Below are 57,671 nucleotides of genomic sequence, written 5' to 3'. Positions count from 1 at the left end.
TCGTCTTCTTGCTCCTGCTTCTTCTCGGTTTACTCTATCTGTTACGAGAATGGTTTGAAGCACAAAAGAGTCTTAAATCAAAATAAAAAGAAGCAAACACCTACCAATAAGGCGTCTGCTTCTTTTTTTATGAAGTGACAGCTTGATCAATAATCGAAAAGGAGACTCGCTCACAATCAATTTCCGCTTTTGCCCCATAAGGTAAAATAAACTTAGGCTCTGTGTGCCCAAAATTTAAGTTATATAAAATTGGCATATCTAAATCATACTCTCGCATAACTGTTAAAATCGCATCTTTATATTCTTCATAAAAAGCCTCATCTTGTGGTTTCGCAAAAATCATTCCCTTTGCTCGTTCTAAAATGCCTTGTGCCGCATAGTTACGAAGCCAATAAGTAATGTTTTTTGGATTTGGCTTTTCTTCTGATGTTTCAAAAAATAAGATGCTTCCGTCCCACATCTCTTGATTGGGCCAGATAGCTGTTCCTTTGGCAAATTCAAGCACCTCAATACATCCCCCCATTAAATGTCCTTGAACGACACCTTCCCCTTGGAGCAATTCATAATCTCGATTCGGCTGCATCGTCCGACGTGTATCTTTATTCTTAATATCCCACTCTAAATATTCACTCGTCCACTGTTTAGCTGGTACAATTTCACCTACCACATCACTTGAAAACAAGAAGCGCTCAACCATCTCAATCGTATATGGATCCATCTCCACATTTTCTGCAAAATCAGTTAAAACAGCTGGACCATAAAAGGATGATATACCTGCTTTTAGACAAAATAAGTGGGTAATTGTCACATCTGAGTAACCCATAAATATTTTTGGGTTTCTTCGAATGACATCAAAATCAATATACGGTAGTAAACGAATGCTTTCGTTACCGCCAATATTGGCAATAATCGCTTTAATATTATCATCTTTAAAAGCTTGCATTAAATCTTCAGCTCGTGCTTCTGGGTGTTGATAAAGATAGTCTTCCCCTTTTAAACTATTTGGCATTGCCACAACTTTTAATCCAAACACATCTTGCAAACGTTTAACCCCTTGCTCATAACGCCATCTCAGTTCTGGCTCTCCTGCTCCACCCCAAGATGGGCTTACAGTTGCAACAAGATCGCCACGCTCTAGCTTTTTCGGTTTAATGAACATCAACTATCTCTTCCTTTCATCCGATTATTTCATTAAACTATTCATTTGAACTAATTCATTACATTTTCTACTGGAACAGGAATTTGATTTAAAATCTGTCGTACAATATCATCTGCTGTCTTCTTAATCGCTCCTTCCATCGTTAAAATGAGACGATGTGGAAAGACATAAGACGCTAAAGTTTTTATATCTTGTGGGGTAATATACTCACGTTCTTCCACCAATGCTTTCGCTTGTGCCGCCCGCATCAACGCTAAAACCCCACGCGGACTAATTCCAAGTTCAATTTCCGAATGTGTTCGTGTTTCATGGACTATATCTAATAAATAATCTGTCACAATATCCGTCATAACGACTTCTTTTGCTTGGTGTCGTAACTCTAAAATGTCTTCCGGCTCTAAAATAACTTCTAATTCATTATATGGATCTTGGAGACGATAATTTTGTAAAATTTCCTTCTCTTCTTCTCGCGTCGGATAACCGAGATTGATTTTGAACAGAAAACGGTCTAGCTGTGCTTCTGGAAGTGGGAACGTCCCATAATTGCTCTCAACTGGGTTTTGTGTCGCAAGGACGATAAAAGGCTGTGGCACGGTAACCGTTTCTCCATCAATCGTCACCTGATATTCTTCCATCACCTCTAATAAACTCGACTGAGTTTTTGGTGTCGCCCGGTTAATCTCGTCAGCCAGTAATACATTCGTTACAACTGGTCCTTCTCTTAATTCAAACGTCTCATATTTTGGGTTAAAATAACGAATACCCGTGACATCACTTGGTAATACGTCAGGTGTGAATTGAACTCGGTTAAAATCACCATGCATCACCTTAGCAAAACTCTTCGCCAATTTTGTCTTCCCTGTTCCTGGTGCACTTTCAAGTAAAATATGCCCACCAGCAATAATGGCGATAAATAATAAATCAATTTCAGTTTCTTTCCCATAGATGACTTGTTGTAATGCTTGTTTTGCTTTTAATATTTTTTCCATATAATCACCTTCCTGAGTCATTAGCTATTATTTTTCGTTCAGCTTCTTTAAGTTGCTTTAGAAATAGAGCTATTTTCTTTCTATCTACATTGATTTCTCCATAGCGAATCATCTGATAAATGTCACTAGGTAAATCGATTTCTAATCGTCCAAACCACTCATCGACAGTTTCGAACGGCAGGCGACCTTGGCCATGCTTAAGAGCTTTCCGTTCTAAATCATACATAGCTTTTCTAACAGGATGTACAGGTTTTCTTCTCGAAAAGTTAAATAAGCGAGATACATTTTTCTCTTCTTTCTGTTTTAACGGTTTCACTATATGTGGTTGATTAACTTGGCGAATTTTACTTTCTGGACCTCTTCGCTTTTTAAGTACGAGCCATAGCACAAATAAAATCAATAATCCGATAATGATCAGGTTAAGGATTAATCCTGGAGCAAGTGCGTCAAATGTCGAAGGCAGGTCAGTGACATCCTCTTCTGGTTCAAAAGCAACGGGGTCTTCTTTTGATTCAGGCATCTCAACATCTTTGAAAAATGAATCCAAAAACGATAGTTGACCAACGATATGCCCAAGCGCCATCGCTAGGTATGGGAAGACAACATCCCAGATTTTCTTTAACCCGATAAATATAATTAAAATAACGATTGAACCACTTGTTAAAAAAACTATATAAGATAATAAATAGCGAACATAATGCTTCGTTGATTTCATATTTGTCATATAACTCAATGCCGAACCAATTGAAACGACAAAAAACTGAATAAATAAATATATAATAAGTGTTGGATCATGCTTCTGTATCATATTAAAAATCATTAAAATAACGGTTAAACCTAGATAAATGATTTCAGGATATTCGAGCGTTTCACGGCGTATCATTGCAAAGCGCCACGTCAAAATCAGCGCAAGAATAAAAGTGTGTAATAGTGGAAATCCCATAAAATGAAAAATAAGTACTGGAACGAACCCAAGAAAAAAATAAGTATGCGTGTCTCCAACCCAGCGACCGAGAATAATGAAAAATACCCAAATAGCTAAAAAGAGTAAAAAATAGATTCCATGTGACAGAGAATTGGCAATCGGGAGCGTTAATAAAAAGATGACTGTTACTTCACTTAATAGATGCGATCCGTATTTGATAGATTTATTTTGCATGTTCACACCCCCCACCTTTTAGGCATGTTTCACTACTTCACTTGTAACCAATGGTTTTAAGTATGCTCCATCATCCGCTTCATGAATGTGAAACACCCTTATACCTATTCGGCTCAAATCAGTCCGTGTTTCTTCAGAGACGAGTCCAATTATCACAACTGTGTGAAAACTTTGGTTATATCGTAGGACATGCTGCACTATCTGTTCAAATGAGTATGTGACAGGCATTCGTTTCAGTCTAGCTAACATTTCTAATGTATTCCGAAAGTGTACCTTCCCTTCACTCATTGGCAAATGAATAAAAGGTATTTCACCTACCTTAAAAGCATTCAAATAAATCTCATATGGAATGTTTTGTTTGGTCGCATATTCACTTAAATAAGCCGTATAAGATAAAACATGTTCAATATCAACATAATGATTCGGTGGAGACTCGACATTCACTAAAAATAAAAATGAACGATTAATCACTCGCTCATAGACATTTGTTTGTAATGTCAATGACTTTGCCGAGGCTTTCCAGTTTATCCGATGAAATGGATCTCGTTGCTGATAATCTCTGATTGTTACCGGTTCTTGTATATCTTCAAATGGCGATGTCTGATAACGACTCATCCCCGGAGTCATCTGATTTAAAATCTGAATACCACTTACTGGAAGTAGCTCTGGATAGACAATGATTTCCGTTTCATATCTTTTTCCATATCGCAATGTCATTAATCGATAGTTAAATAGATGTGGTAATGAATACTGGATATGATTCACTTTTGCAACACCGCGCTTTTTTGCAAGAAGCGGCAGTTTAATTCTCATTTGACTTCGTGGCGAGATAGAACCATAAATATGAACAGGTTCTTTCCAATACTCTTCCACATCCAAAATATATGTATAGGCTTGAACAGGAGATGCAATTTGCAATGTTAACTTACCATTAAAAATAGGAAAGAATGACTGGTTCTCTATTTCAAAAGAGAGCTTCATTTTTTCTTCTGGAAAAAGGCGAATCGATGTCGGTCGATCTTTCAGCTTTATTTTCCTAGTCAATGTTTTTTCATATAAATAATACAATATTAAATATGTCACCATAAAACCGATTGCTACAAAAAGCATCCTCTGCCTGAAAATAACAGCACTAACTATTAAAACAATTAAGCTCATTAGAAAATAATCAATAAACCGATTATGATCGTATGATTCTTGGTCTTTTTTCCATAACACGCACATTCCCCCTATTCTCAAGATGTAAAATTAACACTTTAATAGATTTTATCATTATTAAGAAATAGTGCAATAAGTTTTAATATAGTTGGGGTGGCCAGCACATCACAATGAAGCGTCAATGTGACCCCTCACTTGTGGAAAAAGCAATGAGACAATGCATTGAAGAGTCAATACGGCCTCTCGTGGTTGAAAATCATAACGAGACACCGCATTGGAGCCTCAATGCTGCCTCTCGCGGTTGAAAATCATAACGAGACAACGCATTGAAGTCTCAATGCAGCCTCTCGCGGTTGAAAATCATAACGAGGCAACGCATTGAAGCTCCAATACAGCCTCTCATCATGAAAAAACAATTCGAGACAACGCATTGAAGCTCAAATCTACCGAACCGATGTATAGTCAAAAGAATACTCACCTTACAAATACGAGCTAACCATGATTCACTGAGCTTCCATCACACACCATTCTCTTCTCACATACTCGAATAGCATATGTCGTCGAATCAATAAGCTCTTGATTATCTTTCCGCATTCTAATTTCCAATGCCTCTTCAAAATATGTTAATGCTGAATGATATTTCCCTTGATCGAAGAAGTTTTTTCCAGCATGCTGATAAACAAAGTCTAAATACGTTGTTTTGTAATTATCATTTTCCAAAGCTTGATTGACTAGTCTGTTAAATATTTTATTGGATACTGTGAAATTTTTCATCCATTGATGTGTATGTGCCAAACGTAATTCATTAACAAATCGAGCTCTATCATTCTGGTGGCTCTCATTTATTTTCACAGCTAAGTCCAAATACCTTTTACTTTCATCTAGTTGCTGGACAATTCTTGAATAGACGCCTATTAGACCGTATAACTTAGCCTTTTCTCCTTCAGTCTGAACATAAGACAATGATTCTTTTATAAAATTGATACCTTTAATCATGTCTCCTTTTGAGATTGGAACTTCTCTTAAATCGTCATCAAAGTGAAATTTCATATTAAATGGTATGTCAGAAAAATTCATTATCAGTCTCCTTTTAAATATAATTGAATATGTGATGTCATCTGTGCTTTATGTTTGAGCATTTTAATCATTGTTTATATCGATTTCTTAAACATAGGGTACAATGAATTCTTATAAATTACAATATTTAAAAATAGAATCACTATCATGTTATCCTTCAATCTGATAAAGACTATAATAAAATGACCGCTAATAGTAGCGGTCATCGATAGGCATACTCCATCAAGAGGGGTGAGCACCTATCCCTCAGTTCCTGTTTAAAGTAGATGGGGGACTGTTTCTTGTTCATTTCTTGGATTCTAATCGAGCAATATCACACCCTAAGCGAACGATAACACATCCTAGTCGAGGATTGTTCCACGTACGCTATTCGAACGATACCTCAATCGACTTGAAATTGCCCCATCATTCCTGCATCTTCATGTTCTAAAATATGGCAATGGTACATGAATGTGCCTTTATGTTTAAACGTGGCTATCAATTTTACATTTTCCCCTGGCATTAATAAGACAGTATCTTTCCAACCACGTTCATTTTCTGGTGGCTCTTCTCCATTCCTTTCAAGTATCTGAAATTGAACACCATGAACATGGAAAGGGTGCTCCATCGCCATTCTTCCGTTCGGATTAGATACTTCCCATATTTCTGTTTCATCTAAGTTCACTTCTTCATCAATCCGATGTATATCCATTTGCTTTCCATTAATGTTAACCATATGCCCCATTCCTTGAAGGACGAATTCACGACTCTTTGTAGCTTCCTCTGGCTTAATCGTTTTAATAGTTGTTAATTGCTCTGGTATCTCTGTTTCTTTATCCAGTTCCTCTCCAACTACAAACGTCATCAACCTGACATTTTGATCAAATAATTCAATGCGTTCTCCTTCTTTATACGAAGAAAAATCAACAATCACTTCTGCTCTTTCCGATGCACCAAGTACCAGTTCTTGTAGTTTCACTGGTTTTTCTAAAAAGCCACCATCCGATCCAATTTGCCAAAATGGTAATTCATCTTTTAAATGAAGTCGATTTGTCCGGGCATTAGAACCATTTAATAAACGTAAACGTACTTTACCTTTTGGTACTTCTAATAACGCATCGTTCGCTCCATTCACAAGAGGGGTATCTCCGTGTTTTCCGTGCATAACATCCATCATATCTAAATCATAGATTAACTTCCCATTTTGATTTAATTGACGGTCTTGAATAACTAACGGAAAATCATTTCTTCCATAATCTTTTGGAATAGGAAGTTTATCTGAGACCTCATCTTCTATAAGGAGTAACCCAGCCAATCCTTTATAAACTTGTTTACCTGTTTTATGAAGTGGATGTGGGTGATACCACAATGTTGCGGCAGGTTGATTAATCGTAAACGTTGTCTGTAACGATTCATTTGGCTGAATAACTTGATGTGGTCCACCGTCTACATCTCCAGGAACTTCTAATCCATGCCAATGTACCGTCGTTTCTTCGTCACCTAAAGCATTTTTTATGTTGACTGTTATTTCTTCACCTTTTTTCGCTTTTATGACTGGTCCTAAGTAATTGCCATTATAGCCATATGTTTCTGTCTCTACGTCATTCACAAAAACACTTGTAGACTTTTGAGCTATTAAATCATATTCCGCAATCTTTTCATCAGGATTTTGGTCTTCTAAAATCTCAGGAATAGGTAAAGTCGTAATGGTTGAGCTATTGTTTTCCTTTGCTAGTCCACGAATGGGAGCATCTTGACTGGTTTTGTTTTTATCATCATTATAAAAGTAGAATGCTCCCACCATCAGTACGAGTACAATTATGATTAGAATGATTAGATTCATTTCTCTCTTCATTTTCTATCCCTCTTTATCTTTAATCATGTCATAATCTAATTTTATAAAAGATTCGTCGAGAAATTGTGCAGAAATCCTGAACAGATGATGAACAAGAAAAAACGAGCGTATCCCTATCATTTGAGATACGCTCGCTCTTAATAAAATTAATCCTCTTTTAACATTCTTTTTTTATGTTTATATTCTTCGTCTGTTATTTCGCCTTTAGCATACCGTTCTTTTAAAATGTTTAAGGCATCATTTGGTACACTTTTTCCATTTTCATGTTTATTATTCTGTATCACTTTGACAATCAAATACACGAGTGCAATGATTAACAAAATAAAAATAATCACCCAAAAAGTTCCGAACCAACCATAACTCATCATCCCTTGTCCGTTATGATGAAACATTTTAACTCCTCCTTTTTTCTTAGATGATTTTTAATCACATTCATTTACAAAGGGTACTTTATGTTGAATCTACCCATTTGTAACCAATACCCCAAACTGTTTTTAAATGATCGTCAATTGGAAACCCTGATTGGCGAATTTTCTCTCGCATATTTCGCACATGTGAGTCTACAGTTCGCCCTTCTGTATCCGAATCGAATCCCCAGATGAACTCAATTAAATGTTCCCGTGTAAATACGCGATTCGGTCGTTTCATAAAATGGCCAATCATTTTAAATTCAATCGGCGTTAATTTAATGAATTGTCCCCGATACAATAACTCGTATGCGTCTTCTCTAAAACGTAGCCCATTTATATCAATTTCTGATGCTGGTTGAACTCGTCTTAATAAAGCATTGATTCGCGCAACTAATTCTTCTTCATGAAAAGGTTTCGTTATATAGTCATCCGCACCTAAGCGCAAACCTTTTACTATATCTTCTTGTTGCTCTCGAGCTGTCACCATAATAATCGGGATGTCTGAAGTAGATCTAATTTCTTGACAAAGCTCCCATCCATTCATATCTGGCATCATAATATCTAGTAAAACAATATCGAAATGCTCATGCTCTAAATAGTTTAAAGCTTCTTGTCCTCCGAGTGCTTTTTTACACGAAAATTGATGTGGCTTCAAATATAAAGTTAATAAATCTAACATGCGCTGTTCATCATCAACGAGTAATACTTTCGCCATGTCACTCACCCTTAGGTAATATAATCGTTACGGTTGTCCCTACTCCTAATTCACTATCAATTGTCATCTTTCCGCCATGTGACATAACAATTTCTTTAGCAATTGGTAAGCCAAGTCCAGAACCACCACTATGTCTAGAGCGAGATTTCTCCACACGATACAAGCGTTCAAATACATAGGGAAGATCATCTTTAGGAATTCCTTCTCCCTCATCTTGGATGGCAATTGTCATATAGTCATCCGTTTCTAATGCATCTATAATAATCTGACTTCCCTTAGAAGAATATTTTCTAGCATTATCTAAAATATTTAGCAAAACTTGTTGCAACCTATTCGGATCAACATAAGCTTCTAAACCGTCTGGACAGTTAACCGTAAGATGGATATTTTTTTCAGATAGAACCGGTCGAATTCGCTTTTCTACAGAATATAACACGTCACAAATCTTGACATTTTCTCGCACAATGACAAAATTATGCTGATCCATCTTAGCTAATTCAAATAAATTTCTAATCAACTCTGCTAACTTTTCAGCCTCTTCCTGAATAATCTTACTGAAAGATACGATATCTTCTCTCGATAATTGGGGGCGATTCATTATTTCCGCATATCCTTTAATATACGTAACAGGTGTTCGTAATTCATGAGAAATACTTCCTAAAAACTCATTACGCTCGGACTTCATTCTCTCTAATTCATTCGATAATTTAGTAATCGAGTTGGCTAAATCACCAAGCTCATCATTTCTGTTCGTGTGAAGAGAGACATGATGACTGCCTTTACTTAGCTGTTCTGTTGCTTCTTTCATTCTGATTAAAGGTTGAGTAATAAACCGTGATAAAATAACAATGGTGATAACTGTTAGTCCTACTGTAATAACACTTATAATTGTAAATTGTTCACTTAATTGATGAATCGTCTTTTTTATAAAATCTGTTGGAGCAAACATATAGACAAATCCTCTATCTTCACCATTAATCATTATTGGGCTACTCGTAGCGATATATTTTTGTTCCATCCAACGCGCTTCAACGATTTTCCCTTCTGGTGGTATGTTCTTCGTTTTTTCTATAAGAGAAAGCATTTCTTCCTCAACAGGATCCGAAGAAATCAATACGTCTTCTTGTTCATTTGTAACTATCACGATAAATTCAGAAGCCGACTCCATAATTCCAACATGCTTTATAGTGGAGTGGTCATAATAATCTTCCAATACATCGCGATGTGTATTACCACGAGCCAATAAACTTTCCATTACCTCTTCCACTCGCTCATTGGCAAGATTAGTATAGAGGGTAAAAAAGATAAACGCTTCTATAATTAATATAAACACAAAAAACAGAAAACCGATTTTAAAGGAGATTTTATTAAACATCTTCATTCCTCTTTAAGTATGACTTCATTTTATCATGTCATTTAATGGTTATTAAATTCTCTCATACGTGATAAAACATACAAATAAGATAAGATACCTCTATTTAATACTTAGTATTTTAAGTTCCTAAGTCAAGTATAAATAAGATTTGTCCAGAATGTGTGCAGAAAGTTTTAGCGAGCAAATATACAAATTTAAATCATTAGACTATAATAACTTCAAGAACCATGATTTGCTTGAAATTTATTTATTTCGTATCACATCGAAAAAATACGTTTAAAATTGAGGTGCAATGACATGAGCAAATTAAATTACAGTAAAATAATTAAGAATTTCCTTTCCTTTGCTAAAGACGAGGAAAGTATACGAGCTGCCATCATTGTCGGATCTCAGGCAAGGCAAGAAAAAACAGCAGATCAATGGTCAGACTTAGATCTCGTTATTTTTTCAACAGATCATACCAGTCTATTAAAGCACTACAAATGGATTTATCACATCAGTAAACCGATGATCACCTTTCTGGAAAAAACAGCTGTTGGTGGTGGCATGGAACGACGCGTTTTATTTGAAGGAGGCTTAGATGTTGATTTTGCCATCTTCCCCACTTCTACTTTAGATGATATGCTCAATCAAAAAGAAGTGTCGGATGTATTTTCTAGAGGCGTGAAGGTTTTAATAGATAAAGATCATCGCCTCAAATCAATCATCCCGCAAAAAAAGAAGACACCAGTTATACCATCAAAAGAAAAAATCTTAAATGATATGCATGATTTTTGGTATCATTCCGTATTAACAGCTAAAAAACTACGGCGAGGTGAAATATTATTAAGTAAGTCAATTTGTGATTCATATATGAAAAATCTCCTTGTCTCTCTCATCAAAACCGAAATAAAACTACGAAAAGGACCCGATTACGATACATGGCATGGCTTTCGTTTTTTCGAACAATGGGCAGACCCCGATATAATAGAATCATTTAAAAAACTATATGCTCCATACGATGAGAAGGAAATTTGGCATGCCTTAATTAAAACAATGAATGTCTATGAAAAGATGGCTAAAAAGGTCTGTCATTCAATGGGGATTGAATATCCACTAGTGGCCAATCGATATGCTGTTCAATTAGTAGAAAAGATGTTAAATGAGATAGATTTGAAGTAGATTCAGAGATAGCCGAACGAAAGGTTGATTACCATGCAGGAAAATAACATACAAATAAAACACAATCCACCATTAAATGTAGAAAGTACGGAAGCGTTTCTCATTTCCATTTTCGGAAACGAGAAGGACACAGTTGATGATTTTATATACAGAATAAAAAACAACATATGTACATTTACAGCATATAACGAAGACAATATGATCGGTCTCTTAACAGCGTGGAAAAATAACTTTCATCCTTATTGTACTTACTTCGCACTTGCTATTAATCCAGTTTATGGGAATGAAATCGCTCATAAATTGCTTCATTGTATTGAAGATAACGTCATTCATCCAATTCAGACAACTGTTTGGGAAACATCGTATTTCCTTAAATCATTTTATGAACAGGCTGGTTTTAAGGAAATTAGAAGAACCTATATGCCGAGGCTAAACGTAGCTCCAATAAACATTCAAACATACAAGAATCAGCTTAAGCCGACCCAGGGCTTCATTTATAGTCTGAAAGATATAGAGGCGAATCATGACTTACGTAGCAAATTAATCCATCTTGTTCGAGATACCTATAAGAAAACACATACAGCTAATCCAGTCGGAACAATTGATGAAAATCAATGGGGTAAACTCATTTTCGAAGACGATACTATTTTAGAAGCAAGTTATGTCATCTTAGCAAATGATGATATTGTTGGATTTGCCTTGCTCCATGCTTCTGATATGCCAAAAACATTAGAGTTTGGCTGGCGGGGAACGAAAAATGTAGTTGATAGAAGCGCTTTATTAACACTCTGTTTAAACCAAATTAAATACGCAAAAGACAATCAGTATGAATTTATCGATGCCGAGATTGATACAACAGATCCGTTTCAACTTGAATTGATGAAACATCTACCATTTGCACCCGCTCCAACATTAATAACATTTCAAAAAAATGGTGTTTAGCGTAGCTTCAACTTTTTTAACGTAAATGTTATGATAACGTAAACAACTTTTTTTATGTACAGGCTCTAATTTTGGATTAATAAAATCAGCTCAGTAATCTAAGAAAGAACGAGTGCTACGGTAAGACTTCAAAATATATGATTAGTCTAGCAGTTATACCATACAAGTGGATTCATGCAGTGAGTTTTAAGTATTTTCTAAACTTTATACTTCCTTGTGTTCACTCCTTTTTCTTTGTATAGAACATTTTATCAAAATAACATTCGTGAAAAATAATACTGGAAATCCTAGGAATAACGAGCATTTATAAATCTTATCGTTATTCCGCTCTTTTCTTGATAGGTTTTTGTTTAGTTTCATTCGAATCTTTTAATATTAATTCTAACAAGCCGACACCAAGAAGAATGATAAATGGGAATAGGATAACCTGCATTCGTAGTGTAAACAAACTGCTTAATATTTCCCAAAATGATAACCGTTGGATAAATACTTGATAAGGATTATTGTTTAAATAAGATATTTGTAACGTATCATTAGACTCATATTTATTATAAGTGCTTCTTGAGACTTCCTTTGTCACTTCTATATCCTCGTTCTTTTCATCTAAGAACTCTAAAGTAAAATAGTACTTCGTTACAGGTAGATGATCATGATCAAGATAAATATCTCATGTTTTAAACGTCACTTCGGCATCTGTCAAAACTTTTCCATATGGCTTTATTTTATGATATAAATTATTTGCAAAACTTGATGCAAGAACAAGATATCCCATCCCTACAATGATAAGAATGAACTTAGTGAAACTAAATTCTGCTTTTTTAAAAGGAGATAATGCAAATAGCTTTTTAAGCATCTTATCAAATTTACCAAGAAGAAACAGAATAAATTTTTGAATCGGTTTAATCTGATAAAGTCCCCATATTATCATACCGACCATGACGAGAATCCCAAGACCAATAAAGAGAAGATAGAAAAAGCCATCATGAAGCATATCAATTAATGTATGAAATTGTCTACCATTAACCGTATAACCCGCAATCTCTTCTCCTAGATCAATCCCCTGAATCTGTTTTTTCGTAACCCGCACTTCGTTTGTAATCGGCTCTGGAACGACTTTCCCTTCATACATCATCACGTCAGCATAATATGTAGGACTAGAATAAAGCCCTTTCTCTGCCCGTTTAGAAACAATAATTCCCTTTGTTTTATTCGCATGTAACACACTATAACTATCCCGATATTCAGTAACTAACTCTGCCGTACATGAGGATAAAACACCAAACGCAATTAAAGCGATTATAAAATAAACAATTTTATCTTTCATCATATCACCATTATATGTTTTAGTAATAACGATATCATCTTAGAAACATCCTACACATCATGCTTTATATGCTATGGTTCCCACCTCAGGTTTCGGGAGTCTGATTTAGGATTGCTAAACTTCTGTATCAGAGCGCTCGGTTTTGACTCACCGGCGCTCGATTCCTGCTTGTCACCGCTCGATTCTGCCTGTCACTGCTCGATTTTATTTGCATGCGTCCTATTCCAAAATCGTCAACTTCAGTCCTGGTAGTTGTTTTACTAAGTTCAAATAAAACTCAGATCGAATAGAAAACATCGCAAACTCCTCATGTGTTGTACATGTAAACCATTCAAAATCATTTTTTATAAATGTAAGATCCTCAGGTAGTTCTGGTGCTTGCCAATCATACAATGACTGGGCTAAATTTTGTAGTAACCTACATGTATCTTCATTTACATCAATAACATAAACCGTTGCTGCTGGACCTAATGTGATTGTATTAGCCCATTCTTTTGTTTTATACTTTTCTATTATAAAGGGGTTGAACTGCTTTAAAATCTTCTTATTATACTTTAATTCTTTCCTTGTTATAAAGTAGAATCGATCGGAATGTTGACAGAGCATCTGTATCAAGTGACGATACGTATCTCCACTTGGATTTTCAACAATTTCATAGTTCACCATTTTGTCACCCACTTTTGTTTTTCTTTTATTATTGCATAAAAGTGAAAAGTAATAAACTGCATTAACATCTTATGTTACAGCGTATTTCTTTTAGCAAAATTCACACTGACATGAGACTCTTATAATAAATAATTTTATTAATAAAGCACAGTAAAGAAGCATTCGGCATTTCTCAGAACTCACGTCTTTATACAACTACATCACTACATCTTTTTTATTGCAACTATTAAACTGTAATACTTTTAATATCACTTAACTTTAATTATAATACGGTTAAATCATATTTTATTAATAATAATGGATATTATTATAAGGGAGGCGGAGAGAGTGTTAAATTATTCATTACCCGAACCATTAAATGAGAGCATCGTTGATGGAATTTTTGAAGGTTATCGAGATTACTTGGATGTCAGGCGTAGAATGTTTCGTGAATTAAAAGTTAGTGGTGCATATGCCTGGGTTAAGGGAAATCATATCGACCATTATGTTGCCTTAGCTTGCGAACAGCACGGCGTGGAAAGTAAATTAGCAAAAGCGGGGCTTACATGGCAATACTTGAAATTCACACATGAAAATGAGAAAATCTTATTCATTGTAAAAAATGCACGATACTTTGATCCAAAACAAGTCGATAAAGGAAAAGATGCTAGGGGACGTACAAGGCAACAGACGAATTCCTACATGTACAACCTCATGCAAATTAATAATCGTATTGACTTTGACAATATTCCAGATAAAAGGTATGAAAAATATTTACAACTTGAATTACTTGAAGATTTTCAAATTAATTTATTCAAAAATGAGGATAATAAAGGAATAAATACACAATTTGATCGGTTCTATATTGTAACATATCAAATTGATCAAAATCATTATATTGAAGAGGTTCGTGTTTGGATGCCAAATCCAATAGATAACAATGCATATTTGATTAGTGATTTGCAAGACTATATTGGTTCTAAACGAATCCATAGAATCGAAATTGAAGATGATTTAAAATCAATTCTTACACAGAGTCATATCCCTGAAGGTACCATTGATCACACTTCGTTTGGGATTGTACTTGATGCTAAGGAAAAGAAAAAGTAATAATTTGGAAAGGGGTCTTCCTTTTGTTTATCGGTAAAAACTTGACCCATATTCGTATGATGAATGGTCTGAGTAGAGCTGACCTTGCTAACAAACTCGGAATAACAGAACAAGCAGTTTGGCAATACGAAAACGGTTATATATCGCCTAAATTAGAAATTATTAATAAATTAAAGTCAATTTTTCATGTTAAATCATTATATTTTTATCGTGATGATTTATTAACGGAAGGAAATCCTGAGAATATTAGAATACAACATATTGCCTATCGGTCTGAAACGATTAACTCAGTAAGTAAGACACAATGTGAACTCATGCATATGAAATTTCTCGATTCATTTATAAAGAAAATAGAAAGCAAGATTAATTACCCAAAGAATCTGTTGTTACAAATGCGAAGTGACATCATTCAATACGTGAATAAACATCAAAACATCGATCGCGAACAGCAAATAAAACATATCGCCCAATTAGCACGTGAAAGAATCGGCTTACAACATGGCTCTAACAAAAATTTATTGTTTTTATTAGAAAAAGCAGGTGCCTTTATTTTAGAAAAGGAAATAGGACAAACGATTGATGCCTACAGTCTATGGACGGATGATAATCGACCATATATTATTTTAGGTACAATAAAGAAATCAGCTGCTCGCAGAAATTTTGATTTAGCACATGAATTAGGGCACTTATTATTACATTACAAAGTTGAATTTAATATGCATGACAGAAAAACATACCGTGCTTATGAAGATGAAGCAAATATTTTCGCTTCTGAATTTCTTCTGCCTGAGGAAGCTTTTAAAGAAGATTGTAGAAATATCACAAAATTATCGAATCCTGATTCTTACATCGATTTAAAACAAAAATGGGAAGTTTCTCTACAAGCAATAGCTATAAGAGCTAAAAATTTAGGCATCATCACATATCAACAATTACGCTATTTCTATATGTCGATTAACCGAAAAGGATATAAAAAAATTGAACCACTCGATGATGAACTCCCTATTTATCGCCCAATGAAAATAAGAAGTATCCTACAACTCCTTTTTGAAGAAGGTATTTATTCAGTATCAGGATTGATGGATATTCTAAAGGTGGACAAACATTTTCTTACAACACTTACAGGCATTGAGCAATCCTTTTTCGATAAATATTTAAAAAACGAGAGAAAAGTGTTTACCGTGAAAGAATTGGAGATTCATAAAAGTTAAGATATTCACAACGATAATCCATTAGAGTATATCTCTTTTCCATTGCAAATATTAGAATAAAAAATGAGCGAGGTGGAAAAACACAACTTTACCACCTCGCAAAAATATACTAAATAAAGCAGCCCATAAATTCTAGCTTAAGCCAACTCGATTCCTAATCCCGACTATCGATGTTTTAAGTGCGTTTGGGTCATGTCTTGTAATATATGCTTTGCGGAAATGATTTAAGTATTCGTTATCATGCCCTTTTGGTGAAATAATAATTAATTTTCGTTCAAGTTCTTCGGCATATAACTCGAACACTTTCGCCTTTCGTCCTTCGTCTAAAGCACTATCGAATTCATCAAGGACTATAAAACTCGGATTCGTGTCTAGTTCTTGCAATAATGCTAAGGCAAATAGTAAAGAACTAAGTGATTCTTCACCACCTGAGACTCCTTTTCCGACACGTCCAGCCCGCGCTTTTAAGCTGACATCTTCCATTTTACCGCGGTGACCTTGTTTACGAACTTTAATAAATAAACGGAAATTGATTCTGCCATTCCTTTCTTCATACTTATCAAAATCAATTTCACATTCGAATTGGAATTCATTCATATAACCTTGGAATAATTGATGGATTTGAATAACTTTCATTCGGATACTCGTCATTAAATTTTCCTCAATTTCTTCAGCACGTGCTTTGTTTTTTTCTAGTAATGCTTTTAATTGATCCAATTCTTTCTTATTTTTTTCATACGTTTCTTTCATCTTAAAATAAATATTTTCTGCTTCAGGGTTGATTCCTTCTTCATTCTGTGCGATTTGTAAACCATTTCGTGCTTTCGTATATATATTTTGTAATTTTATTTCTGACCGCTCAACTCGTCGCTCCTGTTTCGATACTTCTTCGTAGAGCTTTGGATAAAGGTTCTTCATATCGATTAACTCTTCTTCATATTTAATAATATTACCTTGATATATGTCCTTCTCATCATTTTTATCTTCTATCTGCCTCTCAATTGCCTTTTGTTCATTCTTTTTAAAGTCAATATCAGCATGCAAACTTTCTATTTGGCGGCCCATTTTTATTTCTTGTCTCTCGATTTCATTTGATTGATCCTCTAATTTTTCAACTTTACGTTGTAAAAAATGAGTAGTTTGTTCAATTTCTTTTTGCTTTTTTTCCAGATTTGATAACAATTCTATTTTATCTTTTAGTTGTCCAAGTTGTTCATACACATCAAGCTCATTTTGTAGCTGACCTATTTCAAATTCTAAACGTGCAATTTCATTCCAAACTTCTCTTGCCTGTAAATCTAAATGTTTGTTTTCTTTATCGATGGCTTCAAGTCGATCACGAACCACTTTTAACTGTTGAATTTTTTGATTAAATGTAGGGATTTTCAATTGAAACCCTTCAGCTTCAACAACCTGATTAACGATGCTGTGTAAATGTTGTAATTCCTTCCTTGTATGTTTCTGTTTTTCTTCAAGCTGTTGAAGTTCCTTTCTTAAATTCAAAACTTGCGTTCTATAATTTTTCTTTTGAATCTTCAACGCTTTTTTACTTAAAATATATGTTTCTTTTTCTTGAGTTCCACGAACACCCTGCGAGTCAAATAATTGTCCATGATCGATATATGGATATTCTTTAGACATTAATTGCTTAATCCACCAAAGGACTTTTGAAGCAAAAGCTTGTTCATATTTTTCTAGTCCACGCTTCATTTGAAGTTGTAATTCCGGAATACTGTCCAAATAATATTCTGGGACAATCTTTCTTAATGACACATGGTACAAATCATTAACAGCAGGAACGTACTTTCCATCATAAAATATTGTATATTTAATCGCATCTAGCTTTTTTTCTGCCTCAATGGATGCGTCATCATGTAATTCTACAAGGCTTTGCAACGGATACGCCTGTATGCCTAAACGCTTCATCTGTTTTAAAACATCTTCCTGTCTTTTAGAAACAGGTTGATTTGTTTCAAATGCTCTAAGCTGAGCTTCTGATGCTTGCAAATTCTTCTTAATCTCGTCCAATAATTCTCGTTGCTCCGACATCTTCTCTTCTAATAGGTGAATCCGTTCTTTTACATCATGACTACTATTATATTGCTTTAGCAATGCTTGATATTTTTTCTGTTCTTTTTTAAACTGTTTGATTTCATTCTCTAATTGAGCTTCTTCTTTCATAAGTAAGGTCATTTCTTCATGTAATTGCTGTTTCGTATGTTCGATGTTTTCGATGTATTTGTTTTTCTTTGTTAATTCTTTTTCATTTTTTTCAAAGCGTGCTTTCGTTTCTGCTTCTGAAAAGCGTAATTTTTTCTGGCTTTTGCGAACATCCTGAACTTCTTCTTCCAGCTTATCAAGCTTATCTTGTAACAATTGTTCCTGCTCTTTATTAGTTGTTAAATCTTTCTCATTTTTAGCATATTCAATTTGTAATTTTTCTTTTCCAGCTGTTATTATATCCTTCTGATGTTGTAACTGTTCATAATCTATTTGATACTGATGAATGGTCTCCTTTTTTTCCTCTAAGTCAATAGATAAATCCTCGATTGTCCGTTCTGTTAAATCATATTCTTTTCGATTCAAGTCAATAAGTGCATGTAATGATTGAAACAGTTTTGTCCCATTTTTATGAATTGATTCGCGATTTTGTTTTAAGCGCTTATAGTTTTTTAATGCAAGTTGCATCCTTAATTCATCATTATTAACGGATATTTCTGCATCTTGAACTGAAGCTGCATTCTCTTTAACACGTTCTAAACTCTTTTCCCAATTCCGTTGAATATGTGTAATATTGTGCATTTCACTAAACACACGAAAACGTTCTTCTGGTGACATAGTCGCGAACTGATTGACTTCTTGTTGATACCAAATTAAATAATAATGATCAGGATAAATTTTATATTTTTCTAGCAGCTCACGTTTGTAGTCAGTAAAGTTAGGCTGTCCACCAGAACGATAGACTGCTTTTGTTTCTAATTGGTCAATCTCATCGCCTTCTGAAATACGATAAACCTGTTTAATCGGTTGGCCTGGCAATTGTTCTAAGTCAAGCGAAAATTCAATATAAAGTGGAGCATCAATACGTGTTTCGCCTTCATTTTTAAACATAAAATGAATAGCTGCACGCCATGTTTTTCCATCTGATAAATTATTTGAACGTAATCCTTCAATGGCCACCTTACTAGATTTTAAAACAGCTCCCATACAAAACGTAATCGTTGACTTACCTGACCCATTCGGACCGGCAATTAAAATATGTTCATTCATCCCCGATAAATCGAGTGATGTCGGTTCATAATCTCTAACCCCATGGAAGCGTAATTGATGTGGAATCACTCTGAATCATCTCCTGAATATTGCACATTATATCGTTTGAAAAACTTTAAAACTTCATCTTTATTAAACTGTTGTGACTGACTAAATTCTACTGCCCGTCTTAAAAAAGAATCGGAAAACATATTGACACCAATGGCAGTTAATTGATAAGCTTCCTCGTCTGAATCAGAATGATAATCAACAACCGCTCCAATTTTCCGCAATGTATCGATATTGACTTTTAGTTTTTGACTTGCTTTCAACTGTTCGTGACCAAACGCTTCAAACAATTGTGATAGTAATGTAAATTCATGTTGGAGCACTTCTTGTTGATAGAACATCAGTAATAAAATGGCCATCGCTTCTGGTGATAAAGTCGATTTAGCCATACGTGCTGTCGCCCTTAACATGACGATGACTTGGTCACGCTTTTTATCATAAATGACTTTATAGTAACGGCTTAATCCTTGATTCACACGATTTATAAAAGAATAAAAACCGTCATCATCGTCCGGACTCATTTCTAATATTTTTGCTACATCTTTCCGAGATAATCCAAAATTACCCGCCCGAATGGTGGCTGATGATGAATATAAAAGATGCATAAATGCCATTTCTTCTTTTTCAGTTAAATAAGATTGTAAAGCATTCATATTGGCTAGCGGTTGGTGATTACTTTTTTCGTTGGCGGACTTTATGCTTTCGGTCTCCATCTTTTATCCACTCCCACTCTTTTTCATATGTTTTCGTCACATCTGATTGTTTCATTTCCACTTTTTTATTACCTACTAGAGCAGATGTTGCCATTAATGAACGAATCGCATCCCCGAATTGGGGTGATGTTGCTTCAACAATTAACTGTTCTAACTCGGCTTCATCGTGCTTGTCTAAATATCCTTCAATCGCTTCTGTATCGATAACCGCTTTCGTCATCGTCCAGACCGCTTCACTGAATACATCTTCCATATCTGAAGCATCAATCGTATCTGACTGATATGTGATTTCCTCTTCCTCCGAAATGTCTTCATCAACATATGGTTCATAATGTTCTAGGTAATCAATACCGTCCTCAATGGCTTGACCTGATAAAAAAGGTATCATTTTTACAGGGACCCACATCCCATCTATCGCTTCACCAGAATAAACATCTTGTTCCATAAAACTTAAAATTTGATGTGCATTCGGAATGTCCGAATCAATTGGCGGATGAAACATCTTCTCAATAAATTGCCTGACTTTTTCAGGGGCAATCGATGAACCAATATCTGTCGATTGCATACTAATGAATTTCAAATATTTATTAATCATGCCAAGACTTAAGTTCGTTCCTTCTGCCAATGCACCTGTTCCGCTTTGAATAAGATCACGCATCATTAAACCATCTTCTACCGTTGATAAACGATCTAAACGTTCTTTCATTTTAACATCTAATTCATCCATCAACACATGAATCCGTTCTAATTCTGGAAGTGCATCTCGGTCAGCTAATAACTCTAATTCTCGTTCTTTAAGTAGTTCTATCGCATCATTTAAATGCCGAATCATACTTGCAATAGCGTGACCACCAGATATCCCATAATCATCATAAGCTTCACTAATTTCTGCATCACGTTTCGCTTGAAAAAGTGAACGCCCAATATCATCTTGCATATAATAGGCCAGTGAATCATTCGCTACTCGGATTAGTGCATCCATCATCCGTTTCCCTGTATTTCTCATTTTTAATCGCTTTGCCTGTTTTGTAACCCAATTATATTTCACTAAAATATTCACATAGCGTTCAATTCTCTCTTTCGTCGGTGGTTCAATGTCCTGATACGTATTCAAATAACGATAATAAACTGTCTCACTATTAGCAATTGGATCATCTAAACCTAATGACTCCCGATGGAAAAAATGAATCACCCGTAAAAACACTAATATTTCTAAAGGTGCTTCAAATGTTTTGGCATTTCCCAACGCACTAAAAACACCGGCTAATGAGACGATATCACGCATTGTTTGATACATTTCAGCACTTTCCGCCTCTTGATTAAACACAGAAATCAATGGTTGATCCATTTTTTCCATTGTTTTTCATCTCCTAATACTTCTTCTTGCTCACGTTTTGTTATAGACAGTTGATGTTGTAACCAATTCTTATACGCTTCATAATCACGAAATATCGAACCATCCGAAGCAATCCATTTAACCGTGACATCATCTGGAACAATTCGGTAAGCGTCATAAGCAATCGATAAGCCTGACTCATCATAATCAGTCCATATTAAAACTTGCTTAATACTTGGACTATGACTAATTTGTTGTGTGAATGTATGGTGACTTGAACGAATATGGCCATCTAAACAAATAACAATCGAGGCTGTTTCCTTCAAAAATGTTGGTGAAGCTGCCATCCTTGTCAACATCGCTCGATTTTCTACCAGCCATAACACATGATCTACGGTGTGAAACTGTTCATTTAATAAAGCGACGTCTGTTACAGCATGTAATGCGCCCGCTTGAAAGTTTGCGTATATTCCTTTGACATTGCCAGAAAAATAGACGGAATGAACCCTCCCATGACTGATAATTCCAATGACTTCCGGCGTGGCTTGTAACCACGTTTCTAATAGATTCAGAAAGTCGTCCTTATACCGATCAAATACTTTTGAACCACCGATTTTTTTAAAATATGATGCACCAATCTCTTTAAAATCAAACATCGATTTCGTTTCTCTTAATTTAAGCAGGGCGATCAAAAACTTTAAAAAGATGACCCTTTTATGTACTGTCCAATCTTGAAATCGGTCGCTTTTCTCAAATTCTTCGTAATTAAGTGAAAGAATATCATTAATGTGTTGTGAGAATGAAGCTGAAATATGATCTGGTATTACGCAATGACTCAATTGTTCCTGAAGTTGAACAAATGTCGCAATTTCTTGTTTGATTTTCTGCTGTCTTTCCCTTTCTATATAGGCATATAACGTTGGACCCATGTAATAACCTTCAGTAAGAGGTGTGCGTTCATCATCAGATAATGTTACTTTACGAATCATCCAGCCCTCTACTAGCCAATGACGTAACGTGCCATCATCTACCGAAATCGGTTTCGCTTTATGAATCGATAGTTTTAAGTCTAGCAAACTTTTCTCAGGTGAAGACGGCTGCTCTGACCATTTTATACCAATCCATAATTCAGCTAAACGACGATACGTTCTTGGTGTTCTTTTGACAATATAGCCATATAGTAAATCTGAATCATCTGTATCTAACCACTCGATTTGTTCGTTCTTTTTTAATATATAGTCTTGGATAAATTGTTTTGCACCGTACACGTTATTCACCTCGTTGCTTTACTAGAATCATATACCTTTATCATACCATGTTTATCTATGCTTTATGGATATAGCTTTATTAGAAAAAATGGTAAAAAAAAAGAGAGGTATACTCCCTCTTTTTACAATTGCCCCCCTCAATTACTTGTAAGAACTAATTTTCGCCACCAATTTTTCATTTTTAAAATGTAAGTTTTCATTGTCATTTAATTTATAGATAGGGCCTCCCTTTTGACTACTGGCCCAATAGTCAAAAGCAATACGGCGTTCTTCATCATTATAATGTGGACAAAAACTACCTTTTAAAATACCTAACCCTGCAAATTGTTCATATTCATGCTCGTTCTTTTCGCTATAACATGTTCCAAACCAACACATAGCACCAGCACTAATCCCGGCTAAAATAACACCGCGATAATAAGCATCAATGAGGACGTGAGCAAATCCTGTTTCTTTCCATATTTTAAGCATGTATTGTGTATTACCCCCACCGACATAAATAATGTCTAAATCATTGACGATATCTTGGATTTTATCAGATTTAAAATCTTCAATTGTTAAATGACTTGGTCTTTCAGATTGAAATGCGCGATAAAAATTTTCAATATAATTTGGCGCATCGTTACTCGCTGTAGCAACAAAACCAATTTTTATCGGAGTGTTTTTCCTACATATTTTTAATAAATACTCATCAATATAGGCATTTTCTTCTTCTGAAAAGCCCCCACCCGATATAGCTAAGATATGCCTTACCATGATTAATCCTCCCATCCATACACCTGCGTACCTGATTGTCCACTATAATAACGTGCTTAGAGATGTTTTCACCGTTTTGAATCTGCTATTAAATTGCTAAAAAAGGACACACTTATCCCGTTAGCAACTAAAACAGCAAATTTTGCACGGTTAAACATTAAAAACCCAGTCCAAAACGCGTGCACTAAAACGGCTTGCTTTAACATCTCTACCACCTCTATCAAACATTATTCTATATTAAGAATACATGTTTTAGAATGAATTTTCAACGTAATATACAAATTCTGATGTACTAAATGCTTTACTTCAAATAAATCACTGTCCTTTACACATACTAACCATGAAAAACATTCAAAAATGGGGTGAAAACCATGGGAAAAGATGAGCACAAGAAACCCAAAAACAACTTTCTTGCACAAACACCCAAGAGTCAAAAGACAGATGGAATTGATGTAGAGTTTTCTGAGGAATTGGCTGATCATGATGACAAACAGGCTCAAGCAAGAAGTCGTGCAGCTGATTTGCGAAGAAAAAAGAAATAATGTCTGGTAAAAGAGCTGTCTCATCAGTCTTTTCGACTGTTAGACGCTCTTTTTTATTTAAGTCAACTTGTATACACTCCTTGCGAGACCAAGATAATGTAACTTAGAAGAGCTGGATATGTCTAGCATTTAACACTCAATGCAATATTTCAGCATGTATAATCTCAACAGAGTTTAATGCGGCCTCTCGTCACGAAAAAGCACTACGAGACAACGCGTTGAAGCTTTAATACAGCCTCTCATGAAGAAAAAGCACTACGAGACAATGCATTGAAGCTTTAATACGGCCTCTCATGAAGATGAAACGCAACGAGACAACGCGTTGAGACTTCAATACAGCCTCTCATCACAAAAAAACACTACGAGACAACGCGTTGAAGCTTTAATACAGCCTCTCATGAAGAAAAAGCACTACGAGACAATGCATTGAAGCTTTAATACGGCCTCTCATGAAGATGAAACGCAACGAGACAACGCGTTGAGCCTTCAATGCAGCCTCTCATCGCAAAAAAACACTACGAGACAACGCGTTGAGACTTCAATACAGCCTCTCATCACAAAAAAGGCACTACGAGACAACGCATTGAAGCCTCAATACAGCCTCTCGTTACAAAAAAACACTACGAGACGACACGTTGACTTCAGTAATGATGCTATTCGCTCCTTTATATTAAAAAATATTGTGCTAATGTCCCATTGACATTTTAGCTACATATATCATATAATTCATATCAATATAGTATGGATTAAAAAAGGAGTGAATTTATAAGATGTTATTAACAGGTCTTATTTGCGGAGTTTTACTAGGTTTTGTGATGCAAAGGGGCCGCTTTTGTTTAACCGGTGGCTTCCGCGATATGTATATTGCAAAAGATAATCGCATGTTCTATGCGTTATTAATCGCTATTACCGTACAAAGTGTTGGTGTGTTTACCCTCATACATTTTGGTCTTTTCGATTTTTCTGCTGGACAATTCTCATGGCTAGCAACAATCATTGGTTCTTTTATCTTTGGAATAGGAATTGTTTTTGCTGGGGGTTGTGCTACTGGAACGTGGTATCGAGCTGGCGAAGGGTTACTTGGTAGTTGGATTGCACTCTTTGGCTATATGTTTATGAGTGCTGTTATGAAAACAGGTTTTCTTGCACCAGTCGATTCTTCTATGAAAGCAATTGCGCTACCTACAAATTCTATGTCAGAAAGTACAGGAATTCCAACTGTTGTATTTATAGCACTGTTAGTTTTCATCGTTACTACTATCGTTTATAAAGAACTTAAAAAGCCAAAAGTTGTTATTCCATCATTAAAACCAAAGTATACGGGATTAAGACATCTTTTATTTGAAAAAAGATGGCATCCATTTGTTACAGCTGTTTTAGTTGGAATCATTGCAATAATCGCTTGGCCATTAAGTGCCGCTACTGGAAGAGTTTATGGACTCGGGATTACAACACCATCAGCTAATATATTACAATTTGCTGTCACAGGGGATATGGATTTTATTAATTGGGGTGTCTTTTTAGTTCTTGGAATCTTTTTCGGTTCATATATCGCAGCAAAAGGAAGTCGCGAATTCCGCTTTAGAATGCCTGATGCAAAAACAGGAATTACAAGTTTCATAGGCGGTAACTTAATGGGATTTGGAGCAAGTCTCGCTGGCGGATGCTCAATTGGTAATGGTTTAGTAATGACAGCAATGATGACATGGCAAGGCTGGTTTTCATTATTATTCATCATACTTGGAACATGGACTGCTTCATATTTTGTCTTTATTAGGCCACAAGTGAAGAAAAAAGTGAGCGCAACATCTGGCGCTTATTTAGCATAAAAATTATGGAGGTATTATAAATGAAGAAAAAATTAGAAGTGATTGGAGAAATTTGTCCATTCCCACTCATTGAAGCAAAAAGAGAAATGGAACAAATGAATGACGGTGATGAATTAATTATCAACTTCGACTGCACACAAGCGACAGAAAGTATTCCACGATGGGCAGCCGAATCTGGACACAAGATTACGAACTTTGAACAAACAGATGATGCAACATGGACAATTACAATTAAAAAAGGCGCACTTTAATATATATCCAATAATTGACTGTCTATAAGATAAGCGGAGAAAACTTCATTTCTCCGCTTTTAAATGTTATGTTATAACATTCGTTTAAGAGAACATAATGTATAAATCAATTCCTGATTTTTTCACATATTTCTTCTCCATGTCACATCAACCTTTGCCTATCATACAATGTAACGTACTAAAAATGTGGAGGTTTATAAAATGATTGATAATCATATTGAGAAGAAGCCATCTATTGGTGATGCTTTTCCTAAAATAACCGTTGAAACGACCTACGGGAAAAAAACTCTTCCAGACGATTACCGGGGAAAGTGGCTTATTTTATTTAGTCATCCTGGTGATTTTACCCCTGTCTGTACAACAGAGTTTGTCGCATTTGAACAACTATATCCCAAGTTTCGTGAACGTCAAACTGAATTATTAGGATTATCCATTGATCAAGTTCAACCACATATGAAATGGACTGAATGGATTGAACAACATCTCCATATCCCCATTACATTCCCTATTATTGCCGATCCTTTAGGAACTGTTGCTAATAAATTAGGTATGATCCACAGCGCACAACATACAAAAACCGTTCGTGGTGTTTATATTATTGATGATAAAGGAATCATTCGTGCGATTTTTTTCTATCCAGCTGAAGTAGGACGTAACTTACATGAAATTTATCGAACATTATATGCACTTCAAACGGCTGATCAATATCATGTTGCACTACCAGCTGATTGGCCACACAATAGCATTATTGGAAATAAAGGAATGATCCCGCCACCTTCAGATGTTCAAGAGAAAAACAAGCGAATACAACAAGCAGAAGCTGGAGAGATAAACTGCTTCGATTGGTGGTTTTGCTATAAGGATATTGGAAATTAACAAACGATACCCCGAAAGCATAAAGTTGCCCGTATAATAAAGGCAACTTTTTAATTATATATCGACATATAAATTAAATTATAATAAAATTAAGACAATATACAAAGGAGGTCAATCTATGAAGAAAAAATGGTTATCGTTGGCGAGTCTCGGATTTTTAAGTGCTCTTATCATTGTTTTCTTTGTCATCAATAAAAAAGATAAGATAACATTAACAGAAGTCAATATGGTTTCTTCTACCATGGGTGTTTTAGAAAAAGAATTGACCTTTTCTTCTCTCATGGAAGATGCAAATGCAGTTGTCGTCGGAAAAGTTGTTGGAACGACATTACTTAATGGCGAAAAGCCAGCTTTATCGGTCAAGATTCAAGAGCATATTTATGGAGAGACAGATGATGACACCGTTCTTGTCTATCTCGATGAAGAATTAGTTGAGCAAGATGAAACTTATGTTTTCTTTTTAGAACCATTTGATTCCCCGATATATGATGACTTCTTCTATCTTAATCACCCAGAATTTATCATCAAACTTGAGGAAAATAATCAGTTATTACGGCTTAAAGATGCCTTTGAAAAAACATATGAACAGCCATTTGTTGAAACGAAGTACAATACATTAACAGGGCTAAAACAATACATCCACGAAAATATAAAACCAAAACCACCTTATGTTCCGATTCCAAGCGAAATAAATGATTTACAAGAACTCATGGACGAATCAGACATCGTTGCTGAAATCACCATTGATAAGATTGAAAATGAAGGAAGTGTTTCAGTGGTTGATTATACTGTTTTAGAAACATACAAAGGAAAACTTCATGTTGAAGATTTACTCCTTCCTTCACACAAAATTAAACAAAACGGTCAATACATCATTTTTCTCAAAAAAGATGATGGTGAATGGCTATTAACGACGAGGCATAATAGTTTAATTTCTACAAACGATGAGAATTATTATGACTATATCACATTTGTTCAAGGACAAAAATAAATACACATATTTTGAGATAAAGCCCCCATTACTACATGAGGGCTTAAATAAACATGTATGATTATTTAACTGCGTAAAGTGGTTCACTTTGTTGTAAAACCCGATGAATCGCTCGTTCATGAAGCGAGACCGTTTTTTCGATATCTTCTACCGTATGAGCAGTAGATGTTGAATAGCGATTTAATGGTTTTAAATAGATGCCTAACTTCAATAATTCTATGTCAATGGCTTGACGAAAAGATGTATCCGCCTGCCACATATCACGATAATGACGAATCGTTTGATCAGTAAATACAAGATTAAAAATACTTCCCATCCCAATTGTTTGCATTTTAATATGATACGTTTCATATAACTTTTCGAGTTCTTTACGCAACAGCATCGTCTTTTCAAAAGTTGATTTGAGTTCATTCTCGTCCTCTAATAAACGTATAGTTTCCAAACCTGCTGCAAGTACTAATGGATGTCCATTGTACGTGCCACTATGAAAGACGATATTTTTCGTTTTATGGCTGTCACTTCCAACAGAAAACACATCACTCTTAGCCGTTGCCGCACTTTGCATCATTATCTCTTCATGACCACCTACAGCACCAATTGGAAATCCTCCACCAAGGACTTTTCCAAGTGTTGTTATATCAGGATCTACATCATAGACGCTCTGCGCTCCACCTAATGCAACACGAAAGCCCGTTTTCACCTCATCAAAAATTAAGACAATCCCTAATTCATTAGTTAAATCTCTTAGACCGTGAATAAACTGGGGTTCAGCAGGGATAAATCCACCTTGTACGGGTTCTAAAATGACTGCAGCAAGTTCATCTTGATGTTTTCTTAATAATTTTTCTGTCGCTTCAAGGTCATTAAATGGTAAGACAATTGTGTTTTCACGTTCACTTTGAACAATACCATCTGATTCAAACACCGCTTCGGGTTGATCTGGTCTTCCTGCATCACGTTGCGTCGGATTAATACTAACTAATAACTGATTTAATCCACCATGATAATGCCCTTCAAACTTGCCGATTTTCGGTTTATTCGTATAAGCAACCGCTAATCGAATCGCTAACAAAACCGCTTCTGTCCCTGAATTTGTAAAACGAACTTGATCCATACTCGGGTACAATGCTATGAGCTTTTCGGCCATTTTTACTTCTAACTCATGTGGTGTACCGAATATGACCGTTCCCGAATCATCTAACTGCTTCAACGTCGCTTCTTTAATACGCGGATGGCCATGACCGGTCATTAACGCCCCATAACATAGCGAATAATCAATATACTCCACACCATCAACATCAATTAACTTACTTCCATACCCTTTTTTCATAAAAATAGGATAAGGTGCAAAATGTTTAATATTCGCAGTGACGCCACCCGGAATAAACTTTTTCGCATGCTGAAATAAACGCCGTGACGCATCTTTTTCATAACCCCTTTGTTCAATCATTCTATCATCGCCTCTTAAAATGATTTTTGAAAGAAACATATCACGTTTCTTCCTCATCATTAGTATATGCTCTCTGCTCATTTTATGCAATATATATTTCATTTACAATTATTTTTTGTATCTATAATTTCATTATTCGTTTTTTATACATTAAAAAATCCTTTTTTAAATAATAAAAAAGGATTTAAATAGATACTTGTCAATACATGAAATTTATACTTCATCAATAAAACACATCATATCGATCCCATAGCTCTTCAAACGCTTGAAGACGCTTTTCAATGTCGATTTCTGCTTTCGTACCAATATAGGCAATTAACGTATTAATTACACTTAACGGGGCAACGAACGAATCTAAAAAAGATTTCATATTACTTGAGGCAAATAAAGCGATGTCAGCGTACTTGGTAATTGGGGATGAAAAAAAATCAGTCAGAGCAATAATTTTTGCCTTTTTGTTAGCAGCATATGATATGGCATCAAGCGTACTTTTCGTATAGCGGGCATAACTAATCCCGATAACGACATCTTTTTCTTTGACATCGAGAATTTGATCAAAAATAGCTTCTGTCGTAGAGATGAGCTTACTATTTCCAAACATAATATTAAAATAATACTGCAAAAATGTACCTAACGATATGGCACTACGGTTGGCAATAATATAGATACGTTCAGCCTCTAAAATATATTCTGCTGCCTTTTCAATATCACTTATATTTAATTGTTGCATCGTCGATTGGATATTATGAATGTCTTCTGTAAAGTTATCATAAATGGCTTTTTCTGTTTCGTTATACATCGAACGTGTCATCGTTAAACGGTCAACCGTATTTAATCTTTTTTCAAGTGATCGAGCTAAATGTTTTTGCAAATCATTATATCCTGAAAAACCTAAAAATGTAGCAAACCTAACGACAGTTGCTTCACTAACACCGGTTAACTCAGCTAACTTCGCCCCTGTCAGAAATGGTATAGAATGTGGTTCTTCCAAAATATAGTCGGCAATTTTATGCTGTGATTTGCTCATATGTTCACGTGCATGATGGATAATTTTATAAATACTCTGCTCTTCCATATATAATCTCCTTTCGCGTTATTTTTGCTATTTATTTTCGACCAAAGTCTGCCTTTATTTCGCCCCACTGTTTCGTATCCCATTTTAATAATTGATTCGAATATGAATTGTTTTTTAACCACGTTTCCGCACGTGTAATCACTTGCCAAATATGTTCCGTTTGTTTATTTTTTGGAAGTGTCGTATTGGCACGTTTATTTCTGACCCAACTGATCGCTGTTTGCGAATCTGAATAAATCGGTGTCGTCTGATTAGCTTTTTTTAATAAAGCTAATGCATGAACAATTGCTAAAAACTCACCAATATTATTCGTTCCATCATCAACCGGACCATAATGAAAGATTTCCTCACCCGTTTTCGTATCAACCCCTCTGTACTCCATCTTACCTGGATTACCACTACATGCAGCATCAACACTTATGCTTTCTTTTATATATGATGAATCTGTTCTTGGAAGGGACTCTCTTTTTGGAGCACTCCCTTCTGCAAATGCTTCTTCAGCTTCTTTTAACGATTTAAATGATTTATATCGAGCACCTTTTACACCGTGAACTTGCTCTTTACATGCTTCCCATGAATTAAATATGCCTGTTTTCCTTCCAGACCAAACGACATAATACTTTTGAGACGCCATCTACGTTCCTCCATTTTCCATACATATCGTGCTTATTCTGTTAAAATGTATTGATTGTTGTTAAATCTTACCTATTAATATATCTAAGTCAACTGTTATTTCTTGATCTTCTTGTTTAACAAAAGTTTCCCTATCTTCTTCTTGCAAATTCCAAGCGAGTGGTGACATGTGAACTAAATTTTCTAGCTCTAATCTATTCAACACTTTTGTATAACTCAATGTCATCTGTTTTACTAGATCAAACTGGTTATTAAAAAGAGATACAGCATCATCATTTTGATAAGTTTTCTTTTCTGTTTCCTTGAAGCGCACTTCACGCAATTCCTTTAGATAATTTGTCCGCGGAACAACTTTTACAACTAATCCTCCTGTCACTAAAATCCGCTTAAATTCTTCATAATTGGCTGGTGATAAAATATTCAATATCATATCACACGATTTTTCTGCCAATGGGGTAGCAGCCAAATCACCGACGAACCAAATCGATTCCTTATAATTTTTCGCTGCCTGTAAAATCCCTTCTTTAGATAAATCAAGACCAATTCCTGTCATCGTTTTATGATTACATTCATCTAAAATTCGTTGTAAATGTGAGCCCTCACCACAGCCAGCATCGAGAATATACATATGTTTATTTATATCCTTGATATATTCCTCGACAACATTTGCAATTTCTTTATGTACTTGTCTAAACAGATCACTTTCCACAATCGTCTGTTGCCTTGCTTCAAATAACGTTTTATCATATTGACTTTTAACTGTACGTGTCAGCATATTAATATAGCCTTGCCTAGCAAAATCAAAAGTATGCTTGTTCACGCATATAAGACTTTTTAGTTCAACGACTTGCATTGACTCTTTACATAGAGGACATCTAAACATATGGACGTGTTTGTGAACCAACCGCGCACTTTGTTCTTTATTGTTCATCATGACTTTTCCTTTCATACTTCTATGTTTTAGAATAAAGGGAAACAAACTTCTTATCAACTATATCATTTCAAAGCTATATTTCAGACTTTAAAATAACGATTTTCTTATTCAACTTTAATATGGTAAAAGGAAAATATAAAAATGAAAACAGTTTGAAAAACATCCAAGTGACCTCTTCGGCGCTATCTACTGATTACATTTAATTTATAGGGTCTGTAGGTTTAATGTGAGCTAATATAGGAGGCAATGGACGTGGTCAATCGCAATTGACGCTTTTTATACACTAATAAACTTGTAGCTTTCGTTGATATTTCATTGTGAGAGGCTGTATTAATCTGTCAACGCGGTGTCTCATGGATGGCTTCCAGCGCGAGAGGTCGCTTTGAAGACTCAATGTGGGGTCTCGTGCCGATTTTCCAGCGCGAGAGGACGCTTTGAAGACTCAATGTTGACTCTCATGAAGAGATTCCAGCACGAGAGGTCGCTTTGAACGCGCAAAGCGGTGTCTCGTGAATGGTCTCTACCGTAAGAGGCTGTATTGAAAGATTCATCAAAAAATCGCTTGCAAATAAACAAGCTAAGAAAGTCACATGGAGATTTTCCCTGCTTATTCCATTGAGTATCATAAACTATTCATTCTGATTTGCTTCATAATCAACACTATGTTCCTTAGCTAATTCTTCCATTTTTTTATGATATTCATCAACTAAGTCGACATATTCTTGTTCCAATAAAAGTGCTTTCTCTGTTAAACGATCATCATTTTCTTCAATTGCTTTTACTTGTGTTTCGAAAGCATCCAAGTATGATTCTAGTGCGCTAACAAGTATTTCATGCGGCTCATTTAATTCATCAATCGCGGGCTCAATCTTTTTTCCCTTTTCGAGCGCTTCTTTATACAGAGGTATAACATTATTAACATAGACGTCATATAAATCATCATCAGTTGCTGATTGATCACCTAGAACACCTTGTAAGTGCTGCTTAGCTTCCTCTTCAATAGCCGCTATTTGACCGACCTCTTCATTTACAAAATCCACTATTGCTTCTTGTTTCTTAGAACTAACAATCTGAATACAACCCGACAAAAACAATAAAACAGTCATCATTGCTAACGAAACTTTCTTCACTTTTCCCATCCTTTCAGCCACTTGTGTGATAAACTTAAAGATGATATTAAGCACTTACCCATTATATTAAAGGTTGCAAGTCATCACGTTCCCCCTTCATTCAAAACACTTTATCAATAATAGTATAGATTGAATAATATGTAAATGGTTCAAAGGTTGTGATTTTATTTTATCTTTCATGATAATAGTCATATATTTATTGCAAAAGAAAACTTATAACTTTTGAGTTGTTTCACAAAAAATAATGAGAAAGTAAACCATGTTTATTTTATCTTTATTGCCCCTTCCTCTTCGACCTCTAGATAAAAAGTCATCTTGGCAGGTTTCAATACAACGTACGAAAAAACTAAAGATGACAACAGCATGACAAGTGATAAACTGACAATTGTTACACGCAGTGACACATGATCCCCTGCAAACCCAACGGCAAGAATAAAGACAACTTGAATCACACTTTGAATCAGTTGAAAAATGCTTGTCACTCTTCCCATGACTTCAACGGGGACATTATTTTGATAAAAAGTCATCATCCCCGCATTTATAAATACATTAAAAAATCCCAAGATAACAAATCCAGCAACAATCGAAGAAAACGACGAAGAAAATGCATAAATCACATAACCTATCGTCATCATGAATAGACCGACGACAATCATGTATCTGAGTGATAATTTATTTGAAAAAAATGGATAGTAAAACAGCACCGACAACAGACCCAATTCCCGTGATACTAATTAACAAACTATATTCCATTTCGGAAAGACCGATGACTTGTTGTGTGAAGACGACTTCTTGTGCATCCATCGCAAAGGAAAAAATCATAATCATAACAAAGCCAAGATAAACAAAAAAGACATATCGATTTGCCTTCATAAATTCCTGAACGACGGTAAAGTCACGAATCTCTTGTTTAAGTCAGTGACGGAATCGTGTCTTTATCAATCTTTTCTTTTTCCGGTAAAAGCAATAAACAGCCAGCTGATATAACAAAGAATAAGGCATTAATCCATAAAGTCGTTTCTACAGATGTTAATAAGATTAGCGAGCCACCAAAAGCAGGTCCGACAATAAATGCTCCTGAAGTTGCAAACGAACGAATTGAATTAAAGCGTTTCCGTTTTTCTTTAGGAACAATAATCGTTGCATACGTCATTGATGACGGGGTGAAAAATGCATTTGCCACACTTAAGACAACAAGTATCCCATAGATAATTGCCATATTAGGCACCAATGGAATCATACAGATAAACACTGCCCTAATAACATACGTCACCATCATAATTTTTCTCTTGCTACGATAATCTATGAAACTTCCCGTCCAAAATTTCGTTACAATATTCGTTAACGGTCCAATAATCCACAGCCCTGCTACAGCCGCTGCTGACCCTGTCAACTGATAGATGATTATATTAATTGCAACTAAGTAAATGAAGTTACCTATGCTAGATATTCCAATCGACATTAATAAAATAGCTGGGTTCTTCCAACTTTGTATTTGTTTTGCCATATGAATTCTTCTCGGCATGTTACAACTTTTCATATTGTCTTATATTTTCAATACTAACACAATTTGTTACCTAATTTTAACATAATACGTTTATTTAGTTATTTACACAGATATATTCAATTCTCAGCCTTAATTATCATTAGTTAGACATAAGCATTTACTATTTTAGACTTGGATTAAATAGTGTTTAGTTTGTAACCTTTAAAAAGATAAAACATTCCATCCTCACAGAGTTGAACAAGTAACATAGATGCAATAACCAAGATTCAAAGTAGTTCATTTTAATCATTTTTCTGAATCTTATTGACTAGGCTTATTTCGTGTGCTAATTTTGGTTTTAGAAAATCTTGCGAGGTGATATGCATTGGTAAAAAAAGAAGGAAAATCATTTTGGAAAAGTCGAATAGGAGGTCAAGTTAAGAGAGTTACAAGTCTAACAATGGCTGCTACGATTGCTTTGAGCATGTCAACTGTAGCAAATGTAGTTAGCAAAGTAAGTCCTGGGGATAGCCTTGCCGTTCCGGTTGTTCATGCGCAAGGGCAAAACATGATGAATGTTGATGAAATACTAACAAATTTTCATATTAATCATAACGATGAGTACGAACATTGGACCCATAAATTACAGAATGACGGTGATATCTCATTAGATGGGCCTGAGTTTGATTTAACGGATGTCACTTACGTTGTAAAATTCCCTAACGAACTCGCTCATTTATTGGATGATAATTATGTCATCGATTACTTAACAGGAAAAATGACAAATTTCGACTACACAATGAACCCATTTAATATTACAGGAATAGTTATAGATGAAAATGGTGAAGAAATATCAATCCAAAAAGATAGAGATAAACCTTATAATTATATCTCAATTAATAAAGCAACGAATAGTATCGAATTTGATTTTAAGCGTTTTTACGATGAAAATAATTATGAGCCATATATTAGACAGAGTGTTTCAGGGGAATATTTCTTCAATAACCTCGGTTTTGAAACGCCAATTATTGTACCGGACTCTAGAATGTTAAAAAACGGTACATATGAATTTAAGACAGCAATTGTTCGTGGAAAATCAGTCGATTTGGATCAAGTTTCAAACGCTTACAGTATTGATTTAGTCGTTGATTATAGCACTGATCCGGATCCTGAACCAGAACCAGAAGACCCTGTAGTCGACAAAAGCGAGCTGGAAGCGCTTGTTGATGCAGCACAAGGTTTTGACGCTGACGACTATACAGAAGAATCGTTTGCGGCCCTGACTGCTGCTCTTGAAGATGCACAAGCGGTCTTAAACAATGAGGACGCTACTCAAGAAGAAGTTGACGTAGCACTTGCAGCTTTACAAGAAGCGATTGACGGATTAGTCGAAACTGAAGAACCTACTCCTGAACCGGAAGACCCTGTAGTCGACAAAAGTGAACTTGAAGCGCTTGTTGATGAAGCGCAAGGTTTTGACGCTGACGATTATACAGAAGAATCGTTTGCTGCTTTAACTGCTGCTCTTGAAGATGCACAAGCGGTCTTAAACAATGAGGACGCTACTCAAGAAGAGGTCGGTGCAGCACTAGCAGCTTTACAAGAAGCGATTGACGGATTAGTCGAAACTGAAGAACCTACTCCTGAACCGGAAGACCCTGTAGTCGACAAAAGTGAACTTGAAGCGCTTGTTGATGAAGCGCAAGGTTTTGACGCTGACGATTATACAGAAGAATCGTTTGCTGCTTTAACTGCTGCTCTTGAAGATGCACAAGCGGTCTTAAACAATGAGGACGCTACTCAAGAAGAGGTCGGTGCAGCACTCGTAGCTTTACAAGAAGCGATTGACGGATTAGTCGAAACTGAAGAACCTACTCCTAAACCAGACCCAGAAGTTGATAAAAGCGAATTAGAAGCTCTCGTTGAAAAGGCTAAAGCCTATGACGCTGAAAATTATACGGAAGCCTCTTTCGCAAAACTTAAGGATGCCCTTGAAGTAGCAGAAGGTGTGTTAAACTATGATGACGTAACTCAAGAAGAAGTTGATGAGGCATTAGCGGGCTTACAAAAAGCGATTGACGGGTTAGTTAAAGATAAAAAGGAATCATTAGTAGAAAACGAACAGAATGGCGACGGGAATAAACTTCCTAACACAGCAACATCAACATATAATATGCTTTTAGCTGGTTTCGTTGCCTTACTCACAGGAGCAATTGGTCTTACAACTAGATTATTTACACGTAGAAAAAAAGTAAATTAATAGAAAATAGATCGTAAAAGGAAAGGAAACCATCTGTGTTTCTGAATGAGCACAGATGGTTTTCTTATATTTCCAGACTTGGCATATGATTCCACCCTTCTCTCACATGCACTAATTGATTGACAAAAATCATTTATTCACCTTCAAAAAATACAATGTCATGGTATAATTAGTGCAAAATATAAGATAGTTCTTTTTGCCAAAACGACTAAAAATATGGAGATGAATGCAATGGAACAAAATGCGATTATGCAAGCAATTCTTGAGCTTTCAAAGCAGCTTAAGGGGACTGAAGAAAGGTTAACAAAACGCTTGAACTCGTTAGAGAGTAAAATGGACTCTATAGAAAACAGAATGGGATCCCTTGAAAGTAGAATGGACTCCATAGAAAACAGAATGGGATCCCTTGAAAGTAGAATGGACTCCATAGAAAACAGAATGGATTCCTTAGAGAAAAAGGTTGTATCAGTCGAAGAAAATTTAATCAAAAAAATCGATGCAACGGAAAAAAGGCTGGAAGAGAAGATTACTAAAGTAGATACTAAGTTATCTATTTTATCGGACGAATTATTATCGACTAGAGCAGATGTTAAAATGCTTAAAGAAGGAAAACAAAATCGCTTTTATTAAAAAAGTCGCATCAGCCGACTCTTTTCTTTTTTAAAATCACACACTACTAACACAAAAGCGCACTTCCTTTCATATCAAAAATTGTTTCATTAGACTATACTCTTTTCAAGAACGATTTTGTGTAAGCCTTTCTTATCCGAATACGTTTCTATAACATCAAATCCGCTTTTAATACTTAATATCAACATGCCACGCCATCTATTCATTGTTTTTGTTTGTAAAACTTCATAACCATTCTCCTTTAAATATTGATGCTGATCACACATTGTTTTCTATAACTAGAATCTCCCCCACCTAGCCAGCTATAGAACTTATTTTTATCAAGCTCATAGCCAATCTTATATCCAACTAATTTTTCACCGTCTAATGCAAGATTAAATAATAACTTCTGTTTGTCTTTGATTTTATTAACCAAGTTATCGGCTCCGAATACATTTTGATGGAGACTGACGATAACTTCCATTAAATCAGTACGAGGCATTTTATCTAATACAACATACTTTACTCCCAACGTTATCCCTCTCTTTTATACAAAAAGAGCAGACATATCATCTGCCCGCCCTCTTCTATTATAAAGTTATTTCTCATCCTCTTTAATGAGCGTCCGCGAATACAATAAGCCAATAACCCCAACGACGATAAACAATATTGCACGAATAAAAATAGAAATATTCGCTAAATCGATAAAGAATAGCTTAAATAAGCTTAATCCAATGAGAACAGATCCGAAAATGGTGACAGGTTTCCACTTCATTTTTCTGCCAATGGAAATGGATAAAAATGCGAACAAGAACCAAATAAACGTATGGACAAAAAAGACATATTCCCGGTCCCACTGATAAGCATTTGTAATGGCAAAATACCATTTATTTAAAAAGATAAAATGCACAATCTGCATTACAACAGCAAAGGTAGGTATTTTATCCATTAGTCCTTGAAAAGCATTGGTTGACTTTTTTCTTACTAGCATAATAAACGCCAGCGTCAACAATGTGATATAAATGATTTGCACCGCTAGATTAAACTCAAACCATTTCAGATCATACCAATCATAAATTGGCCGTGCGATTAAAGCTAAACCAAGTATTAAATATTCTATCATTGAAGCATATGTGACATACTTTCCATGTCGCCACTTGTGGAGATAATACATGAATGCTAGCACAATGATAAACACAAGTGCATAGAAATGAAACGCCGTAAAGGAGAGCCAATTTTGATTCAATACAAAGAGATGAACTAGTTGAGCAATGTAAATCAAGGAAATAATTTGCCCGCCAATTAAACCAGCATCAATTAATGTTATGTTTCCTTTCTTAAACAATGGAACAAATTGATAAAGCGAATAGTAAATAAAAGCGAGCGTTAATAAGAACATGATCCAAACGAGATGCTCTAATGAAACAAAATAATCGATATTAATTCCATTCAAAACGACTAATCCCGATATCCCGTAAATGATTGAACTCATAACAATTGTACGTATCGTCTGATAACGTAGCCCGACCCATAAACCAACCGATCCGTTAATCAATAATAAGATTAATTTCACTTGTTCATTGTCTAAATCAAATGAGAGAATAAAGACACTGATAACAAATATCGCTACAGCTGAAAAAACCCCTTGAAAATTATTTTGTTTTTTAACAAAGGCATTAGCTGCTAGAACAGTATAAAGAACTGCAATCATCCCGTAAGTCATCGTGTCAAATGGTTGGTCAAGTAACTGTATCCAAAACACAGTAAAGACCGTATTCGTATAAATTAATGTTTCAGTAAAAACTTGTTTGGAAACCCGGCGATCCAAGTAAAAAATTAATAAACAAAGATGCTGAACCAAAACCGAGATGACGAGAATATGTTTGTCATTAAAACTCATCCCAATCACTGAATAGAAAAGTAATGTTAAATGAAACAATAAAAATGTGATATAAAACGATATTTTATGCTTTTGATTAAGTGACATATAGAATAATGAGACAAATAGTAATGTAATATAAGCAAAAAATTGAATTGCGGATGCTTCGTCGCCTTCTAACAAGAACGGCAATAAAAAACCCGCGATTGCTGAGAAGATTGTTAATGTTTCTGAGCGGGTCTTTTTTGATAAATACAACCCAAGTACGATATAAGCGACACCTATTAAAAACGCCAAGGCAAAATTAAAAAATCCGTACAAATGATGGGCTGCAAACGTCGTTAAAATTCCCAATGCGATTAAACCGCCTAAAAGTGTTAAACCTAACATTTTTTTACTTTGTTTCACATACCGCATCCCTAAATAATATAAAATAGCGGTAGCAGCATATCCCATCACAATACGCGCAGCAAGGGAAATCCAACCTTGATCAATTCCTAGTTTCAATCCCCAAAGGACACCCAATATAAGAACAAACATAAAAACACGTGGTAGCCAAATACCTAATAATTTTTCGATATTTACTTCTTTTTTTGGTGTTGGAGCTGGGGTTGGCGTCTGTTCCACCTGTCGTTTTATCGTAATAATATCTGGTGATGGCTGTGGTGTATGTTCCATTTTACCTTTATCCGGTGTAACTGATTCCTTAACAGTTTCTGGCTTCATCCGTGGTGCTTCTTTTGGCTTTATTATTGTAGTTTGGTCTATCCTCGTATGGTGAGCTAATTGATGTTTTAACAAAGTTACTTCTTTTTCTAAATCTGACACTCGCTTTATTAGTGCTTTAATTTCTTCTTGCATCATCTCACCTCACAATATTTTTCATTAAATGGTTAAATAAATATCTTAAGAACTGAAGTAAATCAGTCATACAGAGGATTCTTATGTTATGGACAATCCGTTAGTTAGACTTTTCTGAAATATATTGACCTTTTTATTATAACATAAAAATACTGATGTAAAATATATTTATTAATATTAAAATACTTATTAAAAGGGCCTGCACTTTTCTGTGCAAGCCCAGTGGTGTTAAATTATTATTTTTTATATCCTACTGTTCTATCTTATCAATCAACACGGTTAGAATGGTTATTTCTCCCCCCAAAGCATAGTAGAGGTAATTAAGCCTAAATGTAATCATCCTATAATACACTCGATTTGATAATATCAGATGAATATTCGCCCAACAATATAATGTCATATTTATCATAAACAGAAAATTCTATTTGTATAGAATCATCACCTTCAATAACTTGAACAACTTTACCTGCATTTTTTACTTTTTCACCTGCTCATTGTTCATAAGTAATTCCTTAATTCTTAGTCAAACATAAAAAAAATGAACCGTAGAAAAACGGTTCACCTTTTTATGGTAGATAATTGAAATGAAAGTTTTTTTATGTTAAAGAAAATTTTGGTAGATTATATCTAATAACAGAAAATGTTATTTTTCACGAACAAGGTAATTAAATGCGTTTAAACTTGCGTTTGCACCTGCACCCATGGAAATAATAATCTGTTTATTCGTTACATTTGTACAGTCACCAGCAGCAAAAACACCTGGAATACTTGTTTCACCATGTTCGTTAATAATAATTTCACCAAATTTATTACGTTCTACAGATCCTTCTAACCAATCTGTATTTGGTAAGAGACCGATTTGTACGAAGACACCTTCTAATTCAATGTGATGTTCTTCTTCTGTTTCACGGTCTAGATAAGAAATGCCGTTCACATTGTCTGTACCGGTTATTTCAGTTGTCTGTGCATTTGTAATAACCTTCACATTTGGTAAGCTATTTAGCTTATCTTGTAACACAGAATCCGCCTTTAATTCTGAAGCAAATTCAAGAACTGTTACATGTTCTGTAATTCCTGCAAGATCAATCGCGGCTTCAATACCAGAGTTACCGCCTCCGATAACAGCAACACGTTTACCTTCAAATAATGGTCCATCACAATGTGGACAATATGCAACACCTTTATTCTTAAATTCTTGTTCTCCCGGCACACCAACGTTTCTCCAGCGTGCACCAGTTGCTAAAATAACGGCTTTACTTTTTAGCGTTGCACCATTTTCTAGTTCAACTTCAATAAGGTCATTTTTCTTTAGGCGTGTTGCACGTTGCATATTCATAATATCAATATCATATTCTTTCATATGCTCTTCTAAATTAGCAGCAAATTGTGGACCTTCAATTCGTTTAACGCTAATAAAGTTCTCAATCGCTGCTGTATCGTTTACTTGACCGCCGACACGTTCTGCTAACACACCCGTGCGGAGACCTTTACGTGCAGCATAAATGGCAGCACTTGCTCCTGCTGGTCCACCACCTACAACGAGTATGTCAAATGGATCTTTCGCATCAAACTCAGAAGCGTCTGGACCACCGCCTAATTGAGCGAGAATTTCTTCTAATGTCATACGTCCATTACCAAATGGCTCTCCATTTAAGTAAATCGTAGGCACTGCCATAATGTTTTTACTCTCTGCTTCTTCTTTAAATGCAGCACCATCAATCATCGTATGTGTCACATTAGGGTTCAGTACACTCATGACATTAAGTGCTTGAACAACATCTGGACATTTTGTACAGCTTAAGCTGACATACGTTTCAAAATGGTATTCGCCTTCTAAGTTCGTTACTTGTTCAATTAAATTGTCATCTACTTTTGGTTTTCTTCCACTTACTTGTAAAAGTGCAAGGACGAAAGACGTAAACTCATGACCTAATGGAATCCCAGCAAATGTAATCCCTGTATCTTCACCAGGACGGTTTACACTGAAACTAGGCGTTCTCTTAAGTTCTTTCTTCTCCACTTTAATTTTGGAAGACATGGTGGCAAGTTCATCAAGTAATGCCACCATGTCACGGGAAACTTTATCAGAGCCCGCACTTACTTTAAGTACGACATCTCCTTGCAACAGTTCCAAGTATTGGGATAGTTGTGCTTTTATATCTTTATCAAGCATTAATAAATGTTCCCCCTTAAATTTTACCTACTAAGTCTAGGCTAGGAGCAAGTGTTTCTGATCCTTCTTCCCATTTAGCAGGACATGCTTCACCTGGATTTTCACGAACGTATTGTGCAGCTTTTAATTTTCTAACTAATACACTTGCGTCACGTCCGATACCATCAGCATTGATTTCTGCTGCTTGAACAACACCATCTGGATCAATTAAGAATGTTCCGCGTTGTGCAAGACCTAGTTCTTCATCAAGAACGTCAAAGTTTCTTGAAATAGTTTGTGAAGGGTCACCGATCATAATATATTCAAGTTTGCTAATGGCATCTGAATGGTCATGCCATGCTTTATGAACGAAGTGTGTATCTGTTGAAACAGAGTATACTTCAGCACCAAGCTCTTTAAATGTTTCATAATGGTTTTGAACATCTTCTAGCTCAGTCGGACATACGAATGTAAAATCTGCTGGATAGAAGACAACGATACTCCATTTTCCTTTTAAATCCTCATCTGTAACTGTAATAAATTCATCTTTACCTGCATGATATGCTTCTGCCTTAAATGGCTCAATTTCTTTACCAACTAATGACATAATAAAATTCCTCCTTATGTATTTTAGTAATTTGGTAATTAGATTAATGTAATCAACATTTCTTATTTACATTAATTCTAATTACATATTCATTATTACATGGAATTGACTGTTCGTCAAATAATATGGTTATTTTCTTTTTTATTATACATAGTGATTCTATATGAACATAACATCCTTTAATAAGGTATATTTTATATTCACACATTATATAAAATTTATCCCCCGTATGATTCATCTTTTATTAAATTAAATATATTTTTCTCAATTAGATTGTTTTAAATGTAAAAAACTTAGTTCTAGGGTTTACTTTTAAAATCGAGATATATTTTTTCCTCTAAAGACGTTTAATTATTGCATTGACATATTCTTTTGAGCACTTTATAATTTCCTTATATTCTGACTTTATAGGGATAAGTGTCATATAAAGGCTTATTAATGAAATCAAAAGGGGGGAAGTCATATGAACAAAAATGTTGGTAGCTTCTTGGCTGTCATGTTGTTATTAAGTGTATTTGTAAGTTGCAGTAAACATACGAATTACGCAACAGACGAACCTTTTATTATTTTGAAATCTTCACCCGCTGGACCAGACCATATAAAAAATTTCTATCCACGTTATCTCGGAATTTATGACGATGGCAGACTTGTTTTATATTCGGAAGAAACAGACGATATTAAAATGGGGGTTGATGCACCTACATTTGAAAAGAAAATCACTGATGAGGAAGTTGAAAAAGTAAAAGAAGCGATAGAAAAAAACAAATTCTGGCGACTTAAAGAAAATCTATCCGACGATAACTCTGTAGATGGTGGTTTTTCATACGTGACAGTTAACTTAACAGATAAAACTAAAAGGGTCGGTGGATTAAATCCGCAGAATAAAAGGTTTTCGGAAATCAAAAAATATGTATATAGCTTACTGGACGATGGTGAGTATCGTAGATGGATTGAAGATATTGAAGCGCATATTTTACAGATGAATCCTGAATTTGCGGAATAAGCGTTTAGTTTTATACAATCACAACCTAATATGCCGTAGCGATAATGACAAAATCTAGTTAAGAGATACGTCTAAACTAGCTTTCGGCTTTTTTTTATTCGATATCCATCATTGATGGCGGCAACAACAAAATAATGACTGGAATATAGAGAGCTGGAATAATTAAAGCGAAAGGTGTCGTACCTTTGGCAACAAAGTAAAAGAACATCACACAGTAAAAAGCGTAATAAAGAAGCCATCCCTTATTCTTTTTAATAACAATGAAATAATACGATACCCACTTTAGTACATCGACCGAAATCGTTACGGTCACAAATAATATCAAGTTCATGATGACCTCATCACTCATTGCATCTTCACTACCAATTGGCATTGCAAGCCAATTGATCATATACAGAAAAAGGATGGAAAGTATTGTAGTTAAGATATTTAAAATCGTTAAAGCAATATTTCCCCATTTATTTTGTTTCATTTTAACACCTCTACCCATACAAATGAATTTTGGAAATCTTTATGATACAACAGGAGACTGGTGCAAACGCTAGCAAGCAAGGAGCCATTTTCCTATAACCATTTTTTCATATATTTTCAAAAAATAAAGCGACCTATCACTATAATATTTTGGCATGGACATAATATGTTAAAAATGCGATTAAGTGTATTAATGAATTTTAATGTGGTTAAGCTACTAGCGTATATCTATGCAGTTGAAGGAGATGACTATCAATGTAGAATCTCGTGGTAAATGAATGTGATGTAATCTCGTCTCCGGGCTGTCGTATGAGAATGCGTTGAGGTGTAATCGCGGTAACACTGTGCCTTAAGCATTCAATATGTTCTCTCACGGCTATGAGACTGCCCGTTGAACGCTTACTCTGGTCTCTCGCACGAAAAAGCAACAGTGCCGTAACCAAAAAGTACGATATATTGGTTTTAAAAACTTATCAAGAAGAAGTTGACACATTCCCATGAATCCTTTTATTGAAATAAATATGATTCACATGGTATAATAAAATTATAATAATATGATAATAAAATGACCGCTAGTTATTAGCGGCCATCAATAGACCAACCCCAACAAGAGGGGTGGGCACAGGAAGGAAGTAATCCCTCAAGGCTCCGCTAAAGCACACGAGGGATTACTTTTTATCTTTATCGGACATGATAAAAGCAATTAACATGCCGAATGAAATCATCAGCGTTAATACGCTTTCCATATCCATAGGCACCACCTCCCTCCATAGGATGATCCTAGAAGGTACGTGTGCCCAATCCCTCATGTAAAGCTAGTCTATTGTAAATTGATTATACCATATTAAATCAAATGGTTGACTTTTATCATCATATTATAATGTTCATGCCAATACAGAAAAAATGTCTACAACACAGCGCATCATAACACTCAATAGACATACTTCGATTAAATTAATCAGCTTTTCTTTTGTTTTTATTCCCTTTAAACATATATCTAATTCCTTTTCCCGCCAAAGGTTCACCTTCATATCTTGGCAAAACATGAAAATGTGCATGGAAAATATGTTGACCGCCAACTTCTCCGCAATTCCAACCAATATTATATCCTTGAGGTTGATAATTTTCATCAATATATTTTTTTACTTCATGAAGCAGTGTGTATGTGGCATCCCATTCCTCGCGCGTCATATCAAATGCAGTTTCTCTATGTTTTTTAGGAACAATTAATCCGGCACCAGCTAATTGAATACCTTTTATTCGAAATTGCTTCAACTGTAAAAACATACAATGCTTATTACTGAAAATGATACTTTGATTAGGTTCAAGTTCGGGATGACAGAAAACACAATCTTTTACCATCATAAATTCTCCTTATATTTCATAGTCACGTTATTATTGTCCAACACAACCTCTCATGATGAAAATTTGCAATGAGAGATTGTATTGAACGCCCAATGCAGCCTCTCAGAGCGAAAAATACCAACGAGACAACGCATTGAACAGCCAATGCGGCCTCTCAACTCAAAAAACAGAAACGAGACAACGCGTTGAACAGCCAATGCAGACTCTCAACTCAAAAAATACCAACGAGACAGCGCGTTGAACGCTCAATGCAGACTCTCAGAGCGAAAAATACCAACGAGACAACGCGTTGAACAACCAATGCGGCCTCTCAACTCAAAAAACAGAAACGAGACAACGCGTTGAACAGCCAATGCAGACTCTCAACTCAAAAAATACCAACGAGACAGCGCGTTGAACACCCAATGCAGCCTCTCAGAACAAAAAATACCAACGAGACAACGCGTTGAACGCTCAATGCGGCCTCTCAACTCAAAAAATACCAACGAGACAACGCGTTGAACAGCCAATGCAGACTCTCAACTCAAAAAATACCAACGAGACAACGCGTTGAACACTCAGTGCTCTTCATTTTAAATACTGTAACAGGTCCCCAAGAATAATATCATCTGACATTTTTAATTCTTGACGGACGGTTTCTAAATACGGTTCACACTTAGTATCGTCTGTCATTTTATCTGTTTTTCGGTCATAACAAACATTATCCATATAAGCATAATCTTTAACAATCATCCTTCCATCGCGAAATATGACGGAAGAATTTATCGTCAGGAAGTCTTTTTTAAAAACGAAGTCGACACGAGCTTTTCTTAAACGATCTAATAAAAACTGCATGTTCTCAACTGTTTCCATTTCACAGTTAAAGACATTTTCCTTCTTTCCCTCTAAAAGCCAACCATGTCTTACGAACAATTGATTCCACGTTTTCATATGTCATCATCTCCTTTAATCGATACATAAAGTATAAGACAATGATGATGACATCGATGTCATTACATAAAATCAGTGCGCTGGATAATGATAAACGGATATTTATGATTGTAATAATAAGCCGTTTCTCTATCTGTCCCAAGCCTTTCTCTTGTTAATAAGACATCTTCTGGGATGTGGCATTGTTTCAATTTGTTTCTTAATCTATTTATAGCAACAATATATGTATTTGTTTTAATTTCTCCCTTAACTTTTGAAAAGACATGTGAAAAATCCTCTTTCTTTAATGGGGCTTTTTCATGACTTTCTAACATAAATTGTTTTAACATCTCCGCAGGTCGAGCGACTAAATGAATATGCTGCTCTTTATAATACAAAATCACTTCCCGATCTGAGAAAAATAGTATAATATGATTCGATCGTTTATCTTGAATCAGTTGTTCACACGCTTCAATTGAACCTAAAGACTGATCATCTTTTGAAATCATAGTATATGCGTTATTTTGGAGATATGTTTCGTTCCGAGCAATCACTTTATATATTTATATAAAGGAAATAACTCCAAATTAACGCTATTCTCACGCTCTACCTCACCTTCAATTTCAGCTAAAGATTTCTGAGCAAATTCAGCAACGTATAATGCACTATTACATAAATACAAACTAGCATTATATCGTTGTTGTGAATTTAACGCATGTCGATGCTTCTCATTTAATTCATGCGACTTTAACGCCGACTCAAAAAAATATACACTACGAGAATAATTCCGCTTTTTATAAGCAAGGAAGCCGAGCCGGTACAAAGCAATAGGATTGGTCTTATCAAATTTAAGTGCCTTTATTAAAGTCTTTTCCGCTAATTGATCATCTTTTCGATACTCTGTTTTCAAATACGAACCATATTTGACTAAATGATCAATAAGACTGTCTTTTATCCGCTGTAAACTAAAACGATATTCACTATGTCTATCTCGTGAAATTTTACGAACAAGCCTTTCTTCTATATTAACGATGTCTCTTAACTCATAGTCTTGTTCTTCTAATAGCTTGTCATAAATATCAACAATTTCATCGATTGACAATCGATTCATACGATTGAGTCGCATAGATGTACCTCCTGTGGATAAAGGTGTAATGTTTTTTAAATATGAACCAATATTTCAAGCTGTAACATAACTTTGCCACGAATACTAATTTATAAAAGCATGACTCTTATAACGCTTCATAAAACCGACGAATCTTATTTGCTATCATTTTCCTTCTTTCTTGTAGGAAGCTCAGATAATCCTCGGAATTCATCTGAAAAATAGCATCTGGGACACAGTTCATCTTTAAATTTTCTTTTAGTTCCTCAACAGTTGTCATTTCTCCGATTTCTATCTTTCCTTCACTAAGCTGTGTCTTTACACGCGCCATATATTTATTCGGGGCTTGATCTCTAATTGCTAGATTAATCGCTTGCTCTGTATATACATAATTGGCAATTTGATTATATTGTCCACGACGATTATATCCGTTCTTCTGTAAATATCGCTTAGGAAAGACATGGTGAACATCCCCGCGTTCTTCTATTAATTGTTGTACTCGAATGGATTTGGAAAGGAATGCGTTATCGCCATGATAGATTTGTGCCATGAGAAATAAATTAAAGTACGGACTACTTCTAACAGATGTATCCAAACTATCTATAAGTGTGTTATTCCAATAGGCATCTGAAAGTTCCCCTGCTTCCATATTTTTCACATACTCATTCGGGTCTTCAGCGTTAGCAAATCGTTTAATATCAAATTCAAACATCGATTCAGGCGACCCAGAATATCTACCAGTTAAAATGGAAGCTACTAACCATTTTCTTACGATTTTATTAATCTCTGATTGATTTAATTCTCGTTCTCTTAATAATAAAAACAATGCATATGCAAAGTTTAAAGCGTTTTGTGATCGAACCAATTTCGCATGAATAATACCCGCCGATTTTAAAATCATAATAAATCGTTTAAAATTGGTTTCATCGACAAACTTTAGGACACCATCATTCAAGGAGATAAATGAAGACTCAATGATTTCCTCCTTATATTCCCGAGTATCAAAATCACGGCCAGACAATAAACTGACTAAGTTTGAAATGCGCCCCCGTAAAAACTTAAACGTAAATGCAACACGTAATACATCAGAGTAGCTCGGTTCATAAATATTCGTATTATAATCTTTTACCCACTTTATTTTTTGAAAATGCTGTGATTCTGTAAATTCATCATCATTTTCTTTTATGTTGTCGAACACTGCTGGATTTTTCATCAAGTGTGAAAAGTAATCAATCGTCTTACGTATAATTGGCCCATTATAATGATCATTAACCGATATTTTTGACATAGCAAAATCCGCTTGGCTTAAACTTACTCCTGCTGAATTAATCCGGATAAATATTTCTGTAACTGTCTCAATATCTAATGTGTGATTCAGTTCAATAATCCCTATCGAACTGTGCTTAATTTGTTGTAGTTTTTGTAATGTTGAATGTAACTTTTCCGGATCCATCTCTGGATTCGCTTCGCAATAAGAATTAATAAATTGGAATGTACTAAATTGACCAGAAAACACTGTTGAAATATCAGGAATCCATTTCTTGTTGTTTAAAATAGCGTTATTTTGTACTTCGAAGACTTCATCAATCGGGTTAAAGGAAATAATGATTCTCTTCTTCTGATATTTATTATTAATCACATTCTTACCAGCAATGGCAGCCATAAGTGCTGTAACACGTTGTTGGCCATCAATTAATATTTTCTTCCCATGAGAAATCGTTCCATCTTTTAAGCGTGCATCTGGATTTTGCCACGTAATGATGTATCCAATCGGATAATCTTTATAAAGAGAATCCAATAAATCTCTTACCTTTGACGCCTTCCATACAAATGGACGTTGAATTTCTGGAATAGCGACAATATCCTGTTCAATCCAGCTGAGTAAAGCATTTACCGTACTGTTATTGACGTGATAGTTTTGTGACATACAAACACCTCGTTTATAAAAATTAAATGAAGCTTTAGACGATATAAACTATCCATATTGTACACTACATTCAAACGGATTGTTAGTGATAAAATCTATTAATTCTGACTCATTATTATATAAAAATACAATTAGCTTTTGTATAAGTGAAGCGACATTTTTAATATTCGTGTCATAATAAGAAGATAAATGCGTGGTAAAGATATCATTCACCATATAACAAGTAAACATAACGATTATGATTCACATGTCGTATCGTATAAAATCCAAAGCTTCATTTCATTTGTTTCTTGTAACAGAAGAAAGTAGTACCCGATCATTTATCGAACAAAACGAATCTACTTCAACCACAAAAAAGCAGAGCGTGATCCCTTTTGCTCACGTTCTGCTTCTTATAATCAGCTTATTTATCAAAGTTTTTTAATGCTGTTGGGCTTTTTGTAAAGGCGCTTCCTGCATTTAATGCGCTTGCGACAAATACTGCTTCTCCGACTTCTTCTTTCGTCGCTCCTGATTTTTTAGCGTTTTTCACGTGGCTATCAATGCAGTAAGGGCAACCTGTAATTAATGATACAGCGACTAAGATCAGTTCTTTTTCCTTTACTGATAATTCGCCTTCTGCACCAGCTTTTGTCGTAAAGTTAAAGAATGTTTTAAAATCTTCTGGTGCTAAGTCACATCATAACATTGTTCGTGTGTTAATTTACTTGAAAAGTAACGGATTATCCCCCATATACTCCGCTTTTTTAGATACAATGATCTGACGCTTCCTTTAACTTCTTTTTACGAATCGTATGTTCAATAAATGATCCAGTCCAAAATATCAATCTTAACTGATAATGGGACATCTAAAGAAACTTACTATTCTTATATGGATATGTATTCGATTATATCCGGCGTCTACTGACACCATCAAAACACCAGCGTACCGCAAACAGATGGCTCACAGGAACAGCTAACAAACCATATATAATAACAACACTTACACCAATATTTAAATCAGATATAAGCAATAGGACGACACCCATGAGAATGGCACCTATAAGAATCTCCTTCGCAACGCGACTTTGAACGATACGCATCCATGACCTTCCACATAATCGTAATGGGAAATCACGCTTCGCCTGTAATCGTGCGGTAATTAATGCACGAATTGCAGTCGAGACAGTAAAGGCGACAATTAAAGCAATCAACGCTAGGAATTGCAACCAGGCAATATAACTTGCAAATTGTGCCTGGATGATTCCCTCTTCTGCAATATAAACAATATTTAGTTCGCCTTGAATCCCTTGCTTGCGTAATGAATGTACATCTAGTTGATGCTCTTCTAATAATTTCTGTGTAGAAGATACACCGGTAAAAATAATATTCTTACTAGAACTCATAGATGTCAAAGCAGAATCATTATAGGTTTCATAGATTGTAGGTACAACGACGAGTAGCACATTATCTGAAAAATGTAGTCTCTCTCCACCACCACCTTGTGCGATCGTAATTCGAAATCCTTCAACTGGACGCAGAAACTGAAGCTGTTCCAATAAATCTTCAGAACGTCCATCTCTTGACAAAATTTCTATTTCTTCTTGGATCATTTTCTCCATATCATCTGGCAAATCTTTTTGTGATATCGGTCTCACAACTGATTCATTCTTATTCTTCGTTACTAAATCGAGCCAACGCTCATTAACAAATGAAACAAATGCATACTCTCGGAAATTAGCCATTTCCGGCGTGTAAGTGTAAGAGAGACTAGCAGCATCACGTGCTTCTGCATCCTTCACCAATTCTCTAATCCTTGGCTCCATAATATCCATATCGCCAATGTCTGTAGCGAATTCAATCGTCACTTGATCTGCTAATTGCTTCCACTGTGCCATTTCATCAGCCATGGCCGTTGAATGTTTATATTGAGACCAAGCAGGACCTGCAGCGGATATGACTAAAAGGAATGTTAGTGCTTGAATGACACTTGACAGAGAACAGAGACTCTTTACTGCTGGTTGCCTAGTAGCAAGCATAGTAGCACTTGGCCAGGAAAAGGCGGACATAATTAGCACCGTCATGATGGATACAGCAATCACAAACAGTTGCAAAGTTATTAGAGCCTTTAAGTATGGACCCACATAAACCGAACCATGAAACACAATTACATATCCCGTTGCAATGAATGTTATGATTCCTGCCGAAATGAACAATAACCCTAAAAAACCGCTAAAATCTTGTAGTTGAATTCGTATAGTCGGGACACCACCAAGAACTCGTAAAGCACGATCACGCGCCTTCAATGACAGCCAAAATAGTGCTAAAGTAATAATTAATGTGAACGCAGATAGAACAGCTGCAGCAAATCCTCTTTCCCACACCACAAACTTTAAACTTTCAAAGATAGAAGCATCTTCTAATCCTACCTTGACACCTTTACTCGTTAACGCCTTCTTAAAATCATCTAAATGAGTTTTATCCCCTGTGACAAGATAAAACCCATCTGGGTATGATGTCTCAAGCCGTTCTTTCCCGACTATTTTCCCCACATCATCGCTACCAAACCATGTAAATTGATCAGATAAACCTCCGTCGTTAAGCGCAGCAAAAATCTGTCCATCACCATCACTCGTAAGATCTGGCGCAATCTTGACTAACCCCATGTCCCAGCGCGCATCTAATTTTTGTAGTGTTGCCAACGATTCAGTAATTGACAAGTTTGACTCACTAAATTCTAAAGTTATTCTGTTTTTAACCCCAATGGCTTGTGGAAAATCCCTATCATATAAATCTGTTATAATAAAAGCAAGTAAAGCAAGCAAACTAAACAACACACTAGAAACAACAACGATGATACGCTTATACATAACGGTACCTCCAAAATATCATGTATCACATTTTAAAGAATGAGCATGATAACTTATAAAACGACACAGCTAGGAGAGCGTAAATTGTTAAACTTTATCACCTTTATTCATTCGATTGTTAACAGATTGTAATCCATTTATCCTTCTTTCATTGTTATATAGCTAAAAAGGACTTGAGCGATTATACAAGACAATGAACAATTTCATGACAATCAGTCAATATCTATATAGCAAACAATCATACATTATCGTTTTACTAAATGTATCGGAACACCAAATCCTTCTCGATTACCGAGAAGCGTTGAGATAGCATCACGTTCTGACTTCGAATCATAAATAATCATAACTAAACCGCGATCTTTATCATCTGAACAAGGCGTGCCAACTTCGACTTCAATACCGTCACCAAGTGCTTTAATCTCCTCGACAAGAGTTTGATGACTGTTAAGAGCTTCAATAGCTTTCTCTTTCTTTGGTAGCTGTTCACATGGCGGATGAGCATCTTTTTCACCTGAAAAAAAACCATTTAAAAGGCCAAACCCTCCTAATATGAGTACCAAACCAATAATGACACTGATTGTTATTTTTAAACTGGACTTCATGACAATCCTCCTTCATTCGCATCATCATTACTTGATAGGCGGTGCGTCTGGCCACTAAATCCTACTGCATGCTTAACTTCACAAGCCTGAATCATATCGTTGTCATGTGTTGACACAATAACAGTACGTCCACGTGTTGCTAAATCCTCAAATAGTGCGATAACCTTTTTTCGATTATTTGTGTCAAGTGAAGCAGTCGGTTCATCTACAAACAAGACTTCAGCGTCCTTATATATAGCGCGTGCGAGAGCAAGTCGTTGTTTTTCTCCTCCACTTAAATGACCGGCTTTTTCAGCTTCTCTCCCCTTAAGTCCTGTTTCTTCTAATGCTTGTTCTAAGCGATTTTGATCACCAGTGACACGTCGACCTAACATACTCGACTGCATCGTAACATTAAATGCAACAGATTCATCATCCATAATGCCGTAATCTTGGAGAATAAAGGCTGCATGATCACGCCAAAATCGACGACGTTGTGAGTCGTTATACTTCGTAACATCTTTCCCGTCGATAACGATATGTCCGTGATCCACAGGTAACAAAAGACCAAGACAATGTAAAAGAGTCGTCTTGCCACACCCACTCGGACCTATAAGAGCTGTCATAGTTCCTGGATGACATCGAACGGTCTCATTTTTTAGTACTTCATGATCATCAATGGCCACTGAAATTCTCTTAGCTTCAATCAACACGATATACATCTCCTATCAACTACAATATCTTTCTTATACATTTTCTGAGCATACAAAGCTAAAAACTATAAAAGTCAAAAAAATATAACTATACCATTTTACGATGCTCGTATAAGATTTTACTTCTTACTACTAAATCATAATCCTTTTTAAATTAACATATTCCTTTTAAAAATTATGTCGAATGATGTTGATTTACTAAAAAATAATATATGCCTGTTATTTATTAATGATGGTACTACTAGATATGTTTTGCAGATGCTTTGTAGTGACATGCTCCATCGTAAGAAATAGTACAGCCTTACATAGAAATATGTACTTAATTATGTATTCACGTTCTTTTTCTATAACGCTGTAGTCAGCCATTGTTGCTATCGTTTACATCATGTTGGGAAACAATTCATAAACTACACCTTGAATAAAAAGAGAGGCGTATTCAATTTTCAGCTATTGATTTTTTCCTAGGAGTTTATATTATTACGAGGATGATTATCATAGATGTTACATACGATAAACATATCACATATTTTTTATTTCCTATATTTGTTCTATACATAAAAAAGTAATAAAAGAGGCTGGGACAAAACCTCTGAAAGATAAAAAACGCATGAAATCAAAGTTTTAAGTTTGATTTTATGCGTTTTCTATTTTTGTTTACTTTTTCCTTATGTCCCAACCTCCTTCTCCTAATAATGACTGTATTGAATCATGAGTAGAGTGAGCTGGGCTTTGTTTATATAGTGAAGAGACACTACAAACTATTGTCGGGTATTATTCGCTCACGTTTAAACTTTTGGATAAAATCATGTGAAGTAGAGAGAGCCACTCTCCATGGTTTTAAAGATTTATGCGGAACCATGTGGAGTGGGGCTATCTACTCTGCATGGATTTGAAGAGTTGTGCGTAACCATGTGGGGTAGAGCTTTCTACTCTGCATGGATTTGAAGAGTTGTGCGTAACCATGTGGAGTGGGGCTATCTACTCTGCATGGATTCAAAGATTTGCGCGTAACCATGCGGGGTGGAGCTTTCTACTCTGCATGGTTTTAAAGGTTTATGCGTAACCATGTGGGGTAGAGCTACCTACTCTCCATGGATTTAAAGAGTTGCGCGTAACCATGCGGGGTGGAGCTTTCTACTCTGCATGGTTTTAAAGGTTTATGCGGAACCATGTGGGGTAGAGCTATCTACTCTGCATGGATTAAAAAATTTGCGCGTAACCATGCGGGGTGGAGCTTTCTACTCTGCATGGTTTTAAAGGTTTATGCGGAACCATGTGGAGTGGGGCTATCTACTCTGCATGGATTAAAAAATTTGCGCGTAACCATGCGGGGTGGAGAAATTTACTCGTTTCCAATTTCGATTTTTTGTATTTTATCATCTAATAGATTATAACAACTATAATGAGCTTGATTTTTGATTTCTAAAGGCTAATTTGTCACTCTCTCGATTTTTGCTCAGTGGAAAATCGAGAGAATGGTTAGAATTTGCAAGAATGGAATTACATCGTCTAAATTCAAAATCATTATTATAACAATCCGAAACAAAAAAGAAATTGCGAAAACAACATTTCAATGTTGATTCCGCAATTTTTCTTAATTAAGACTAGTTTTGTCTCAGTCTCTTCTTATAATCAGCTTATTTATCAAAGTTTTTTAATGCTGTTGGGCTTTTTGTAAAGGCGCTTCCTGCATTTAATGCGCTTGCGACAAATACCGCTTCTGCGACTTCTTCTTTCGTCGCTCCTGATTTTTTAGCGTTTTTCACGTGGCTATCAATGCAGTAAGGGCAACCTGTAATTAATGATACAGCGACTAAGATCAGTTCTTTTTCCTTTACTGATAATTCGCCTTCTGCACCAGCTTTTGTCGTAAAGTTAAAGAATGCTTTAAAATCTTCTGGTGCTAAGTCACGTAATTTCATTGTATGTGCTAAATATGATTTCTTAAACAACTCATCATTTTCAGTTTCCTCGAAAGTTTCAAATGCATTAGCTGCATGAGCAAAAGCTGCTCCCGCTTTACCTGCCGTTGCAAGCATAAGTGCCTCTGCAACTTCTGCTTCTGTGGCACCAGCGCGTTTAGCACCTTTGCTATGTAAATCTAAGCAATATTCACAACCAGTTGTTGCCGCACAAGCAACAGCCATTAATTCCTTTAATTTCTGTGATAAAACACCTTCCTTAAGTGACACGCCATTCCAACCGTGGAACGCCTCATTAATTTCCGGTGTTAATGATTTAAATTTCCCTAATTGTTTCAATTTCTCTGCCATGAACAAATTCCTCCTTCATATAATTCATAACATAATTCCAATTATCAATATACCCAACCAGGTATGTAAAGTCCAATATAATGTTTTAAGATGAATTAACCTTTTGTTTTCAAGGAAATCGGATGAGAGATTGGAATATAAAAAAATGTCTAACGGGGGGATGATTGTTAGACATGGCAGAACGATGAGTAGAGATTGATAAGTTCAACGCTTTGATTTTCGCGATGAACTAAATGAGATGCTAAAGGATGGTGGCAATAGAAAATCACTATGAAACACATTTGAATGTATGTTTACCTGATAAGATAAATTCGTTCTATTGCTTTAATTGTTGTTTTTTATCCACACCTGATGCTTCTTCTCATACCCTCCTAAATATTCAAACCCAAGTGTTTTATAGAGCTTTATTTGTAGAAAAGATATAACAGACTTCTTTTCTCGTGAAGCGCTCTCTGAATTAGTTGCTATAACAGCAATATAATCAAGTGATATGTATTCAAAGTACGCCATAAGCTTTTGTAAAATGAGCTTTTCGTTCTCGTAATAATCAAACTTATCTTCAATAAATACATGGCCTATTGGAGCTAGCATTTCATCTGATGTCATTTGGAATTCATGTTCACCATTCATGATGATATCTAACATGAACAATTCATCACCTGATATAGCATCCGCTGTCATACTTAGTGACTGATCATGCAAAAAATGACTCGTGTTATAAATATGGTAAGTATAACTGCCAATCTTCTCTCGTGATCCATCTTCTAGCATATCATCTGATGTATAGGTTTCCACCCTCTCATAGCCCTCTATAATATTTAAATCTTCTTCAAAGTTATGACTGTGAATAATGTTCATATCAAATAATTTCATTGGTTGTTTAGCCTCCTATTTCTTATCAGCGTCAGATTGGAAAAAATAATAAAACCAGACTTATACAACATTTTCGTAATGTAAAAGTCTGGTTGGTTAGTTGGATATGGAATTTTGCTTTTTTCTCATCATACCACTTTAATTACAAGTATAACAGCAAGTGTAGGCATAATTTTGTATATCTTATTTATTTTATCATTGGATTTGACATAAATTGATTTCGATGCAAAATATCATCTAAAATGATTATAATCTTTTAAATAAAACTATTTCTCCCCTTCCTGTAACTGCTAGAATAGAATCAACAGTTTCTGCTTGATAGAATTGAACACTTTTCTATTAAAATAGCCTCCTAATCAGTTAAACTAATAAAATAA

The 57,671-nt window shown here is 35.3% G+C and carries 54 protein-coding genes and 1 pseudogene (1 of these 55 running past the window's edge); 13 read left to right on the top strand and 42 right to left on the bottom strand.

Annotated features, from left to right (window positions below; all coding sequences use genetic code 11):
- Nucleotides 1–86, top strand: the 3' end of a protein-coding gene (locus HNQ35_RS09750) for a hypothetical protein (RefSeq protein WP_146937889.1). It extends 163 nt beyond the left edge of the window; 86 of the gene's 249 nt are visible here — the last part of the coding sequence; its start codon lies beyond the left edge, outside the window; it ends in the stop codon at nt 84–86.
- 41 nt (nt 87–127) lie between these two features.
- On the opposite strand, the gene HNQ35_RS09745 is transcribed toward HNQ35_RS09750, so the two are convergent.
- The 9 genes from HNQ35_RS09745 to HNQ35_RS09705 all read right to left on the bottom strand — a co-directional run bounded on the left by HNQ35_RS09745 (nt 128) and on the right by HNQ35_RS09705 (nt 9,876).
- Complete coding sequence (locus HNQ35_RS09745) at nt 128–1,159, bottom strand: S66 family peptidase (RefSeq protein ID WP_146937887.1); 1,032 nt, start codon at nt 1,157–1,159, stop codon at nt 128–130.
- Between the two features lie 50 nt (nt 1,160–1,209).
- Nucleotides 1,210–2,148, bottom strand: coding sequence for an AAA family ATPase (locus tag HNQ35_RS09740; protein ID WP_146937885.1), 939 nt, complete (start codon nt 2,146–2,148; stop codon nt 1,210–1,212).
- 4 nt (nt 2,149–2,152) lie between these two features.
- Entirely contained in the window at nt 2,153–3,307 is a 1,155-nt protein-coding gene (locus HNQ35_RS09735) for a hypothetical protein (RefSeq protein WP_146937882.1), read from the bottom strand.
- 18 nt (nt 3,308–3,325) lie between these two features.
- Nucleotides 3,326–4,525, bottom strand: a complete 1,200-nt coding sequence (locus HNQ35_RS14450) for a DUF58 domain-containing protein (protein ID WP_170226671.1) — start codon at nt 4,523–4,525, stop codon at nt 3,326–3,328.
- 432 nt (nt 4,526–4,957) lie between these two features.
- Complete coding sequence (locus tag HNQ35_RS09725) at nt 4,958–5,542, bottom strand: tetratricopeptide repeat protein (protein WP_146937877.1); 585 nt, start codon at nt 5,540–5,542, stop codon at nt 4,958–4,960.
- Nucleotides 5,543–5,924: 382 nt separating this feature from the next.
- Nucleotides 5,925–7,376: a multicopper oxidase family protein gene (locus HNQ35_RS09720; RefSeq protein WP_146937875.1), complete on the bottom strand. Its 1,452-nt coding sequence runs from the start codon at nt 7,374–7,376 to the stop codon at nt 5,925–5,927.
- A 146-nt stretch (nt 7,377–7,522) separates the two neighbouring features.
- On the bottom strand, nt 7,523–7,768 hold the full coding sequence (locus HNQ35_RS09715) for an SHOCT domain-containing protein (protein WP_146937873.1): 246 nt from the start codon (nt 7,766–7,768) through the stop codon (nt 7,523–7,525).
- A gap of 58 nt (nt 7,769–7,826) precedes the next feature.
- Nucleotides 7,827–8,501 carry a response regulator transcription factor gene (locus HNQ35_RS09710; protein ID WP_146937871.1) on the bottom strand — a complete coding sequence of 225 codons (675 nt, stop codon included), beginning with the start codon at nt 8,499–8,501 and terminating at the stop codon, nt 7,827–7,829.
- 1 nt (nt 8,502) lies between these two features.
- Nucleotides 8,503–9,876: a sensor histidine kinase gene (locus HNQ35_RS09705; protein WP_146937869.1), complete on the bottom strand. Its 1,374-nt coding sequence runs from the start codon at nt 9,874–9,876 to the stop codon at nt 8,503–8,505.
- A 297-nt stretch (nt 9,877–10,173) separates the two neighbouring features.
- Between HNQ35_RS09705 and HNQ35_RS09700 the strand changes: the two genes are divergently transcribed.
- Nucleotides 10,174–11,037, top strand: coding sequence for an aminoglycoside 6-adenylyltransferase (locus HNQ35_RS09700; protein WP_146937867.1), 864 nt, complete (start codon nt 10,174–10,176; stop codon nt 11,035–11,037).
- A 33-nt stretch (nt 11,038–11,070) separates the two neighbouring features.
- Nucleotides 11,071–11,979, top strand: a complete 909-nt coding sequence (locus HNQ35_RS09695; protein WP_146937865.1) for a GNAT family N-acetyltransferase — start codon at nt 11,071–11,073, stop codon at nt 11,977–11,979.
- Between the two features lie 319 nt (nt 11,980–12,298).
- On the opposite strand, the gene HNQ35_RS09690 is transcribed toward HNQ35_RS09695, so the two are convergent.
- From HNQ35_RS09690 to HNQ35_RS09680, 3 genes are all read right to left on the bottom strand, one after another.
- The gene (locus tag HNQ35_RS09690; protein ID WP_146937863.1) at nt 12,299–12,559 is read right to left on the bottom strand and encodes a hypothetical protein; all 261 of its coding nucleotides are present in this window, start codon (nt 12,557–12,559) and stop codon (nt 12,299–12,301) included.
- Nucleotides 12,560–12,646: 87 nt separating this feature from the next.
- The gene (locus HNQ35_RS09685; RefSeq protein ID WP_146937861.1) at nt 12,647–13,303 is read right to left on the bottom strand and encodes a hypothetical protein; all 657 of its coding nucleotides are present in this window, start codon (nt 13,301–13,303) and stop codon (nt 12,647–12,649) included.
- Nucleotides 13,304–13,522: 219 nt separating this feature from the next.
- Nucleotides 13,523–13,966 carry a hypothetical protein gene (locus HNQ35_RS09680; protein ID WP_146937859.1) on the bottom strand — a complete coding sequence of 148 codons (444 nt, stop codon included), beginning with the start codon at nt 13,964–13,966 and terminating at the stop codon, nt 13,523–13,525.
- A 330-nt stretch (nt 13,967–14,296) separates the two neighbouring features.
- On the opposite strand from HNQ35_RS09680, the gene HNQ35_RS09675 reads away from it, so the two are divergent.
- Both HNQ35_RS09675 and HNQ35_RS09670 read left to right on the top strand, forming a co-directional pair.
- Nucleotides 14,297–15,058 (top strand): spr1630 family ClpXP-sensitive toxin, encoded by a 762-nt coding sequence (locus HNQ35_RS09675; protein ID WP_146937857.1) that lies wholly within the window; start codon nt 14,297–14,299, stop codon nt 15,056–15,058.
- A gap of 23 nt (nt 15,059–15,081) precedes the next feature.
- Nucleotides 15,082–16,269 carry a spr1629 family repressor/antitoxin gene (locus HNQ35_RS09670; RefSeq protein ID WP_146937855.1) on the top strand — a complete coding sequence of 396 codons (1,188 nt, stop codon included), beginning with the start codon at nt 15,082–15,084 and terminating at the stop codon, nt 16,267–16,269.
- 132 nt (nt 16,270–16,401) lie between these two features.
- On the opposite strand, the gene HNQ35_RS09665 is transcribed toward HNQ35_RS09670, so the two are convergent.
- The 6 genes from HNQ35_RS09665 to HNQ35_RS09640 all read right to left on the bottom strand — a co-directional run bounded on the left by HNQ35_RS09665 (nt 16,402) and on the right by HNQ35_RS09640 (nt 23,866).
- Nucleotides 16,402–19,608: an AAA family ATPase gene (locus HNQ35_RS09665; RefSeq protein WP_146937853.1), complete on the bottom strand. Its 3,207-nt coding sequence runs from the start codon at nt 19,606–19,608 to the stop codon at nt 16,402–16,404.
- Nucleotides 19,605–20,300: a hypothetical protein gene (locus tag HNQ35_RS09660; RefSeq protein ID WP_146937851.1), complete on the bottom strand. Its 696-nt coding sequence runs from the start codon at nt 20,298–20,300 to the stop codon at nt 19,605–19,607. The genes HNQ35_RS09665 and HNQ35_RS09660 overlap by 4 nt, the downstream gene beginning before the upstream one ends.
- On the bottom strand, nt 20,260–21,657 hold the full coding sequence (locus HNQ35_RS09655) for a hypothetical protein (RefSeq protein ID WP_146937849.1): 1,398 nt from the start codon (nt 21,655–21,657) through the stop codon (nt 20,260–20,262). Before HNQ35_RS09655 ends, HNQ35_RS09660 begins: the two co-directional genes overlap by 41 nt.
- On the bottom strand, nt 21,633–22,904 hold the full coding sequence (locus tag HNQ35_RS09650; RefSeq protein ID WP_146937847.1) for a toprim domain-containing protein: 1,272 nt from the start codon (nt 22,902–22,904) through the stop codon (nt 21,633–21,635). The genes HNQ35_RS09655 and HNQ35_RS09650 overlap by 25 nt, the downstream gene beginning before the upstream one ends.
- A 141-nt stretch (nt 22,905–23,045) precedes the next feature.
- The gene (locus tag HNQ35_RS09645) at nt 23,046–23,660 is read right to left on the bottom strand and encodes a Type 1 glutamine amidotransferase-like domain-containing protein (protein WP_170226670.1); all 615 of its coding nucleotides are present in this window, start codon (nt 23,658–23,660) and stop codon (nt 23,046–23,048) included.
- Nucleotides 23,661–23,728: 68 nt separating this feature from the next.
- Complete coding sequence (locus tag HNQ35_RS09640) at nt 23,729–23,866, bottom strand: RAxF-45 family protein (protein WP_170226669.1); 138 nt, start codon at nt 23,864–23,866, stop codon at nt 23,729–23,731.
- A gap of 165 nt (nt 23,867–24,031) precedes the next feature.
- Between HNQ35_RS09640 and HNQ35_RS09635 the strand changes: the two genes are divergently transcribed.
- The 5 genes from HNQ35_RS09635 (at nt 24,032) to HNQ35_RS09615 (ending at nt 28,149) form a co-directional block, all read left to right on the top strand.
- Entirely contained in the window at nt 24,032–24,202 is a 171-nt protein-coding gene (locus HNQ35_RS09635) for a YfhD family protein (protein ID WP_146937843.1), read from the top strand.
- A 770-nt stretch (nt 24,203–24,972) separates the two neighbouring features.
- Nucleotides 24,973–26,031, top strand: a complete 1,059-nt coding sequence (locus tag HNQ35_RS09630) for a YeeE/YedE family protein (protein ID WP_221261476.1) — start codon at nt 24,973–24,975, stop codon at nt 26,029–26,031.
- A gap of 20 nt (nt 26,032–26,051) precedes the next feature.
- On the top strand, nt 26,052–26,282 hold the full coding sequence (locus HNQ35_RS09625) for a sulfurtransferase TusA family protein (RefSeq protein ID WP_146937839.1): 231 nt from the start codon (nt 26,052–26,054) through the stop codon (nt 26,280–26,282).
- A gap of 201 nt (nt 26,283–26,483) precedes the next feature.
- On the top strand, nt 26,484–27,158 hold the full coding sequence (locus HNQ35_RS09620) for a peroxiredoxin (RefSeq protein WP_146937838.1): 675 nt from the start codon (nt 26,484–26,486) through the stop codon (nt 27,156–27,158).
- A 118-nt stretch (nt 27,159–27,276) separates the two neighbouring features.
- On the top strand, nt 27,277–28,149 hold the full coding sequence (locus HNQ35_RS09615) for a hypothetical protein (protein ID WP_146937836.1): 873 nt from the start codon (nt 27,277–27,279) through the stop codon (nt 28,147–28,149).
- A 61-nt stretch (nt 28,150–28,210) separates the two neighbouring features.
- On the opposite strand, the gene HNQ35_RS09610 is transcribed toward HNQ35_RS09615, so the two are convergent.
- The 8 genes from HNQ35_RS09610 to HNQ35_RS14435 form a co-directional block, all read right to left on the bottom strand.
- A complete protein-coding gene (locus tag HNQ35_RS09610) occupies nt 28,211–29,599 on the bottom strand; it encodes an aspartate aminotransferase family protein (RefSeq protein ID WP_146937899.1) in 1,389 nt (462 codons plus the stop codon).
- Between the two features lie 223 nt (nt 29,600–29,822).
- Complete coding sequence (locus HNQ35_RS09605; protein WP_146937834.1) at nt 29,823–30,674, bottom strand: MurR/RpiR family transcriptional regulator; 852 nt, start codon at nt 30,672–30,674, stop codon at nt 29,823–29,825.
- 31 nt (nt 30,675–30,705) lie between these two features.
- Nucleotides 30,706–31,308 (bottom strand): ribonuclease H1 domain-containing protein, encoded by a 603-nt coding sequence (locus HNQ35_RS09600; RefSeq protein WP_146937832.1) that lies wholly within the window; start codon nt 31,306–31,308, stop codon nt 30,706–30,708.
- A 60-nt stretch (nt 31,309–31,368) separates the two neighbouring features.
- On the bottom strand, nt 31,369–32,190 hold the full coding sequence (locus HNQ35_RS09595) for a putative RNA methyltransferase (RefSeq protein ID WP_371862316.1): 822 nt from the start codon (nt 32,188–32,190) through the stop codon (nt 31,369–31,371).
- A gap of 680 nt (nt 32,191–32,870) precedes the next feature.
- The gene (locus HNQ35_RS09590) at nt 32,871–33,371 is read right to left on the bottom strand and encodes a hypothetical protein (RefSeq protein ID WP_146937828.1); all 501 of its coding nucleotides are present in this window, start codon (nt 33,369–33,371) and stop codon (nt 32,871–32,873) included.
- Nucleotides 33,372–33,634: 263 nt separating this feature from the next.
- On the bottom strand, nt 33,635–34,006 hold the full coding sequence (locus HNQ35_RS14445; RefSeq protein ID WP_307724228.1) for an MFS transporter: 372 nt from the start codon (nt 34,004–34,006) through the stop codon (nt 33,635–33,637).
- 37 nt (nt 34,007–34,043) lie between these two features.
- Nucleotides 34,044–34,244 (bottom strand): hypothetical protein, encoded by a 201-nt coding sequence (locus HNQ35_RS14440; protein WP_307724227.1) that lies wholly within the window; start codon nt 34,242–34,244, stop codon nt 34,044–34,046.
- Nucleotides 34,245–34,281: 37 nt separating this feature from the next.
- Nucleotides 34,282–34,878: an MFS transporter gene (locus HNQ35_RS14435; RefSeq protein ID WP_307724226.1), complete on the bottom strand. Its 597-nt coding sequence runs from the start codon at nt 34,876–34,878 to the stop codon at nt 34,282–34,284.
- 364 nt (nt 34,879–35,242) lie between these two features.
- Here HNQ35_RS14435 and HNQ35_RS09580 point away from each other — a divergent pair, with 364 nt between their 5' ends.
- Together HNQ35_RS09580 and HNQ35_RS09575 are read left to right on the top strand one after the other, a co-directional pair.
- Nucleotides 35,243–37,117 carry an LPxTATN C-terminal sorting signal domain gene (locus tag HNQ35_RS09580; RefSeq protein ID WP_183330146.1) on the top strand — a complete coding sequence of 625 codons (1,875 nt, stop codon included), beginning with the start codon at nt 35,243–35,245 and terminating at the stop codon, nt 37,115–37,117.
- A 231-nt stretch (nt 37,118–37,348) separates the two neighbouring features.
- Nucleotides 37,349–37,747 carry a DUF7310 family coiled-coil domain-containing protein gene (locus HNQ35_RS09575; RefSeq protein WP_146937826.1) on the top strand — a complete coding sequence of 133 codons (399 nt, stop codon included), beginning with the start codon at nt 37,349–37,351 and terminating at the stop codon, nt 37,745–37,747.
- Nucleotides 37,748–37,988: 241 nt separating this feature from the next.
- Here HNQ35_RS09575 and HNQ35_RS14265 read toward each other — a convergent pair whose 3' ends face one another.
- The 4 genes from HNQ35_RS14265 to ahpC form a co-directional block, all read right to left on the bottom strand.
- Nucleotides 37,989–38,258 (bottom strand): hypothetical protein, encoded by a 270-nt coding sequence (locus tag HNQ35_RS14265; RefSeq protein WP_246118079.1) that lies wholly within the window; start codon nt 38,256–38,258, stop codon nt 37,989–37,991.
- Nucleotides 38,259–38,324: 66 nt separating this feature from the next.
- Complete coding sequence (locus HNQ35_RS09565) at nt 38,325–40,466, bottom strand: DUF2339 domain-containing protein (RefSeq protein WP_170226666.1); 2,142 nt, start codon at nt 40,464–40,466, stop codon at nt 38,325–38,327.
- A gap of 643 nt (nt 40,467–41,109) precedes the next feature.
- Entirely contained in the window at nt 41,110–42,639 is a 1,530-nt protein-coding gene (gene ahpF, locus HNQ35_RS09560; protein ID WP_146937822.1) for an alkyl hydroperoxide reductase subunit F, read from the bottom strand.
- A gap of 16 nt (nt 42,640–42,655) precedes the next feature.
- Nucleotides 42,656–43,225 carry an alkyl hydroperoxide reductase subunit C gene (gene ahpC, locus HNQ35_RS09555; RefSeq protein ID WP_146937820.1) on the bottom strand — a complete coding sequence of 190 codons (570 nt, stop codon included), beginning with the start codon at nt 43,223–43,225 and terminating at the stop codon, nt 42,656–42,658.
- Between the two features lie 463 nt (nt 43,226–43,688).
- Between ahpC and HNQ35_RS09550 the strand changes: the two genes are divergently transcribed.
- Nucleotides 43,689–44,228, top strand: a complete 540-nt coding sequence (locus tag HNQ35_RS09550) for a hypothetical protein (protein WP_146937818.1) — start codon at nt 43,689–43,691, stop codon at nt 44,226–44,228.
- A gap of 94 nt (nt 44,229–44,322) precedes the next feature.
- Here the strand turns inward: HNQ35_RS09550 and HNQ35_RS09545 are convergent, their stop codons facing one another.
- From HNQ35_RS09545 to HNQ35_RS09490, 12 genes and pseudogenes are all read right to left on the bottom strand, one after another.
- Nucleotides 44,323–44,700: a hypothetical protein gene (locus HNQ35_RS09545; protein WP_146937816.1), complete on the bottom strand. Its 378-nt coding sequence runs from the start codon at nt 44,698–44,700 to the stop codon at nt 44,323–44,325.
- Between the two features lie 953 nt (nt 44,701–45,653).
- Nucleotides 45,654–46,061, bottom strand: a complete 408-nt coding sequence (locus tag HNQ35_RS09540) for an HIT family protein (RefSeq protein ID WP_146937814.1) — start codon at nt 46,059–46,061, stop codon at nt 45,654–45,656.
- A gap of 570 nt (nt 46,062–46,631) precedes the next feature.
- Nucleotides 46,632–46,994, bottom strand: coding sequence for a hypothetical protein (locus tag HNQ35_RS09535; protein WP_146937812.1), 363 nt, complete (start codon nt 46,992–46,994; stop codon nt 46,632–46,634).
- A 62-nt stretch (nt 46,995–47,056) separates the two neighbouring features.
- A complete protein-coding gene (locus tag HNQ35_RS09530; RefSeq protein WP_146937810.1) occupies nt 47,057–47,482 on the bottom strand; it encodes a hypothetical protein in 426 nt (141 codons plus the stop codon).
- 41 nt (nt 47,483–47,523) lie between these two features.
- Nucleotides 47,524–48,099 (bottom strand): tetratricopeptide repeat protein, encoded by a 576-nt coding sequence (locus tag HNQ35_RS09525; RefSeq protein ID WP_146937809.1) that lies wholly within the window; start codon nt 48,097–48,099, stop codon nt 47,524–47,526.
- Nucleotides 48,100–48,205: 106 nt separating this feature from the next.
- Nucleotides 48,206–50,005: a GmrSD restriction endonuclease domain-containing protein gene (locus tag HNQ35_RS09520; protein ID WP_146937807.1), complete on the bottom strand. Its 1,800-nt coding sequence runs from the start codon at nt 50,003–50,005 to the stop codon at nt 48,206–48,208.
- Between the two features lie 403 nt (nt 50,006–50,408).
- A pseudogene (locus HNQ35_RS09515) lies at nt 50,409–50,654 on the bottom strand (carboxymuconolactone decarboxylase family protein); the annotation flags it as partial.
- Nucleotides 50,655–50,892: 238 nt separating this feature from the next.
- Complete coding sequence (locus HNQ35_RS09510; RefSeq protein WP_146937806.1) at nt 50,893–52,854, bottom strand: bacteriocin-associated integral membrane family protein; 1,962 nt, start codon at nt 52,852–52,854, stop codon at nt 50,893–50,895.
- Nucleotides 52,855–53,099: 245 nt separating this feature from the next.
- Nucleotides 53,100–53,456, bottom strand: coding sequence for a hypothetical protein (locus tag HNQ35_RS09505; protein ID WP_146937805.1), 357 nt, complete (start codon nt 53,454–53,456; stop codon nt 53,100–53,102).
- Nucleotides 53,453–54,148: an ABC transporter ATP-binding protein gene (locus HNQ35_RS09500; RefSeq protein WP_146937803.1), complete on the bottom strand. Its 696-nt coding sequence runs from the start codon at nt 54,146–54,148 to the stop codon at nt 53,453–53,455. The genes HNQ35_RS09505 and HNQ35_RS09500 overlap by 4 nt, the downstream gene beginning before the upstream one ends.
- Nucleotides 54,149–55,785: 1,637 nt before the next feature.
- Nucleotides 55,786–56,421 carry a carboxymuconolactone decarboxylase family protein gene (locus HNQ35_RS09495; protein ID WP_183330137.1) on the bottom strand — a complete coding sequence of 212 codons (636 nt, stop codon included), beginning with the start codon at nt 56,419–56,421 and terminating at the stop codon, nt 55,786–55,788.
- Between the two features lie 324 nt (nt 56,422–56,745).
- Complete coding sequence (locus tag HNQ35_RS09490) at nt 56,746–57,294, bottom strand: hypothetical protein (protein ID WP_146938866.1); 549 nt, start codon at nt 57,292–57,294, stop codon at nt 56,746–56,748.
- Nucleotides 57,295–57,671: the final 377 nt, after the last annotated feature.

The organism is Cerasibacillus quisquiliarum (assembly GCF_014202495.1).
In the GTDB taxonomy this organism is placed as follows: domain Bacteria; phylum Bacillota; class Bacilli; order Bacillales; family Amphibacillaceae; genus Cerasibacillus; species Cerasibacillus quisquiliarum.
This window is presented reverse-complemented; position numbering and strand designations above follow the sequence as displayed.

What these genes read in the sequence shown, in the direction of transcription:
- HNQ35_RS09745 (WP_146937887.1), bottom strand. Translation starts at nt 1,159, where the DNA reads ATGTTCATTAAACCGAAAAAGCTAGAGCGTGGCGATCTTGTTGCAACT.
- HNQ35_RS09740 (WP_146937885.1), bottom strand. Translation starts at nt 2,148, where the DNA reads ATGGAAAAAATATTAAAAGCAAAACAAGCATTACAACAAGTCATCTAT.
- HNQ35_RS09735 (WP_146937882.1), bottom strand. Translation starts at nt 3,307, where the DNA reads ATGCAAAATAAATCTATCAAATACGGATCGCATCTATTAAGTGAAGTA.
- HNQ35_RS09725 (WP_146937877.1), bottom strand. Translation starts at nt 5,542, where the DNA reads ATGAATTTTTCTGACATACCATTTAATATGAAATTTCACTTTGATGAC.
- HNQ35_RS09720 (WP_146937875.1), bottom strand. Translation starts at nt 7,376, where the DNA reads ATGAAGAGAGAAATGAATCTAATCATTCTAATCATAATTGTACTCGTA.
- HNQ35_RS09715 (WP_146937873.1), bottom strand. Translation starts at nt 7,768, where the DNA reads ATGTTTCATCATAACGGACAAGGGATGATGAGTTATGGTTGGTTCGGA.
- HNQ35_RS09710 (WP_146937871.1), bottom strand. Translation starts at nt 8,501, where the DNA reads ATGGCGAAAGTATTACTCGTTGATGATGAACAGCGCATGTTAGATTTA.
- HNQ35_RS09705 (WP_146937869.1), bottom strand. Translation starts at nt 9,876, where the DNA reads ATGTTTAATAAAATCTCCTTTAAAATCGGTTTTCTGTTTTTTGTGTTT.
- HNQ35_RS09700 (WP_146937867.1), top strand. Translation starts at nt 10,174, where the DNA reads ATGAGCAAATTAAATTACAGTAAAATAATTAAGAATTTCCTTTCCTTT.
- HNQ35_RS09695 (WP_146937865.1), top strand. Translation starts at nt 11,071, where the DNA reads ATGCAGGAAAATAACATACAAATAAAACACAATCCACCATTAAATGTA.
- HNQ35_RS09685 (WP_146937861.1), bottom strand. Translation starts at nt 13,303, where the DNA reads ATGAAAGATAAAATTGTTTATTTTATAATCGCTTTAATTGCGTTTGGT.
- HNQ35_RS09660 (WP_146937851.1), bottom strand. Translation starts at nt 20,300, where the DNA reads ATGGAGACCGAAAGCATAAAGTCCGCCAACGAAAAAAGTAATCACCAA.
- HNQ35_RS09655 (WP_146937849.1), bottom strand. Translation starts at nt 21,657, where the DNA reads ATGGAAAAAATGGATCAACCATTGATTTCTGTGTTTAATCAAGAGGCG.
- HNQ35_RS09645 (WP_170226670.1), bottom strand. Translation starts at nt 23,660, where the DNA reads ATGGTAAGGCATATCTTAGCTATATCGGGTGGGGGCTTTTCAGAAGAA.
- HNQ35_RS09640 (WP_170226669.1), bottom strand. Translation starts at nt 23,866, where the DNA reads ATGTTAAAGCAAGCCGTTTTAGTGCACGCGTTTTGGACTGGGTTTTTA.
- HNQ35_RS09635 (WP_146937843.1), top strand. Translation starts at nt 24,032, where the DNA reads ATGGGAAAAGATGAGCACAAGAAACCCAAAAACAACTTTCTTGCACAA.
- HNQ35_RS09630 (WP_221261476.1), top strand. Translation starts at nt 24,973, where the DNA reads ATGTTATTAACAGGTCTTATTTGCGGAGTTTTACTAGGTTTTGTGATG.
- HNQ35_RS09625 (WP_146937839.1), top strand. Translation starts at nt 26,052, where the DNA reads ATGAAGAAAAAATTAGAAGTGATTGGAGAAATTTGTCCATTCCCACTC.
- HNQ35_RS09620 (WP_146937838.1), top strand. Translation starts at nt 26,484, where the DNA reads ATGATTGATAATCATATTGAGAAGAAGCCATCTATTGGTGATGCTTTT.
- HNQ35_RS09615 (WP_146937836.1), top strand. Translation starts at nt 27,277, where the DNA reads ATGAAGAAAAAATGGTTATCGTTGGCGAGTCTCGGATTTTTAAGTGCT.
- HNQ35_RS09610 (WP_146937899.1), bottom strand. Translation starts at nt 29,599, where the DNA reads ATGATTGAACAAAGGGGTTATGAAAAAGATGCGTCACGGCGTTTATTT.
- HNQ35_RS09605 (WP_146937834.1), bottom strand. Translation starts at nt 30,674, where the DNA reads ATGGAAGAGCAGAGTATTTATAAAATTATCCATCATGCACGTGAACAT.
- HNQ35_RS09600 (WP_146937832.1), bottom strand. Translation starts at nt 31,308, where the DNA reads ATGGCGTCTCAAAAGTATTATGTCGTTTGGTCTGGAAGGAAAACAGGC.
- HNQ35_RS09595 (WP_371862316.1), bottom strand. Translation starts at nt 32,190, where the DNA reads ATGTTTAGATGTCCTCTATGTAAAGAGTCAATGCAAGTCGTTGAACTA.
- HNQ35_RS14445 (WP_307724228.1), bottom strand. Translation starts at nt 34,006, where the DNA reads ATGATGACGATAGGTTATGTGATTTATGCATTTTCTTCGTCGTTTTCT.
- HNQ35_RS14440 (WP_307724227.1), bottom strand. Translation starts at nt 34,244, where the DNA reads ATGAAGGCAAATCGATATGTCTTTTTTGTTTATCTTGGCTTTGTTATG.
- HNQ35_RS14435 (WP_307724226.1), bottom strand. Translation starts at nt 34,878, where the DNA reads ATGGCAAAACAAATACAAAGTTGGAAGAACCCAGCTATTTTATTAATG.
- HNQ35_RS09575 (WP_146937826.1), top strand. Translation starts at nt 37,349, where the DNA reads ATGGAACAAAATGCGATTATGCAAGCAATTCTTGAGCTTTCAAAGCAG.
- HNQ35_RS09565 (WP_170226666.1), bottom strand. Translation starts at nt 40,466, where the DNA reads ATGCAAGAAGAAATTAAAGCACTAATAAAGCGAGTGTCAGATTTAGAA.
- ahpF (WP_146937822.1), bottom strand. Translation starts at nt 42,639, where the DNA reads ATGCTTGATAAAGATATAAAAGCACAACTATCCCAATACTTGGAACTG.
- ahpC (WP_146937820.1), bottom strand. Translation starts at nt 43,225, where the DNA reads ATGTCATTAGTTGGTAAAGAAATTGAGCCATTTAAGGCAGAAGCATAT.
- HNQ35_RS09550 (WP_146937818.1), top strand. Translation starts at nt 43,689, where the DNA reads ATGAACAAAAATGTTGGTAGCTTCTTGGCTGTCATGTTGTTATTAAGT.
- HNQ35_RS09545 (WP_146937816.1), bottom strand. Translation starts at nt 44,700, where the DNA reads ATGAAACAAAATAAATGGGGAAATATTGCTTTAACGATTTTAAATATC.
- HNQ35_RS09540 (WP_146937814.1), bottom strand. Translation starts at nt 46,061, where the DNA reads ATGGTAAAAGATTGTGTTTTCTGTCATCCCGAACTTGAACCTAATCAA.
- HNQ35_RS09535 (WP_146937812.1), bottom strand. Translation starts at nt 46,994, where the DNA reads ATGAAAACGTGGAATCAATTGTTCGTAAGACATGGTTGGCTTTTAGAG.
- HNQ35_RS09530 (WP_146937810.1), bottom strand. Translation starts at nt 47,482, where the DNA reads ATGATTTCAAAAGATGATCAGTCTTTAGGTTCAATTGAAGCGTGTGAA.
- HNQ35_RS09525 (WP_146937809.1), bottom strand. Translation starts at nt 48,099, where the DNA reads ATGCGACTCAATCGTATGAATCGATTGTCAATCGATGAAATTGTTGAT.
- HNQ35_RS09520 (WP_146937807.1), bottom strand. Translation starts at nt 50,005, where the DNA reads ATGTCACAAAACTATCACGTCAATAACAGTACGGTAAATGCTTTACTC.
- HNQ35_RS09510 (WP_146937806.1), bottom strand. Translation starts at nt 52,854, where the DNA reads ATGTATAAGCGTATCATCGTTGTTGTTTCTAGTGTGTTGTTTAGTTTG.
- HNQ35_RS09505 (WP_146937805.1), bottom strand. Translation starts at nt 53,456, where the DNA reads ATGAAGTCCAGTTTAAAAATAACAATCAGTGTCATTATTGGTTTGGTA.
- HNQ35_RS09495 (WP_183330137.1), bottom strand. Translation starts at nt 56,421, where the DNA reads ATGGCAGAGAAATTGAAACAATTAGGGAAATTTAAATCATTAACACCG.
- HNQ35_RS09490 (WP_146938866.1), bottom strand. Translation starts at nt 57,294, where the DNA reads ATGAAATTATTTGATATGAACATTATTCACAGTCATAACTTTGAAGAA.